Here is a 57,671-nt window from a genome sequence, read left to right as displayed (position 1 = left end):
TTAAGAAACATTTATACCGGCTGGCTAAAGACAAAGCACCCTTACTACGCACTCAAAGCACCATTGCTCATCCGGAATTACGCAGTGAATTAAAAACAGATCTGGCACGCTGCCAACTGCTGGGCACCACCAGTGACGGTAAACTGATTTATCTCTATCATCACCAGCAAAGTTCAGCACTGATGCGGGAAATTGGCCGGCTGCGTGAACAGGCCTTCAGGGCGGTAGGTGAAGGCACCGGCAATAAGCGCGATATCGATAAATATGACAGTTACTATCAGCATTTAATTTTGTGGGATCCGGCAGAACTGGAAATGGTCGGTGCGTACCGGCTGGCTCCCAGCAACGACGTCATAACCAATATCGGGATGGCGGGTTTATACACCGCCAGCCTGTTTCAATATAATCAGGCCATGCAACCTTATTTAGCGCAGGGGCTGGAACTGGGTCGCAGTTTTATTCAGCCGCGCTACTGGGGTAAACGCAGCCTTGATTATCTGTGGTATGGCATCGGCGCTTACTTACAACATAACCCACAAATTCGTTATTTATTTGGGGCGGTCAGTTTGTCAGCCAGTTACCCGCCAACAGCACGCGATTTGCTGGTGTATTTTTACTCGTTATATTTTGGCAGCAACCACGCGTTGGCGCTGGCTAATCAGTCTTATCTGCTTTCTGATGAGGCAAAGCAAAACCTGCAATTACAATTCAGTGGCAACGATTACAGCGCCGATTTTACCCAACTAAAACATTTGCTGGCAAATATGGGGCTGACGGTACCGACTTTATATAAGCAATACAGCGAACTGTGTCAGCCAGGTGGCGTCAGCTTTCTGGCTTTCAGCACCGATCCAGCCTTTGCTGATTGTGTAGACGGTCTGGTACTGGTCGACTTACAGCAGCTGAAACCGGCTAAACAAAGCCGCTATCTGAGTGAGGCGGCAAGCAAACGCAACGTAAAGGCTGTGTAAAGATCTACCGAAGTTCAGTTAGTATTAAGTCTTAGCGGCCTATAACACCTATACTTTGTGTAAAATGTCGTCAATGTTGCTGGCGACAATACCGCCCACTGTGGAGGAAACCACTATGTATAGCACCAATGTAAGCCTAAAAGCCTTGTTACTGAGTGTGCTGCTGATCTTTAGCGTTAACGCCAAAGCCAGTGATACCCTGTCGCAGGCAGAACTGGACCAGATCCTGGCACCGGTAGCCTTGTATCCGGATACCGTGCTGACTCATGTGCTGATCGCCTCAACCTATCCATTGGAAGTGGTACAGGCCGCCCGCTGGTCAGCAAGCAATCCCGACTTAAGCGGTGATGCTGCAGTACAGGCCGTTGCCAGCGAAGACTGGGAACCCAGTGTTAAAGCACTGGTTGCCTTCCCTGATTTGCTAAAACGGCTAAGCGATGACTTAAGCTGGACTCAGCAACTCGGTGAAATGTTTTTAACCGATGAAGCGGCAGTACTGGCCAGTATTCAGCAATTACGTGAACGTGCTTATCAGCAGGGTTCGCTGGACAAGATGAAGCACGTTACGGTGCAACGCGAGCGCGAAGTGATTGTTATTGAACCACGCCGGCCGGAAGTGATTTATGTGCCTTACTATGATACCCGGGTTGTGTATGGTAACTGGAGGTGGTCGGCCTATCCACCAGTTTACTGGCATGCACCCCGCGGTTTCTATGCCAGCAGTCATTTTTACTGGGGCCCGAGCTTTACGGTACGGCCATCGTTTTACTTCAGTATTTTCGACTGGCATCATCGCCATATCGTGGTTAATCACCATTATTATCATAAGCCGCCGCAGTATTACCCGCGCCGGAATAAACACTATACCGACGCCCGGCGCTGGCAGCACGACAGTTACCACAGACGCGGTGTGCAGTACCGGCATGAAGTATTAAATCGCAAGCATAACTTTGGCTATGCCCGTCAGGTGACTAAAGAATACCGGGCAGAAACCGGCAAACGGCGTGACCAGCAACGTGAACACTATAACGCCAACCGTCAAAATCGTGAGCATACCTCCATGCAACGTCGCACTGCTGAGCAAGTCAATTTACGTCAGACGCCTGCCATTACCGTCAGCCGTCAACTGAATAGCCAGCAGCGGGCTGAGCGAATTGAACAGGCTGAGCGCAACAGCAGGCCACAATTAAACAACCGTCAGCAGCAGGTAAGCCGCCAACACGCTGAACGTCAGCCAGTAAGAACCACAGTTAGCCAGCCAATGCAAAGCGCTACTCAGAAAAGTGGCGACCAGCAGCTAATACGCCAGCCACAAACCAGACCTGAGCCACAGGTTCAACGCAGCCAACCACAGCGTCAGGTGCAGCCGCAGCGTCAGGTGCAGCCGCAACGTCAGGTGCAACCACAACGTCAGGTGCAGCCGCAACGTCAGGTGCAACCACAACGCCAGGTGCAACCACAACGCCAGGTGCAGCCGCAACGTCAGATACAACGACCGACGCCTAGTGTGAGTCGCGAGGTTCGCGACAACCGTCAGGTCCAAAGCATTCAGTAGCCAAACATTGCCGCGACCGTTGTATAAAGCCAGGGCCACCCCACCCTGGCTTTTTTTGCGACTAAAGTGGGGGCTGGTACTTCAGCAAACCGTGCTTTACAGTGTTGTTATCTTTTAACGCTCAGGCAATGCAGATATGGCCACCGCACCGCTAAACTGGCAACAACTGCTTAAATCAGGTAACCGTATTTTTATCGGCTCGCATGCGGCCGTCCCCACTGCATTGATTGACGATCTGATAAATCATGCCAGCAGTCTGCACGATATTGAAATTGTCCAGTTGGTTACCCTGGCTGACAATAAATGGGCTGAGCCGCAATATCAGCATTTATTTAAAGTAAATACGTTTTTTATTGGCGGTGAAAAGATCCGCCAGGCTATTGCAGAAGGTCGGGCCGACTATACCCCCTGCTTTATGAATGACATCCCGGCTTTATTTACCGATGGTGTACTGCCATTAGACGCGGCCTTAATTATGGTAAGCCCGGCAGATGATCATGGCTATCATTCACTGGGTGTTTCTGTCGATGTGGTTGCGGCCGCCGCCAAAGCAGCTAAAAAAGTGATTGCCCAGGTCAACCCGCAAATGCCAATTACCTATGGCCAGTCGTTTATTCACCGCGATGATATAGACACCTTCTATTATGCCGACCAGCCGCTGCCTGAAGCACAGATGCCACAGCTTGATGCCCGGACTGAGCGGATTGGTCAGTATGTGGCGCTGCTGGTGGAAGATGGCGCAACCCTCCAACTGGGGGTTGGCCGTATTTGTGCGGCAGTTACCCGCTACTTAAGCAACCATAAAGATTTAGGCCTGCACAGTGAAATGATCACCGACGGTGTGCTGGAGCTGATTAAAAAGGGTGTGATTAATAACCGCCGTAAAACCTTTCACCCGGGCAAAAGCGTGGTCAGTTTTTGCATTGGCAGCAAAGCGTTATATCAGTTTGTTGATCAGAACCCACACATTGGTTTTTACCCCAGCGAGTACGTCAATTCGCCGGCTAATATTGCCCGTAACGATAAAATGGTAGCCATAAACAGTGCCATCGAAGTGGATTTAACCGGTCAGGTGGTATCCGACTCTATCGGGCATCAATTTTACAGCGGCATTGGCGGTCAGGTTGATTTCAGCCGCGGGGCGTCAATGAGTAACGGCGGTAAGCCGGTTATCGCCCTGCCCTCTACTGCTAAAAATGGCACTATTTCTAGGATAGTGCCGCATATCCGGCAAGGTGCGGGTGTGGTCACCAGCCGTGGTCATGTTCATTATGTGGTAACCGAGTTTGGCGTAGCCTCATTGCGCGGCAAAAGTGTGCGCGAGCGGGCGCTGGAACTTATCAGAGTGGCCCACCCAAAGTTTCGCAGCCAGTTGCTGGCCGAGGTACGAAAGTTTTACTGGGTACCACATTATCAGTTACAAACCCCGGTAGAGGTAGCCGAGCTCGGGGCTGTCGGCTTTAAAGAATTACAGTTAGACGGTGAAAGCTTTGATTTACGGCCGCTTAATCCGTCTGACGAGCGCCGCTTGCAGGAGTTTTTCTACTCTCACACCAAAGAAACCTTACAAATGCGTTATAACACGATACCGACTCAGATGAGCCGGGAGAAATCCTGTACTTTGGTCAGTGTCGATCAAACCACCGACTTAGCGTTGTGTATCGTTAAGCAAAAAGGTTCGGTAGTCGAAATTCAGGCTGTTGGCCGTTACTACCTGATTGCAGCAGATAACAGCTGCGAAGTCGCGTTTGTTACCCGGGAAAAGCACCAGGGTAAAGGCATGGCAAAAAAGCTGCTGCAGCAGATGATTGACATTGCCGGCAGCCGCAAACTGAGCAAAATGCTAGCCTATGTCAGGGCGGAGAATAAACCGATGCTTAGTGTTTTTACTAAAGCCGGCTTTAAGCGTAGAAGCTATGACGACCCGGCCGAAGTGTTTCTGGAACTTGATTTAGCTGCTATCGCAGCAAAAGGAGCCGGTTAATGGCCATTACCCTATTCAGCCATGCTGTTTGTCGCCAGCACAATGCCGGGGATGACCACCCGGAGTGTCCGGCCCGCTTAGATGCCATAAACGATCAGTTAATCCGTTCCGGCCTCGACTATATTCTGCAGCAAAAAGATGCCACGGCTGCCAGTAAAGCTGATTTATGCCGGGCCCACAGTACCCTTTATGTCAGTGAGTTATATGCCAAAGCGCCCACTGATGGCCATATCTGGCTGGATCCGGATACCCAAATGATGAATAAAACCCTGCAGGCAGCCTTGTATGCTGCCGGCAGTGGCATTAACGCCGTAGATGAGGTAATGCAGGCCAGCGATAAACAGGCATTTTGCGCCATTCGTCCGCCCGGACACCATGCCACCCACGACCAGGCAATGGGCTTTTGCTTTTTTAATAACATTGCCGTTGCCGCTGAATATGCGCTGGATAAGTATCAACTAGAGCGGATAGCGATTGTCGATTTTGATGTGCATCACGGCAACGGCACCGAGGATATTTTTAACAACGAACCGCGGGTTTTATTCTGTTCATCATTCGAATATCCGTTGTATCCGCATACCGGCGCCGATACCGTATCCGATCATATTATTAATCTGCCGCTGCCGGGCGGCTGCAAAGCCAGTCAATGGCGCTCAGCGGTCAGCAGCGAGTGGCTTCCGGCACTGGATGCTTTTGCGCCGGAACTTATTCTGGTATCCGCTGGCTTTGATGGCCATGCTGAAGATGAGATGGCCCATTTTATGCTGCGCGAAGACGATTATCACTGGCTGGCAACAGAGCTGAAAACGCTGGCCAGCAAACATTGCCAGGGCCGGATTGTGGCTATGTTAGAAGGCGGCTACGCCCTCAGTGCGCTGGGCCGCAGTGTGGTGGCTTTTTTAAAAGGCTTGATGTAAGCAAAACCGAGCATTTAGCTACCATTTTATTGATGCAGAGCAAAGTAAACCACTGCCGGGGCAACCTGCTGATTTTTTTATTGATCCAGGCCAATATGCTGTTTTAGCCAGGGCGCACAATAACCACAGAACTAAACTGTGGAGCATAATATGAAAACCGCTTTAATCGCTATTCCCCTGATCTCTGCACTAGGCGCTGCCCCGGCCTTTGCTGATTTTGCTGTCAATATTGGCGCCATTACTGTGGCGCCGGATGACAGCAGTTCAAGCCTAAATGTCATTGAACAAGTCGCCGGCCTGCCAAATGGCTCAACAGCGCTGGCAGTAGACAGCAACACCCAGCTTGGCCTGACATTTGATTACCGGATTAAACCGCACTGGGCCGTCCAGTTAATTGCCGCGACACCGTTCAGTCATGACATCAAGGTGAAAGGTTCCGCCATCGACGGCCTGAAAGTAGGTAAAACCAAACATCTGCCACCGACGTTACTGGCACAGTATCACTTTATGCCAGAGCATCAGACGTTCGACCCCTTTGTCGGCGTTGGCCTGAACTATACGATTTTCTTTGATGAGCAGATTGATACTCAGTTATCAGACACCCTGCAGGCGCTCGGCGTGACCAGTGCGACTGACAGCGTAGCATTAAAAACCAAAAACTCTTTTGGCTTAGCATTGCAAGCCGGGATGAATATTAAACTCAGCGACACCCTGGGTCTGCACCTGATGGTCAGCAAAATGGATATCGACACCATTGGCCGGGTGCAGGTAAATGACACTACAGTACAAAGCGTTAATATTAATATCGACCCTTATGTGGCAATGATTGGCCTGCGCTGGAGCTTATAATCTGCCTGGTTGGGTTGCCAACAGTCAAATTTAAGTGATTAAAAAACCCTGCAAATGCAGGGTTTTTGTTGATGTGAAAAGCGCTTTTACCCCAGCCAGACCCGGGCGTTACGGAACATCCGCATCCACGGGCTGTCTTCCTGCCAGTCATCCGGATGCCAGGAGTTGGCTACGGTGCGGAACACCCGCTCCGGGTGCGGCATCATAATACTGACCCGGCCATCGGTGGTGGTCAGCGCAGTAATACCTGCCGGCGAACCATTGGGGTTAGCCGGATACTGCTCAGTAACCTTAGCAAAGTTATCAACAAAGCGCATGGCCACGGTGCCACTGTGGTTAGCTTTCGCCAGGGCTTCACTGCTGGCAAATTCGGCATGGCCTTCACCATGTGATACCGCAATTGGCATCCGCGAGCCGGCCATGCCGCTGAAGAACAGCGACGGGCTTTGCTGAATTTCGACCAGGCTGAAACGCGCTTCGAAGCGCTCTGACTTATTGCGGACAAAATGCGGCCATAATTCAGCCCCCGGGATCAGGGTTTTTAAATTCGACATCATCTGACAACCATTACAGACCCCCAGCGAGAAGGTTGTTGGCCGCTCAAAAAACGCCGCAAACTGCGCCCGGGCAATGTCATTAAACAACACTGACTTTGCCCAGCCTTCACCGGCACCCAGCACGTCACCATAAGAGAAGCCGCCACAGGCCGCTAAACCGTTAAAGTCGCTGAGTTTTACCCGGCCGGCAAGAATGTCGCTCATATGCACATCAACTGCACTGAAACCGGCGCGGTTAAAGGCTGCAGCCATCTCCAGATGAGAGTTAACCCCTTGCTCGCGTAAAATCGCCACTTTGGGCGCGACACCTTTAACAATATAAGGCGCTGCAACATCATCATTCTGATCAAAGCTAAGTTTTACATTCAGGCCAGGATCGGTGTCATCGGCTTTACTGGTGAATTCCTGCAGCGCCCCGGCCGGGTTATCACGCAGTGCCTGCATCTGATAGGTGGTTTCGGCCCAGATACAACGCAAGCGGGTGCGGCTGTCACTGAATACCTCTTTATCAGCGCGGCTGAACGTCAGCTTATCACTGGCGCTTACCGGGCCCAGTATATGACTGCAGTCAGCCAGATTATGCTCAGCCAGTACCTGCCGGACATAGGCCAGCTCAGCGTCAGCTACCTGAATAACCGCGCCCGGCTCCTCGTTGAACAGCACCGCTAGATCGTCGTCACCCAGATTGGCGATATCGGCGCTGAAGCCGGCTTTACCGGCAAAGGCCATCTCGGCCAGGGTGACAACTAAGCCCCCATCAGACCGGTCATGGTAGGCCAGCAGTTTCTGCTCACGCAGCAGCTGCTGCACGCCAGCAAAGAAATTAAGTAATAAATCGGGGCTGTCTAAATCAGCCGGGGTATCACCCAACTGCTTGTATACCTGAGTTAAACAGGACGCCCCTAGCCGGTTAGCACCCTGACCTAAATCAATCAGCAGCAGGCTGCTGGCGCCTTTGTCAGTGCGAAGCTGCGGGGTGACCGTTTTGCGGATATCTTCTACCCGGCCAAAAGCAGTGATCACCAGCGACATTGGCGAGGTCACCGCCTGCTCGCTGCCATTTTGCTGCCATTTGGTTTTCATCGACATCGAGTCTTTACCGACCGGGATGGTAACTTCCAGTGCCGGGCATAACTCTTCGCCAATTGCTTTAACTGCAGCATATAAACCGGCATCTTCACCCGGGTGACCGGCAGCAGACATCCAGTTGGCTGATAATTTTATCCGTTTTAAATCGCCGATATCACTACAGGCAATATTGGTAATCGCTTCGGCTACTGCCAGCCTGGCTGATGCGGCAAAGTCCAGCAGCGCCACCGGCGTGCGCTCGCCCATCGCCATCGTTTCACCATGATAGGTGTCGTAGCTGGCGGCAGTAATACCACAGTTAGCTACCGGTACCTGCCAGGGCCCAACCATCTGATCCCGCGCTACCAGACCGGTAACGGTGCGATCGCCAATGGTGACCAGAAAGGTTTTCTCGGCAATTGCCGGCAGGCGCAACAAGCGCTCAGCGGCATCGGCAACGGTAATACCGTCCCGGTTCAGCGGCGTACCTACGGTGTTGGTACTTTGCACATCACGGTGCATTTTCGGCGCCTTACCCAGTAAGACGCTCAGGGGTAAATCAATCGGGGTATTACCAAAATGCTTGTCGGTTAAGGTCAGGTGTTGCTCACTGGTCGCTTCACCTACCACCGCATAAGGCGCGCGCTCGCGCTGACAAATCTGCTCAAATACCGCCATTTTTTCCGGCGGAATAGCCATTACATAGCGTTCCTGCGACTCGTTACACCAGATTTGCAGCGGTGACATGCCAGGCTCATCGTTTGGCACATTGCGCAGTTCAAACTTACCACCGACGCCGCCATCGTTTACCAGTTCAGGGAAGGCATTGGATAAACCACCGGCGCCGACATCATGAATAAAGCAAATCGGGTTATCACTACCCAGCTGCCAGCAGCGGTCAATCACTTCCTGACAACGCCGTTCAATTTCCGGGTTTTCCCGCTGTACTGAGGCAAAATCAAGATCTTCGGCAGACTGGCCAGATGCCATCGACGAGGCGGCACCACCACCCAGACCAATGTTCATGGCCGGGCCACCTAATACAACCAGTTTGGCACCAGGCGGTAACTCGCCTTTTTGGACATGATCGGCGCGGATATTGCCCAGGCCACCGGCAATCATAATGGGTTTGTGGTAGCCGCGGATTTCCTCGCCATTATGGCTGCTGACTTTTTCTTCATAGGTCCGGAAATAGCCGTTAATGGCTGGCCGGCCAAATTCATTGTTAAATGCTGCGCCACCCAACGGGCCTTCCAGCATAATATCCAGCGCGCTGACAATCCGCTCCGGTTTGCCAAAGTCGCTTTCCCATGGCTGTTCAAAGCCAGGAATTCGCAAATTAGATACCGAAAAACCAACCAGACCGGCCTTGGGTTTGGAACCGATACCGGTAGCGCCTTCATCGCGAATTTCACCACCAGAGCCGGTAGCCGCACCCGGATAGGGTGAAATCGCCGTCGGGTGGTTATGGGTTTCCACCTTCATCAAAATATGGATGTCTTCATGGTGGTAATTATATTCGCCAGTGCCCGGCACCGGGAAAAAGCGGCCGGCTGCCGAGCCGGTCATTACCGCAGCGTTATCTTTATAGGCGGATAACACATAATCCGGCGTCTGCTCGTAGGTGTTTTTAATCATTTTAAACAGCGATTTGGGCTGCACTACGCCATCGATAGTCCAGTCGGCGTTAAAGATCTTGTGCCGGCAATGCTCAGAGTTCGCCTGGGCAAACATATAGAGTTCAATATCGTTCGGGTTGCGGCCCAGCTGCTGAAAATTCTCGACCAGATAGTCAATTTCATCATCGGCCAGTGCCAGGCCCATCGACATATTAGCGTTGGAGAGCGCCTGACGGCCGCCATTGATAATATCGACTGAGCTCAATTGCGCTGGAGCAGCACGCTGGAATAATGCCTCGGCCTGATTTAGCTCAGTGAAAACCACTTCCATCATCCGGTCGTGCAATAAGCCACTGACCGCAGCCACTTCGCTGGCGCTTAAAGCCCGGCTGCTTTCAATATAATAAGCCATACCGCGTTCTAAACGCTTAATTTTGGTCAGGCCGCAGTTATGGGCAATATCGCTGGCTTTGGACGACCAGGGCGAAATAGTACCAGGGCGAGGAGTCACCAGTAACAGCTGGCCAACAGGCTCATGGCTGGCAATCGCCGGACCGTAGGTCAGCAATTTGTCCAGGGTGCTTTGCTCATCACTGCTCAGCGCAGCGCTATTATCAGCAAAATGGATAAACTCGGCGTAAATGGTGATTACCGGCAAGGTGCGCTCAGCACATTGGTCAAGTAACTTGGCAATTCGGAATTCGGACAGTGCAGGTGCACCACGCAGGATCAACATAGGCTAGGTTTCCGTTGGTTGAGCGTCGATGAAAGCTGATTTAAGCGCGCTATTATAAAGAAAATTGGCGCTAAGTGGTATGTGAAAAAACTGACTGCTTCGCTTAAGTTTGATATAACTGTGATCAGGGTAGTAAATTTCAGGTTTTGCATGCAACTCAGAGTGCTTTTATGGCTGGCCGTTTGCCTGCTTAGCGCTTGTGCGCCAGTAGCAGAGCATAATTCGCAGCTAGATACTATTTATCAGCGCAACAGCCTGCGGGTTGGCTTGCTGCATGGCCCAACCAGTTATTTTATCGGGGTCGATGGCCCTGCTGGCTTTGAATATGAGCTGGCACAAACACTGGCGCAGCGGTTAGATGTTGAGCTGGAATTATTTCCAAGCTACCACCTGGATGAGTTATTACAAAAACTCGATACCGGCCAGGTCGATTTTATTGCCGGTGGCTTAACACTGACGCCAGAGCGGCTAAGTCGTTACCGGGCGGCACCGGCGTATCGCTGGATCAGTGAATTACTGGTATTTCGCCAGGGTGATGACTGGCCGCGCTCACTCGATGATATTACCCAGCCGATAGTGGTGATCCAGGATAGCAGTCATGCTCAGACCCTCGACCGGTTAAGTCAGGATTACCCTAACCTTAGCTGGCAGGAGCAAAAAGATCTTGATGCCGACGACGTGCTGCAGCTGGTTGTCGACGGTAAAATCCCCTACACCCTGACCGACTCAAATCAGCTGGCGATTAACCGCCGGTTTTATCCCAATTTAAGTATTGGTTTTACCGTCAGCGATAATCAGCCTGTTGCCTGGTTGCTGGCGAATAATAATGACGATTCGCTGTTAAGCGTGTTAATCGAATTTTTTGGCAACATTTATCAGACCGGTGAGTTAATCACCCTGGAAGATCGCTATTTTGGCCATGTCAGTCAGTTTGATTATGTCGATACCCTGCAGTATATCGATGCCATCAGTCAGACTCTGCCCGCGTACCGGCAACTGTTTGTTCAATATGCCGGTGAGCTGGACTGGCGCTTACTGGCGGCATTATCGTATCAGGAATCACACTGGGACCCGAAAGCCCGCAGCCCCACCGGCGTGCGCGGTTTGATGATGCTCACGTTGCCCACAGCAAAACAAATGGGGGTGAGCAGCCGGTTGCATCCTGAACAAAGCATCCGGGGCGGTAGCCGCTATTTGCATCGGCTGGTGAGCCGGATCCCAGAGCGTATCGCTATGCCCGACCGCTTATGGTTTGCACTGGCGTCTTATAATATTGGTTGGGGTCATGTGGAGGATGCCCGCATTCTTACCCAGCAGCAAGGTGCCGATCCGGACAAATGGCTGGAAGTAAAACAACGGTTACCCCTACTGCGACAAAAAGTGGTATACCAGCATACCCGTTTTGGTTATGCCCGAGGCGACGAAGCCGTAACCTACGTTGAAAACATCCGCCGTTATTACGATACCCTGGTATGGACCGATGAAAAACAACAAGCCGAGCAGCGGCTGGAACAGCAACGGTTACGCTTGACTGAACAATTACTACCGGAAACTACCGCCCCTGCCTCAGAGTTACAGTCGCCAGAGAATATTGAACACTAATTTCAGCGGTTTCGCTAACCGTCCCCTTGTTGTCCGGTCGACCTGGCTCTATAGTAAGCGCATAGCAGCGTTGCATCGGCAATGTCAGAAAAAATTCAGGTTAGTTATGCTCAAACGAAAAAAGCCGGCTTTAAAACGCCGCAAGCTCAGTGCCTTTGCTATTAGTTCCAGCCGGCGCCGGGTAAAACGTAATACTGATTTATTAAAGTTACACCGCAGACGGCGTAATTATCAGACTATTATGCAGGATCATCCGGGACTTCAGGATCACCCGACCCCCCAGTAGCGTTACCAGCAGCAGGCTTAGCAGCAGGCTGTTTTGCGGCCTTTTTTTCCCGCCGCCGCCGTTGAAAAAAAGCCGACAAGCTGGCGGCACATTGTTCTGCCATTACCCCACCGGTTACTTCAAGCTGATGGTTTAACTGCGGGTGCTGCACTAAGTTCATGATGGAGCCGGCAGCACCCGTTTTGTAATCACTGGCACCAAATACCAATCGGGCCAGCCTGCTATGTACCAGCATGCCCGCGCACATACTGCAGGGCTCCAGCGTTACATACAGGGTGCAATCCGATAACCGGTAATTCTGTAAATACTGACCGGCCTGTCTTACCGCCTGCATTTCAGCATGAGCAGAAGGATCGTTTAAGCTGATCATTTGGTTATAACCCTCAGCAATCAGCCGGCCATCTTTGACAATCACCGCGCCAACGGGCACTTCACCGGCTTGCTCTGCTCTGCTAGCGAGCTGTAACGCTTTGTCCATCCAGAATTGATCGGTCATAAACCTTTACAATTAATTTCACCACCTTGGTCAAGTTTACCACTACTATCTGGTGATATTGACTAAACTTTTTGTTTTAATACTATACCCAGATTCGCAGCACTAGCATAAGGTGTTGATTTTCAATACAATTAAAACAATGGCATTAGCTTTGCTTTTCGTCACATACTTACATAAAAAGGGAGAACATCATGGGACCATTTGAAGTTGGCGCCATCGCGATTATCGGCGGTTTGGCTTACGCGGCATACGAAGTTTATATGAAAAACAACGCTAAAGCTGGCAAAGGTGAATTAGAAGCAGTGCGTGCTGAATTGCAACGCCTCAGAGATCGTGTCAGTACATTGGAAAGCATTGTTACCGACAAATCATATCAGTTAAAAGACCAAATAAATAAATTATAACCGAGCAGGTTTTTTACCAACCATTGCTGCCGCTTCGCTGGCAGCTTTTTGCTTTTCAGGCATCGGGAAATTCACCATTAATTAGTCAAAATCGCTAGTTTACCGGTGCTGCACTACTCAATAAACGATAGCGAAATTTATAAGTCACTGATAATAGTCTTTTTTAATTTATGGCATAGCTTTTGAAGTACGGTAGTTATACCAACATAAGGAACTATGCTCATGAACAAAACAATCATTATTATTATTGCTGTAGCACTGGGTATTTACTGCTTGCCAACTATTCTGGCTATTATCGGTTCAGTATTTGGTCTTCTGCTTGGACTGGTCGCCGCAGTATTTGCCATTGGTATTACTGCAGTTATAACGCTGGCACCGTTATTGTTATTTGTCTGGCTGGTCTGGTGGCTGGTGCGGGATAATCGCAAAACGCAACAGTATTAACAACCACTAAGCCAACTGTCAAAAAGCCCTGCCTGTACTTCCAACACAGGGCTTTTTTACTGACTTGCGCAGTTACTTATTCAGTTTGCGCAGGCGGAGTATATCGCGAATCACCTCATAACCAGGAATAAGGCTGGTGATCAGTAAGCCGCGTTTTACTGCTTGCTGCAAGGCTTCCGGACTGAAGTATCCGCTCCAGTTAGCAGTATCAAGCTGCAATACCGGCCCCAATGTTGCCAATAGCACCAGGATAATCACAAAAGCCAGATTTACAATCAGGTTAAGCGATAACATTTGGCGACTCCAGAACCGGCGCTGCAACTGCCATAAGCTGCTCAGCACGCCCAGCACAATAACCGGGCTGAACCACATCAGTAATTGTAACGACTGCTGAGTGAATACTGAACTGACCGGCTCGCCCCCGGCAAACCATTGCTGCCACAGCGGAAACCAGATTATCAGCAACAAAAAGGTATAAGTGGCTAAATCGGTAAACACATCACTTAAGCTGATATGCTGCCAGCCCGCGCCGACAGGCGGCAGGTCTGCTGGTTGCCACTGGTCAGCACTTTTACACTGGCCTGATCGGGTGTTCGCCGGCATCAGGGCGAACCCCAGGGTAATAGCGGTAAAGCCAAATATCGCATCTTCAATAAAGCCTGAAGCGACTCCCAGCACAAACGAGATGGGTCCGAAATCGATGCCGGTTAACCAGTGGCTGGTCATAAATACTATCTGCAGCACAAACAATACCCCCAGCACCATATACATCGTATATTTATACAGCGGCATCAGGTGTGCCGGGATAAGTGGCTGGATCGGACAGAACTGCCGGGCTACCTGTTGCGGCGGGCCCATATTTTTCAATACATCAGCCACCTGCTGCTCAGAAAGTGCGGCGCCCTGTTGCTCAGCCAGCGCATCAAGCTGATCCATAATATTTGCCTGCAGCTCGCGGCCAATTTCCTGCCGTTTCTGCTCCGGTAATTCACGTTGTACTGCGGCAATATAGCGTTTAACTAATTCCATTAGCCTTGCTCCTCTGTTTGCTTCGCTGACGCGGTTTTCTGTGGCTGCAACAGCGGCCCCAGCGCGTTGTTTAAGGTGGTCCATTCGCCGGTAAGTTGTGCCAGCAGTTCAGCGCCCAGCTCAGATATCTGGTAATAGCGCCGTTCCCGTCCTTCGCCCTGCTGCCATTCACTGTCAAGCAGCCCCTGCTCTGCCAGCCGTCGTACCAGCGGGTACAAGGTGCCCTCGTCAATATCAATGCCGGCATCTTGCAAGTGCCGGCGCAGCGAGTAGCCATAATGACGCTCGCGCAGGGCTGCCAGCACCGCCAGTACCAGCACGCCGCGGCGCAATTCCAGCCGCATTTTGTCTAATTGAGCCGTGGTCATAAGCCATCCTTTTATAAGGTGTGATGTATACTGTGCAACACATACTGTGCACCGTACAGCAACAATACTAGGCGCCGCACAGTATAAAAGCAAGTGCCAGTTGGTGAGTTTCGCTAAAAAATAGCGACCTTATACTTCCCAACCCTCAACCAAAAAACGTAACAACCTGTTTATATTGGAAAATAATATTGGCGCGATTTCTGCCTGCTAAAAGTATATTTATATAAAAGGATTAGAAAATGAGTGTGTTCAGAATACTATTTAATATTTTGTGGTTTGTGCTGGGTGGCTTTGTCATGGGTTTGCTGTGGTGGCTGGTTGGTTTGCTGTGTTTTATCAGTATTGTTGGTATTCCGTTTGGCCGCAGCTGTTTTGTGATTGGCGAAATGGCCTTCTGGCCCTTTGGCCAGGATGCGGTAAACCGGCGCTATATTAACCGTTACGATGATATTGGTACCGGCACTTTAGGCACCCTTGGCAATATTATCTGGTTTTTACTGTTCGGCTTCTGGCTGGCGCTGGGGCATTTAGGCCATGCTATCGTCTGTTTTATCAGCATTATCGGTATTCCGTTTGGCATTCAGCATTTAAAACTGGCAATGTTAAGCCTGGCACCCATTGGTAAAACGGTGGTGGCACGCAGCGCGATTTAACACTTGGATTTATTAAACAGCCATAGGGGGGAGCAGATTTTGACGGCAGAAAACTACCAGAAAATTTGGCAGACCGTGTTATTGATTCCTGCGGGTAAAGTAGCCAGCTACGGCCAGGTTGCTGATTTAGCCGGCCTGCCGGGCCGAGCCAGATTAGTGGGTAAAGCACTAGGTTATGCCCCCAATGAACTTGCCGTGCCATGGTATAGAGTGCTGCGAAGCGATCGCAGCCTGGCGTTTGCTCCGGGTTCAGCCACGGCATTGGAGCAGCGACAACTATTACTAGCAGAGGGGGTAACACTGCAACATAACCGGGTGAATAAAGCAGCGCTCTGGCAGCCCGACTTAGCCGAGCTGCTGTTTAAGTTGCAGTATTAGCTGATTTAAACCTGCGCTTGATGCTGCGCCACAGTGGCCATGCCACCAATAGCAAAAGACTAATCGGCATACTACCACCAGATGATTCTGCCGTAGCTGGCGGTGGCGTGCTGGCAACCACCGTCAAGGTAATGCTAGCACTGGCGGCTGCTCCTCTGGCATCAGTCGCAGTAACTCTTAGCACCAGTTGACTGCTACTGGCCGGTGCCACAAAACTAACCGTACTGCTATTGGTGTTTTGCAAACTCACACCCGGCCCGCTGTCCTGCTGCCATTGATAGCTTATACTATCGCCCTCGGCATCCGTTGCCACCGCAGTTAAGGTAACGCTCTGGCTGGCATTGAGCTGGCGGTTTTCGCCAATGGTGACCGAAGGCGGCATATTGGCATCGTCATCTAAAATCGTCAATGTTAGCTCAGCTCTCTCGCCAATCTCTGTGCCGCTATTAGCTGATAACTGCAATATCGCTGTTTCATCATCTTCGATAAGCGTATCAGCGATAATTTGCAGCTCGAATTGTCGCTCACTGTTGTCACCATCCGGCCAACTCAGCTCGCCACTTGCAGCAATTATATCTTCACCAATCGTCGCCGTGCCGCTTTGTAATTGGTAAGAGACACTTAGCGCACCATCGCTACCGCCAAGCCTGCGAACTACAATAGCAACGCTGGTATCAGCTTCTACCACCGCCTGTGCCGATTCTGCCAGACTGATTACCCCAGCCCTGGGAGGATCATCGCCAAAGCGCAGCCGCAAATAAGACGGGCTGTGTAAGCTGGCACCATTGTTCGGGTCAAATAACCGGATAAATAGTTCGCGGCCTGCGTCCAGCCCCCGATCCAGGGTAGTAATAATTATCGTTTTATTACTAGTATCATTTGCCGCCCAGCTTAGGCGACCGCCACTATTTTGATAATCTAAGCCCGGTTCAGCCCGCCCTGCCAGGATTTCATAGCCAACACTTACTGCTACCGTGCCACCCAGGCGCATCACCTGCAATTGCGCCACGTCGCCTGGATTAACCCACAGCTCATTCTGACTAAACGCCAGTGCGCCGGCTTGCGCAGTAGTAGTGTTATCACGAAATACATAGAGGCCACTATTAATATCACTACCAATGATAATGCCGGACGGCAGATAGGGATAAACACCCCACATACCGTTAAACGCTGCACTGTCAGAAGCTGGAAACGTATCAAAGAACCCGGCTTGTACCGGCATTGTCGGGTCCGTAATATCAAGGATAGTTAAACCGCGTTGATAATTTGACATGTAGTAGCGGTTGCCCCGGACAAAGCCATTATGGTCAATAGCTCTGGTAGGCCCGCTAAAGGTGGCAGCTAAGCTTGGTGCCGTTAAATCGCTAAGCTCAAAAACCCGTAATGTAGTATTTAAACCGTGATTTACCTCATCCAGTTCGTCATGCACAAACAAGTATTGCTGATCTTCGCTCCACCAGCCGGAATGCACGTAGCTGGCCAGGCTGTAACTAAAATCAGCCAGCGCCAGGTTGCTGGTACCGCTTATGTCCCATAGTTTGATATTCTGCTCGTTAAAATCAAATAGCACCTGGCACTCTGGCCGATCACAGTGACTACTGGCGCGCTGATCAGTAACCAGCATGGAGGCAACATCATGGCTGTAATCGCTGCGGCTGGCGCCGGTTTGCAACCAGTTGGTGCTTAGTTGCAATGGGTTAACCAGGCTATAACTGGAAACCGCCCCACCTTGCTGTGGCTGACCGGCGATATGTAGCGCCGGAATCTGACCACTTAACGCCGTATTAGTGGTGTAGTCAACATTGCTAATATACAAATTATGGGCTGAGCGCGCCGCGGTATCAGCTGCAGCAAGGCTCACACTGGCCGGTAAGTTATTTAAATCAATAATCTGAATGTTATTGTTAGCCTCAGAGGAAACATAAGCATAAGCCTGCCAGCGACCCAGTTCATCATTAAAAAATTGCAATACTTTTATGTCGCGCCAGGTGGTATTAGTGCCACTGATAGTACCCACCTCGACCGGCGCCGTTACCTCAGCCAGACTGATAACTGCAATGCCGTTATTTAAACCGATTAGCGCATATTCAATCCCACTGTTCAAATCGATATGGCCCCAGATATCATTGGCGGAGCTGGGTGCAGAACTCAAATCGGTCAGCGACAGATGGCCTAGCAAATCAATTTTTTCGCAGTTAAAAACACCAGCTTTACCATTCACACACGTTGCGCTCTGCTGTGACTGTTCAAGGGTGGTATGGGCCGCGAGCTGCTGGCTAAGCTGAGCGCCAAAACGTCCGGGCCCATCGCTGATAACCCGAAAACCACGCTCGCTCAACGGGTTGACAAATGCAACCGGCACCCCAGTTAACACGGTTTGATTCAATTGCGGTGCCTGCTGTAAAAAGTGGTCAAAACGATTAAAACCACCAAACACCGGCACTATTTCGCTTAGCAGCAACACGGCATCATCGATACTGTTCAGCCGGTAATGACCTGCAGCCACCAATACTTTGTCACCTTTACCTGCCTGGCTCAACGCATAGCCGATGCTGCGACAAGGCCGCAACACATTATCGCATCGTCCGGAGTCTTGTCCGGTTTCGGCGACAAAACGGGCTTTGTCGTGCTCAGCGTGCGCCAGTACCACCGGGCTAAAGCCACTTAGCAAAACCAATGTTAAAAACTGCCAACAGGAAATCAATTTCATTATCAGTGCCTGTGTTTATTTTTACCTGCGCCCTTACAGGTATCTGCCTGTATTGGCAGTCGATTTTCAAATAAAATTAGCGTATTGTTAACCGTATATTTTTTAAACACAACCTAATTATGAATATTGCGCAAACCATCTATCTGAGTATGGCGCTTGTTGTGTGTAGTAGCCTGATGATTGCTTGCAACCCGACAGCAAACTCTAACAATATGAATATAATTGATATTAATCCAGCATGGCAGCAACATCCAATTGAATGCGATCACGCTATTACTATCAATAACCAACAGTGGCAACTACAGTACCTACGCTTTTATCTCAGCGATGTTAAACTCGATCAGCAACCTCAATCGTTAACAACAACGCTTTGGCAGCAGCCCGACCTGGCGTTACTGGGTACTGATTGTCAGGGCAATACAAACTGGCAGCTCATCTTTGCTGAACCTCTGGCGGCAGGTCAGCTGAGTTTTACCCTTGGCCTGCCCTTTGCGGTTAATCATCAGAATCCGCTTACGGCCAAGCCACCGCTGAATTTTAGCGAGATGTTCTGGAGCTGGCAGCTGGGTTACAAGTTTTTACGGCTGGATATGCAAGGTCCCAACCATGGCTGGGCATTTCATCTGGGCTCTACCGGCTGTCAGTCTGCCAGCGTGCTTCGTCCGCCAGCGCTGCCGTGCCGTGCTGCCAACACTTTTGAAGTAACACTGGATTACCAGCCAAACCAGAAACTGCAGCTCAACCTGGCGGCATTGCTGTCTGACATTGAACTTAGTCCACAGAGCAGCTGCATGTCTGACAGCCTGCAGACTAACTGTCAGCAATTATTTGATAATTTATCACTGGCCGCCCCCTGGCAATTGAGCCCGGCGAGCCCTGCTCCATGAAACCTTATGCACTTTGCAAAGCAGTGCGCCTGCATTTTATTTGCGCGGTTGTCGTGATAATACTTGGCAGTTGTAGTAAGCCAACTGCGCCAGACTCAAGCTGGCAATGGCCGCTGCCTGACGGCATGCCTTACCCGGTGGTACCAGCAGAAAACCCGATGAGTCAGGCAAAAGTGGAATTGGGTCGCTACTTGTTCTATGACACGCAGCTATCCGCCAATGGCAAGCAAAGCTGTGCAAGTTGTCACCAACAACGATATGCCTTTGCAGAACCGAATCGTCGTTCTATTGGCAGCACCGGCCAGCAACATCGACGTAATGCTTTAGCCCTGGTAAACGTGGCTTATAACAACACGCTTACCTGGGCTCACGATGGTCTGACAGAAATTGAACAACAGCTGCTGATACCGCTGTTTAGTGAAACCCCTGTTGAGCTAGGACTAACCGGGGTTGAACAGCAGCTGATGCAGCGGCTTTCACGGCCACCTTATCCGCAGTTATTTCAGCAGGCGTTTAACCGTGATCAGCCCGATATGCAGCAGGTGGTATTTGCCCTGGCCAGTTTTGTTCGAAGCTTGTTGTCGTTTCAGTCTGACTTTGATAGGTATGCTTATCGAAATGACGATGCGGCATTAACCTCAGAGCAAATTAACGGTATGAACCTGTTTTTCTCTGAACGGCTGGAATGTCACCATTGCCATGGTGGTTTTAATTTCACTCAGGCAACCAGTCATAGCAAACAGCTTTTGGACTTACGCCCATTTCATAACACGGGCTTGTATTTTGCAGCGCGGCCCGGGCTGGCCGAAGCAGGCTACCCGCAACATGACCGGGGCCTGGCAGAAATTAGTATGGATCAGGCTGACGATGGTCGTTTCCGTGCCCCCACCCTGCGCAACATCGCACTGACAGCGCCCTATATGCATGACGGTAGCATGACGACACTTGAACAGGTTCTGGACTTCTATCAGGCTGGCGGCAGAGAAATAATAAAAGGGGATTATGCGGGTGATGGCCGACAACATCCGGCTAAAAGTCAGTTTGTCCGCGGGTTTAAACTTACTAATAGCGAACGTGAGGCAGTCCTGACTTTTTTAAACAGCCTTACCGATCCGCAATTTATCGCAAACCCCGAGCATAGTAACCCTTGGTTAGCACACCCATGATCGCACAATTTCACAACGGAGACGTGCATCCTATATCTAACCGGGTCCGACAATAACTGTCCGGTAAACCAGCAAAAAAATACCGGCCTATGTTGGCCGGTATTATTATTCACGGGTTATCAGTATTTGCTCAGAAAGCGATCACATTAGTAGTCTTTCTTTGCTACTCTCAATTGATTATCAACACCCTTAACATCTTTAGTCTTTTTGGCAATAGCTTCAGCCAAATCTTTTTCTGCATCAGAATCGACCTCACCTTTCAGCATTACCATGCCGTTTTTAACATCAACGTCAATTGCTGTGCCACTCGTTTCCGACTCAAACAGCAAGCGGGTTTTTACTACGGTCGCCACTTTCGCATCAGTTAAGCCACCCACGTCTTCGTCGTGGTCTTTTTTATTTCGCATTTTGCTGTCTTTAACAACAACTAATTTATTGTCCACCGATGTTACGCCATCCAGATTTTCAATTAGTTCGGCAGCAAGCGCTTTATCTACTTCCCTATCGACTTTCCCTGTTAATATGACTTTACCATTTTTTACATCGGTATTGATGTTAAATGAGTTCAGGTTACCGTTCAGCAATAAGGTAGTTTCAGCTTTGCCATCTATCCAGGCATCCTTTGAACTGTCTTTCCAGTCGTTGGCGGTTGCTGATAGAGAAGTACCGGCCAGGGCCACGGTCATCATTACGGCTAAAGTTGTACGTTTCATATAGTCACTCCTTCGTTGTGAGACGCTAATACCTTTGCCAGTTTGATGCCAACATCTTAAATAAATACAAGTTATTGATCTACAAATAAATGTTAAATACCGTTCATTTAGTGTTAATTTTTTGATTGTATTTTTAACCGGTCACCCGGTAAATAATTCACTATTTTATTCTCAATAATAGCGGACAAAGCTGGTCAGTGACGATTTGCAAGCCAGCCGTTAAATTAGCCACTGCCTTTGCATTGTCTGGCTGCGTTAATCCCCGGTTCAGCCGTTTGAATGCTCCTAATTGCCAGCGAAGTTGCTGTGGTAGTTCTGCCAGCCACGTTTGTTCTTCTTGTTCAGGCTCTGTACTATAGTCCCTGTACCACTGACAAATCGCATTGACATCCTGATCAGTGGCAACCTTTGTATTTTCAGCGGCAGCAAAAGATTCTGCCTGCTGATGCAACAATTCCAACTCGATAAAATAGCGCCGAATATTATTGTCATCTATGAATGGTGCGGTTCTCTGATAGAATTTCCTCGCCTGTTCGCTAACTGCCAACACCAGGCTTAAAATTGCCTGATCACCTGCACAATGATTTGCTGCTTTTAAATCGTATGCCAACACAATGCCGCCTCCTCAAACTACTTACTTCTTATAATTCATATTCAATTCATATACCAATATTAAGGTTATGATATTTAACAGAATAAATATTTCGCAAATAACTTTACGCCAGAATTCAGTAAATTTTACTGATGACCATTGTTAAATTTACATTGCTGGATTAGAGTAGAGAGATAAATTTAGGGAGTGACGCCATGAGCAAACCACGGTTATTTATTCATTTGCGTGACCCGGAACTAACTGAAAAATTACTGCAATCGCCTGTGGTCAGGCAATTTATTATCATTAAGAGCAGCGACAGTTCAGCCTGGTCTGAACAGCTGCAGCAACAACAGTGCGATCTCGCCTTTATCGAGTCGGACGAAAATGATAACAGTGATTATAAGCGCCTGCTGGCGAGCAAAACGCTCACCGAAATCGATTTCATTTTTATTAGCAGTGGCACACCAAATGAGTTGCTGGACAAATTAATGCGACGGGGGGCAGGATATCATTTTCGGGCCCCCTTAGATTTCGGCTCGCTCATCGATACTTTACAGGATTTCTATCAGCAACTTAGCACAGAGCGCAAGCAGGTTAAAGCAACCTCAAGTGAACTTGATCAATTTGGAATGTTGGTAGGATCGTCCAAGCCAATGCTAAAACTGTACAGGACTATCCGAAAGGTCGCCATTACGGAAGCAAACGTGCTGATTGTAGGTGAAAGTGGCGCCGGCAAAGAGTTGGTCGCTAATACGTTGCATCTTGCCAGTTTACGTGCCGACAAACCCTTTGTAGCAATAAATTGTGGTGCCCTAAGCCCAGAGCTGATAGACAGCGAGTTGTTCGGCCATATCAAGGGGGCATTTACCGGTGCACATCGGGATCACCAGGGCGTTTTTTGTCAGGCTGACGGTGGGACGCTGTTTCTGGACGAAATTACCGAAATGCCGCTTGAGCAGCAGGTTAAATTATTAAGAGTGTTAGAAAATGGCGAATATCGGCCGGTGGGGAGCGATAAAACCGCTACAGCTAATGTTCGGATAGCAGCAGCGACCAATCGCGATCCATTGCAGGCTATTGCAGAGAATATGCTGCGGGAAGATTTGTATTTCCGGTTGTCACAGTTTCCGATAGCGGTACCACCGCTGCGCGACAGAGCCGACGATGTCGTTGGCCTGGCGCAACACTTTCTGGCCTATCGCAATGTGCAGGAGCAACAAAGTAAGCAATTTTCTGCTGAAGCCCATAGCTTGATTGCCCACCATAGCTGGCCAGGTAATGTCCGGGAATTAAAGCATGCAGTGGAGCGCGCCTATATTCTGGCTGGAACCATTATCGAGCCAGAGCACCTGTTACTTGATGAGCCCAAAAGCGATGCCAACGCTGATATCGTGATCGATGCGATACCCACCGGGGTGCGTTTGGATGAATTGGAAAAAGCAGCAATATTGCGTACTTTGGCTAAAAATGGGGGCAATAAAACCGATACTGCTCAACAGCTCGGCGTTAGTGTTAAAACCTTATACAATAAGCTGGAAAAATATCAGCTGGAACGCTGACACACTGCAGGCTTTTTTTGCTCAAACATGCTAACAATTTAGTCAGATAAGTAAATGCCACTGCAATCCTGCAGTGGCATTGTCACATTTCGTGTAGCGGCATCACTAAACCTTTGGCGCTTTGCCCCGCACAGCACCTGATATCAGTGCGATAACCAACAACACAATAAAGATAAAGAAAATGATCTTAGCTATCCCTGCAGCAGCTCCGGCAATACCGCCAAAACCTAATACACCTGCAATCAACGCGATAACTAAAAAGGTTAATGCCCATCCTAACATTTTTGCTCCTTAGTGCATGGTTCGCACTTATTGTGAAAAATTCGCTATTAACTATGCGAATGGCGTGCCAAAAAAAACAAAAACCTAGACTGTTGATTTATAACATGTAAATACCAGCTTTTTCAGGCGGATGTATTACAGCAACTAAAAATCAGCAATTATTACTTACCCCAGAGTAACTTTTTCCTGACAATTATTCTTTGTTAAATGCGTCGCTATCAGCACTGAGTAAGATTCGCCAATACGGTAATAATTCAAAATGGGACGCAATAATCTTCAGACACACTAACAAAGGAATAGCGATTAGCACCCCCACGGCACCCCACATCCAACCCCAGATAAACATCCAGATCACAACCAGCAAAGGGTTCATATTGAATCGTTTTCCCAGAGCCATTGGGGTAACCAGCTGCGACTCAATAATATTTAGCACTACGAATGCGGCAGGTACCAGCAGACTCTGTCCCACACTGTCGAACTCAACAAATCCGACCGCTGTTAATAGTAAAATCAACACAAAGGGGCCGAGATACGGTGCAAAATTTAAAACGGCTGCCATTACCCCCCACAACAACGGATCAGCTACGCCTAACATGCTCATGACCAAAAATGTTGTTACGCCCAGCAGAATATTAATAACGGTGATAACCAACACATAACGGCTGATATCCTGTTCGATGGTCTGATACATTTTCACCAGGTTTTTCTTTTCATGTAGCGTCGACGCGCCCCGAATGATATTGCGAAGTAAAGTGCCCCCAAATACCAGAAACAAATAGGTCAGAATGATAACGGTCGCCAGTTGAACAAGCATCATCGCTGTGGTTTGAGCCAGCATGGATAGCAAAGGTACAAAACCAGCCCCTATAGCTGTGTCAATCGGGTTTTCTTCATCTTGATTATTCTTTTCAGGTAATACGGAGTCTTTTATAGAATCAAGTGACACGGCCATATCATCAAACTGAACGGCAAGCTTAGTACCCAGTATGGGCAATCGTTCTATCCAATCAGCAGCCGGACCGTACAACAGGCTGACCCCGTATCCAACGAAACATATTATGACGACCAGCACGAAGAATGAAGCGAAAGACTTAGGCAATTTTAACCGAGTCAGCAGCCTGACTGCAGGGCTGGCAAACAGCGCGATAAAAGCGGCTAAGATAATCGGCAACAATAGGCTTCTGGTAAAATAAAAAGTGTAAACCACTGCCAGCACAGTCAAAATTTTAAGGGCTAACTCTGCACTTAAGCGGCTACGCCTGGCGTGGGAAGGGGGAGTGTTCAAAATAACTCCGCTGTGAACCGCATTTTTACGTCAATCTGCGAAGCCACTGGATAGCTCCGACGCCCCGCAACGTTTTGACCATCATACTGCGGCGATGTCGCATCAGCATACCAGCGCTGAAACTTAACGTTAAACCTGGTGCCGATCCAAGAAATTGCTTAGCACGCTGCCCTGCCAACCAAAGATAGGCATGGCGAAGCTGCTGATGTTGTGCAAAAGCTTCGTTGCATTGTTGTATTTTCAGCTTGTCTTTCTTAGTCAGCAGGTCGATCAACATTATTACCTCCGGCAGGTTGAGTCGAAAATCGGAGAATACCTTTTACCTGAGCTACGGTGTTACTAAAACCAATTTGTTTCAGTGAATAGCGCATATTCCGCAAACACCAATATAAAAAAGCAAGCTGGAATAAAAATAACACGCCAGCTGTTAACGGAACGGATGAGGTGGCTTGCAGTAACAAATAACCTGCAAACACCAATACCGACCCCCACAGCATAATGACACCCGCGCCCAGCGCCACTAATAGTCCTGCCGCAAGCATTAAGCCACGACGGGATAATGCCATTTCAGCACTGGCCGTCTGCCTGGTAAGTTGAGTCTGTTGCTTATATTGGTCGGCACTCAGGCTGAGTAATGCGGCTAATTCAGTGAGCTGAGCCATTACCTTCTCCGGCAATGGCTCAGTAGCCGCGTGCTGCGGCTCTGTATCCCGGGGTTCAACCATAATCAGTTGCCGCGACGAAGGAGGGTGCTTACTAACATGCCTGCAGCAAATGCTATCCCTGCCGCCGCTAAAGGATTCTCCTGCGCAAATTGCTTGCTCCGCTCGTAAGAACCCTGCATCTGCATCTTCAGCTCTTCCTGCTTCTGATCAATGGTTGCCTTGGAACTTGCCGCAGTTCTGCGTAAAGAGTCTTCTGCTGTGGCTGCTTTGCCGGCCATGGTATCCACAGCATGATGTGCGGCTTCTGAGGCTTTTTCAGTAACAGGTGAGTTAGTTAACGGTGTCGCTGTAGAATTGTCAGCTGCTTTACTACCAGTTTGAGTTGTTGCCATTGTAAACCTCCTGCTTGTTTCACGAAAATACAGCGCGTGTATTTACACAACCTGTATCAGTATTTATCACCATGAGGTGGCTGCAATGCCTGTGCCAAAAAATCAATTAAATAAAATCATTTAGAATCAACAATTTGAGAAAAAAATCTGGGGCAGGTAGCAGACACATTCAATCAGTATAGTGTAGAAGTTACCTGATAACAGTAAACATTACAGGCTTTATCAATAAAAAAGCCAGACTAGCGTCTGGCTTTTATCTTGAAAAAATAATTACTTATCGTGATGCAGGCGCATGTGCGGGAATAGAATAACATCGCGGATAGACGCCGCATCAGCTAATAACATCACCAGACGGTCGATACCGATACCCTGTCCGGCCGTTGGCGGTAGGCCGTGCTCCAACGCCGTTACAAAATCTTCGTCATAAAACATGGCCTCATCGTCACCGGCATCTTTTTGCGCCACTTGCTCGCGGAAACGCTCAGCCTGATCTTCAGCGTCGTTTAACTCACTAAAACCGTTGCCCAGTTCACGGCCACCAATAAAAAACTCAAACCGATCGGTAATTTCCGGGTTATGATCGTTACGCCGGGCAAGCGGTGACACTTCCGCCGGGTATTCAGTAATAAAGGTCGGGTGACGCAGCTTGGTTTCTACCAGCTCGTCAAATACTTCCATTAAAATACGACCATGACCATAATTGGTTTTAACCACAATACCCAGACTGTTTGCCAGTTCAGCCACCGCTTCACGCGTGGCCAGCTGTTCTTTAGTCACTGTTGGGTTATAGTGCAAAATGGAGTCGGTTACCGACATTCTGGCAAATGGCTTACCAAAGTCGAATACCTCCCCCTGATAAGGCACTTCGGTGCTGCCCAATACATCCAGGGCTAAGCCACGAAACAGTTTTTCAGTTAAATCCATTAAATCGTTGTAATCGGCATAGGCCCAGTAAAACTCCAGCATGGTAAATTCTGGATTATGCCGGGTAGACACACCTTCGTTACGGAAATTTCGGTTTAGCTCAAACACTTTTTCAAAGCCACCGACCACCAAACGTTTTAAATACAACTCGGGGGCGATACGCAAAAACATTTGCATATCCAACGCATTATGATGGGTTTCGAACGGCCTTGCCGACGCACCGCCGGGAATAGCCTGTAGCATGGGCGTCTCTACTTCTAAAAAGCCTTCGTCGTTAAAAAACCGGCGGATATAAGCCACCGTCTTGCTACGGACTAAAAAGGTTTTGCGCGACTGCTCGTTAGAAATTAAATCAAGATAGCGCTGGCGGTAGCGTGCTTCGTTGTCGGTTAAGCCATGAAACTTGTCAGGCAATGGCCGTAATGCTTTGGTTAATAAGCGAATATCGCTAAGCCATACGGTTAACTCGCCAGTCTGAGTTTTAAATAAGTGGCCTGTGGCGCCAATAATATCGCCTAAATCCCACTTTTTAAATTGCTCGTTGTACACCCCTTCAGCCAGGCTGTCACGGGCCACATACAACTGAATCTTACCCCCCATATCAGCGATCGTGGTAAAGCTGGCTTTACCCATAATACGCCGGGTCATTATACGACCGCCCAGGCTAACGGTAATTTTCTGAGCTTCTAACTCTTCTTTGCTCAGCTGGTCGTATTTGGCAATCAGCTCTGAGGAGATGCTGTCACGCCGAAAATCGTTCGGAAACATAAAGCCATCTGCTCGAAGGCCGGCAAGCTTCTGTTTTCGCTCAGCAATCAGCTTGTTTACGTCCTGAATTTCTTCGTGTGGTTGCTGTTGGTCAGACATGATGCATTTCCTGATTGAGAGAGAGTTATAATCAATATTACAAGCCCGCTTTTAAGCTGGCTTCAATAAATTTGTCGAGGTTGCCATCGAGAACCGCCTGGGTATTGCGGGTTTCGATACCGGTACGTAAGTCTTTAATGCGAGAGTCATCCAATACATAAGAGCGGATCTGACTGCCCCAGCCAATGTCAGACTTGGTATCTTCCAGCGCCTGCTTCTCGGCATTTTGCTTCTGCAATTCAAACTCATATAATTTGGCACGCAGTTGCTTATAAGCGTTATCGCGGTTTTTATGCTGTGAGCGATCGTTCTGACATTGCACCACAATATTGGTCGGTAAGTGCGTTATCCGAACAGCTGAGTCAGTCCGGTTAACGTGCTGACCACCGGCGCCTGACGCCCGGTAGGTATCGATTCGTAAATCAGCCGGATTAATGTCAATTTCAATATCGTCATCAATTTCCGGCGCCACAAAAACAGAGGCAAAAGAAGTATGACGGCGGTTACCAGAGTCAAACGGGCTTTTGCGTACTAAACGATGCACACCAGTTTCAGTGCGCAGCCAACCATAGGCGTAGTCGCCGGAAAATTTAATGGTGCAGCCTTTAATACCGGCGACATCACCGTCGGTTACTTCATAGATTTCTGGTTTAAAACCTTTATCATCGCCCCAGCGCAAATACATCCGCATTAACATGCTAGCCCAGTCCTGCGCTTCGGTTCCACCTGATCCGGCCTGAATGTCCAGATAACAGTCATTCTGATCATTTTTTCCCGAGAACATCCGACGAAATTCCAGCAATGCCAGTTGCTTTTCCAGATCGGTTAGTTCAACTTTTGCTTCTTCGAACGTGTCTTCATCTTCGGCTTCTACCGCCAGTTCGACCAAGCCAGCTACATCTTCCAGCCCCTGATCCAGGCGATCTATGGTACCGACCACTTGCTCGAGTGCTGAGCGCTCTTTACCTAATGCCTGAGCTTTCTCCGGGTTGTTCCAGACAGCAGAGTCTTCCAGTTCGCGTGAAACTTCTTCTAAACGCTCTTTTTTGCCATCATAGTCAAAGATACCCCCGAAGCACATTCGTGCGTTCAGTCAGATCTTTAATGCTGTTGTTCACTGGATTCACTTCAAACATGCTTTGCCCTGGGCCTTAAAACGGTCAAAAAATTGTTGCGGATTATAGCAAAGATATGGCTGGCAGTGCAGCCATCTATCGACGTTTTTTGCTAAATTGCGACTCCGGGCCATTACCTCAGCTTAATGCAGTCATATAACGCACGATAAGTTGCAGATTCTGCTGCTCGCGGTATTCGTTAATATCCAATTGATAAGCAAGATGTACCTTTTTGACATTAATATCTGGCCAGGTTTTATTGTCCGCATTAAACCAGATAGCATCGATTAGGAGTCCGTTTGCGCTTTGCAGCATCAGTTTTAAGTGGCGCTCAGCCAGCATTTTCTGACTGAGTAAGGTAAATTCACCATCAAACACCGGCTCAGGAAAAGCCTGGCCCCAGGGCCCGGCATTTTGCAATAATCGGGCAAAATTAAGATCAAAACACTCAGCATCCAGCTCCCCATCGCTGTATATGACGGCCGTGAGTTGCTCAGCCGTTAAATGCTTTTTGGCGGTCAAGCTTAGTGCCAGCTGGAAGGTTTCCAGCCGCTCGGCGGCAATGGTTAAACCGGCGGCCATGGCATGGCCGCCAAATTTTTTAATCAGCCCCGGATACTGACTGGCGATTTCTTCCAGTAAATCTCGGATATGCAAACCAGGTATCGAGCGGGCCGAACCTTTCAGTTCGCCGTTATCGCCCTCGGCAAAAACAATAGTAGGCCGATGAAATTGCTCTTTAATACGTCCGGCTAAAATGCCAATTACCCCCTGGTGCCAGTCGCTGCGATATAAACATAAACACTCAGGCAAGCTGGTGCCATCAAACGATAATTTGCTTAAAAATGCCTGGGCTTCCAGTTGCATACTTTGTTCTATTGCCCGGCGCTCAACATTCAGCGCATCAAGCTCGGCGGCGTACTGACGGGCCAGGCCCAAATCAGGCGCCAGCAGGCAACTTATCCCCAGTGCCATATCGTCCAGCCGACCGGCCGCATTTAACCTTGGGGCCAGAGAAAAACCAAAATCACTGGCCGTTAGTTTTTCAGCCCGCCGGTTAGCAACGTCTATCAACGCCTGAATGCCCGGCCGGCATTTGCCACTGCGAATTCGCATCAGCCCCTGATGCACCAAAATCCGGTTATTGCTATCCAGTGGCACCACATCGGCCACCGTACCCAGCGCAACCAAATCTAACAGTTCGGCAATATTGGGTTCTGTCTGACCGTTATCAGCAAAGTATTTGTTGTCCCGCAACCCAGCCCGCAGCGCCATAAGCAAGTAAAATGCGACACCTACACCAGCTAATGCCTTGCTGGGGAAGTCGCAACCTGGCTGGTTTGGATTAACAATAGCATCGGCATTAGGCAAGATACTGCCGGCTAAGTGGTGATCAGTTACCAGCACCTTTACCCCGGCTTTCTTTGCCAGCGCCACCCCTTCTACTGCAGAAATACCGTTGTCGACGGTAATTATCAGTTCGGCCCCCTGCGCCACCACTAATTCGGCCAGCTCCGGGGTCAGGCCATATCCGTATTCAAACCGGTTGGGCACCATATATTCAAGATATTTAAAACCAAACGCTTTTAAACCTGCCATTAATACCGCAGTACTGGTTGCTCCGTCCGCATCAAAATCACCGACAATGACAATATGTTGTTGCTGCTGCAATGCATCGGTTAGTAGCTGCACCGCTTGTCGGATGCCCTTCAGCGCACTAAAGGGCAATAAACCGACAGCCCCCCGCTCCAACTCATTGCTATTGTTGATCCCACGATTCTGGTACAACCGGCGCAGCACCGGATGCAGATGCTCCGCGATAACCTGCTCGGTCTTTGGCTCACGCCGGATGATTTGTTTTAACTGCACAGCTGCTACCTGTTTTAAGTCACTTTTAATATCATTTATATGTCATGTCGCTGGCTGTTCATCCGGCCTCTGATACACAACGAGTAAAATTAATTTGTTTCCAGCTGTTTTAACAGACCTGCGGCCGGCTGATAACCAGGAATTATCCTGCCACTTGCCAGTACCAAGGCCGGGGTACCATTTATCCCAAACGACTGCCCCAACTCATAATGCCGTTTCACCGGGTTTTCGCACATGGCTGGTGGATTACGCTTACCGTCTTTAGCCAGGTCCATCGCTTTTTGTTGATTACGCGAACACCACAAATGTTGCATTTCCAATGCCGTTTTACTGTTTAAGCCTCCTCTGGGGAAGGCCAGGTAACGAACCGTAATTCCAGCCTTGTTGTAATCTTTCATTTCGCTGTGCAACTTCTGACAATAACCACAGGTTGGATCGGTAAAGGCATACACAACATATTGCTCATTCTCAGCTTTATATTCAATGTAGCTATCGGTTAAAGTCGGCATTTGCTGGTTAACATAACTGCGCATCTGTACATCGTTTACCAGCTCAGATTGCTGCAAGTCAAAGATATTACCTTCAATAAAGAAACGGCCGTCAGCACTGGTAAAAAACAAGCCACGTTGAGTAAACACCTGCAATAAGCCGGGTACCGGACTATTGGCAGCAGCATTTACCTGCAAGCCAAGCGGCGCCAGGCTTTTAGAAATATCACTGAGCTCTGGTGCTTCACTTTTTTGTTGTGCCAGTACGCCGGCACTTAAACTAATACTTAAACCAAACACACCCAGAGTAAGGGCACCTGATAACCAGTTTTTCATAAACTTTCCTAATTAATGTAGCTGCTAAACCTTTAGCCACGCGGATGATGCAGTTGATGCATCTGTTGCAAACGTGCCTGAGCGACATGGGTATATATTTGGGTTGTGGATAAATCACTATGCCCCAGTAGCATCTGTACGACTCGCAAATCGGCACCGTGGTTCAATAAATGGGTAGCAAAAGCATGACGCAGGGTATGCGGTGACAGCTCTGCCTGAATGCGCGCCACTTTGGCATAAAACTTAATCCGGTGCCAGAACGTTTGCCGGGTCATCTGAGTGCCACGACTGCTGGTAAATACTAAATTACTGTCGCCTTTCACTAAATCTCTGCGGCCATGTTTGAGATAACGGCTAAGCCAATCCTGGGCTTCTTCGCCCATCGGCACTAACCGCTCTTTACTGCCTTTACCCAGCACCCGTAACACCCCTTGATTAATACTCACCTGCTGCAGGGTTAGACTTGTTAATTCAGTAACCCGCAAGCCGCACGCATACAACAACTCCAGCATAGCCTTATCACGAAACTGAATAAGCTCATTACAATCAGGCGCTTGTAACAGAGCATCAACATCATGTTCCGACAAGGTCTTGGGTAAACTACGTCCAACTTTAGGATTGACCAGTTCTGTTACAGGATTCACGGCGCAGCGCCCAGTCTTATGATAATGCCGGTAAAACCGTCGCAAACTACTAAGCATTCTGGAGCCGCTGCGCGGACTGAGTTGTTGCTGATAACGAACAGCCAGAAATTGATTAATCAGTTGACTGTCGACACTAAAGAAACGTTGCTGCTGCCCGGCAAGGTAACGGCCAAACAGGGTTAAATCACTGCCATAGGCACTTAACGTATGAGGGCTGACGTCTTTTTCTAACCACAGCTGATCCAGAAACTGCTGAATAAGTGCCTGCTCGGCAGGGTCAAGGGCTGGTGGTTGTTCAAGGTTCATGATTCGTAATCTGAGTGGCGGTAATGCAGCATCATGATGCTATCTTAGCCGATTGCTCTCTCTGGGCATAGTCCCGGTATATAACGGTTCGGCAGTAACCTAAGCTTACTCTGCGCCCGAGAGTATCTGTTGTACGTCTGATTTGGGCTCTGCCACAAGGTTCTGTTACAATGCGCCGCAGAACTCGCTGGCGGAACTTCGATGAAAATAGGCTTATTTTACGGCTCAACCACCTGCTATACCGAAATGGTGGCAGAAAAAATTCAGGCACTGATAGGTGCTGACGTGGTTGATTTGCATAATATTAAAACGGTGCCACTGACTAGAATGGCTGATTACCAGTTACTGATACTTGGGTTATCTACCTGGGATTTTGGTGAAATCCAGGAAGACTGGGAAGCACGTTGGGACGATATCAGTAACGTTGACTTAACCGGCAAAACTGTTGCCATCTATGGTATGGGTGATCAGCTTGGTTACGCAGAATGGTTTATTGATGCCGTTGGTATGTTGCATGAGGCTATTGCTCCTAAACAGCCAGATCGAATCGGCTTCTGGCCCGCTGCCGGCTACGATTTTATTGCGTCAAAAGCATTAACTGCCGATGGCGGTTTTTTTTATGGTCTGGCGCTGGATGATGAAAACCAATACGAACAAACTGACGAGCGGCTAAATCTTTGGGTAAGTCAAATCCTGACTGAAATAGCCGAGCGGCTTTAGTGGCGGCGCTTGGCCATTGCCGCTTTTTTAACGGTTAATTGTCGCTTTATTAACGGTTAAAAGTTTAGATAAAATTCACGCAATAAGGTCCGGTACTGCTCAGTGTACCCACCCTTGCGATCATGAATAACCAACTGTTGCTGCTGCGGACAGCATGGCTCTCGCTGCCACTGCATTAGACGTCTTAGCGGCGCTTTACTGGTCCGGCTGTATACCACGCAATTAACCCTGAGATACCAGCCTTGCTCATATGCCATGCGACAGAATGCCTCAGCACTACTGTCGGGTAACACCAGTGCAAAACTACCTCCAGCTGCCAGCAGTGCTGCGGCTTTAGCCAGCAATAATGGCATGGGCAAGCTGGCGGTATGGCGCGCTTGGTTACGTTGACCATCTTTACTTAGCAGGGCATTATCAAAAAAAGGCGGATTAGACACAATTAAAGCGTAACGCTCAGCTGGCTGATAGGTTAGAATATCGCCTTTTAACAATTTCAGACGCTTGCTGAAAGGGCTTTGAAGAAAGTTGCAGCTGGCCTGAGCCGCTGCTGCAGGATCAAGTTCAATAGCGTGAATGGTAGCATCTGGCGCACGCTGAGCAAGCATCAGGCTGATTAAACCACTGCCTGTGCCAATATCCAGCATAGTATTGGCAACAGTTATTGCAGTATGGTTTGCTGAGCTGACGCAAGTTGGCAAGCTGGCCCAGGCACCCAGCAATAAACCGTCAGTACCGACCTTCATCGCGCACTGAGCATGGCCTACAAAAAATTGTTTACACTTAAAACCAGACGACATCTTCACCTCTGCCATCAGTTTACTGGCTGCCAGACCGGTTTGTCATCTGAATACTGCCATTCTGAGGAACACCTTTTATGAGCTTTGCCGATTTTCAATTCGACGACTCTATTAACCAGGCGCTGGAACAGGCCGGCTTTACCGAGCCAACCTTAATTCAGCAACTGGCCATTCCGCCGGCGCTTGATGGCCGTGATGTACTGGCCAGCGCACCGACCGGTACCGGTAAAACCCTGGCGTTTGTATTACCGGCAATTCAGTATTTACTGGATTTTCCGCGGCGCGATCCGGGTTTCTGCCGGGTGCTGGTAATGACCCCTACCCGCGAGCTGGCATTTCAGGTGTATGAAGAGTTTAAACAACTGGCGCAATACACCAAGCTTAACGTTGGCGTGATTACCGGCGGTATTAATTATGGCAGCCATAAAGACACCCTGGAAAAAAACAACGATATTCTGGTGGCCACCCCGGGCCGCCTAACCGAGTATCTGGATGAAGAAAGCTTTCAGGCCGACGAAGTGGAAGTGCTTATTCTGGATGAAGCCGACCGGATGCTCGATATGGGCTTTATTGGCGAAATGAACCGGATAGTGCTGGAAGCACGGCGGCGGCGCCAGACCTTTTTATTCTCTGCCACCCTGGAAGGTTTGAATTTAGAGCGCTTTGCCGAGCGGGCGTTAAAAGAGCCGGAACAAATTGAAGCGGTACCGTCACGCAAAGAAAAAGCCAAGATTCTGCAGTGGCTGCACCTGGCTGATGACAACGTTCATAAACTGGCGTTGTTAACCCATATTCTGAAACAAGAAGACGCAACAAAAGCCATTGTTTTTGTAAAAACCCGCGAGCGGCTGGCCAGTTTAACCGGTCAGCTGGAAAGTGCCGGCATCAAGTGCTGCTGGTTGCAGGGCGAAATGCCCCAGGATAAAAGGTTACAGGCCGTACAGCGTTTCAGCAAAGGCCAGGTGCCGGTGCTGATTGCCACGGATATTGCCGCCCGCGGCCTGGATATTGACGATATCAGCCACGTGATTAATTACGATATGCCGCGCAGTGCCGACACCTATGTTCACCGCATCGGCCGCACCGGTCGTGCCGGCAAAAAAGGCACTGCGATTTCGCTGATAGAAGCCCACGATATGGCGATGGTAGCTAAAGTGGAGCGCTATACCGAACAAAAGCTGAAACGACGGGTCATAGACAGCCTGCGGCCAAAGCATAAAGCAGCAAAAATCGGCAGCAAGAAGAAAAAGCCCGGTAAACTGGCCGCTAAAAAACTGGCCAAAAAAGCGCCTAAGAAATAACCTGATCGGCGCCATTTATTACCTCTGTTATCGCAGCAAACCGGTGCTTTTTTCTGTCCGCTTTGCTGCAATTCTAATAAAATCATGCTATCAATAGCGATAAATTAGGAATAATTTATTACTAAGAGGCATTAAATCATGAATAAACGCCAATTCCTGCAATCGAGCGCGCTCGCACTCACTGCACTACCGCTTGGATTACTACCTCTTAGTAGCTGCGCCGCTGTTGGTAGCAAGGCCAGAAACGGCGCTATGCCAGGCGATATTATTTTACCGCAGCCACTTAACCCGGGCGACACCGTGGCGCTGGTCAGCCCGTCTAAAGCCACAGACGAGCGGCTGGATATTCAGATAGCCACGGAAGTGATGCAGGCGCTGGGGTTTAAGGTAAAACAGGGTGAACATCTGCAGGGGCGCCGCGGCCATCTGGCCGGCACTGATCTTGAACGGGCGGGCGATCTTAATGCCATGTTTGCTGATCCAGAGGTAAAAGCGATTATTTGCCTGCGTGGTGGTTCGGGCGCAGCGCGGTTGCTGCCGTTGCTGGATTATTCGCTGATTAAACGCAACCCGAAAGTCCTGCTCGGTTACTCTGATATTACCGCACTGCACAACGCCATTAATGCCCAGACCGGGCTGGTTACCTTTCACGGCCCTAATGGCACCGGCAGCTGGAACAGCTTTAATGCCGATCAGTTTCAGCGGGTGTTTTTTCAGCGCGAACGGATGCAATACCAGAATGAGCTCAATGCCAAAGATGAATTGGTACCGCGGCAAAACCGGATTGAAACCATTACCGGCGGCAAAGTGCAGGGCCAGCTGGTTGGCGGCAACTTAACGGTGTTAACGGCATTAGCTGGCTCGCCGTATTTACCGGACTTCAGCGGTAAAATTTTATTTTTAGAAGATGTCGAAGAAGCGCCTTACCGGGTAGACAGAATGCTCAGCACCTTAAAGCTGATGGGCGCGCTGGATAAAATTGCCGGCTTTATTTTTGGTGAATGCACGGCCTGCCGGCCCGGTGGTGGTTATGGCTGGTTAACGATGGATCAGATTTTTGATGACCATATTAAACCGCTGAATATTCCGGCTTATCGCGGCGCGATGATTGGCCATCTCAGTAAACAGTTTATTGTGCCGCACGGCGCCCCGGTAGAAATGGATGCCGACGCCGGCACTTTCCGGATGTTAAACAGCGTGTTTCAGGGTTAAAAAACCGGCCCCGCAAAGCGGGGCCGTTTCTTACCGTTCCCAGTAAGCCTCTTCCAGGCTATCTTCCCGCTCCGGTAAGCCTTTTGATAAGCGGGGTGCATTCTGGGCCAGAATTTCATAACTTACCCGGTTGGCATATTTACAGATCTGGGCGAAGCTCGAATACGCCAGGTACGGCATTTCATGTTTACCGGATAGCGGCTGCACCTGTTTGTGAAAATGATTAGCCGCCATATCGTGCAAAATGGCCGACAAGGCACCGTCACCAGCGCCATTGGTATTCTGAATACGCTCCGGCCCGCCCAGGTACGGGTCGATATGCGAATACACCTTCAACGGCAGCTCACAGTATTTGCGTAACATCGGCCGGCTAAATTCATACTGGTTAAAATCGGCCAGGCTGGCTGATTTTATCGGGTTGCTGCTTTCGCGCTTGACGCTGTCATCAGTATGACCACACAAATACAGGCCCTCCGGCCCGGCAGTGATCAGCACCATATCGGTATGATCCAGAATAGCTTCCGCCGCTTTTAGCGGATCACTGAAACCGGTCAGCGCTTCGGCTTCCAGTTCATTCATCGCCAGCACATTTACATAGTTTTTAATGGTACTGATAATCTGCTCGCGGTTTTCCTCCACCAGATGACGGGTACCCAGGCTCATCACTACCGGCACATCATGCGCTTTGGCATCTTCCAGTGCCTTGTGCATGGCGCGCTGAATCGGCTGGCCGATGGCCCGCAGTGGATAAGCACTGACCACAAAGGCCGAGGCGGCAGCAATAATATCGGTGGGAATATAATCAGGCTCCAGCTGATCCATATCACTGGGGTCAATGACAAAGGTCCGTTCGCCATCCGGGGTTATCATAGTAATACCGCGGCCGATATCACCGGCCACGCCCTGCAAATGGTTCATGTCTACCTTCGAGCTGGTATGACAGACATAGTGATAGGCTGGCGAGCCCAGCGCAATATTGGCTGACATCACGCCAAGCAGAACTGATTTATCGTCGGCAAGAACCGAATAATTGTGGATGGTGTTACCGATAGTGCCGCCGGCAAAATGATCTGATATCGCCTGCTTACTGACCAGTTCCTGATAAATAGCATTGGCTTTGGCATGTTCAACCAGATTGGATAAACCTTTCTGAATATCATACCGCACCAGAAAATCATCAGTAACACTGGCCACAACATCAACGATGGTTTGGTCCAGGCCGACGATATAGGTATCCAGCTCAGGCCGCACTTCAAAGCTTGGCAGTTGCGGCTTTGGCTGAGACACAGGAAAGTAATGCTTTATTTTACGCAGGCCGGGAAATTTCATGTTAAAGACTCAACAACAGACAAGCAGCTATTTTAGCAAAAATGTTGGCAAAGCCTAAGCGCCTTATTGATGCTTTGCTGAATTATTCAGATTGCTGGCGCAAAAACACTGGTTTATCGGCGCTTGAGTCCTGTTGACTGTACTGATAACCGGCCAGATTAAAATCAGTTATTGATTTTGGATCAGTAAGTTGCTGCTCAATGACATAGCGCGCCATCAGGCCACGGGCTTTTTTGGCAAAAAAGCTGATAATTTTATACTGTCCGTTTTTAAAATCTTTAAATACCGGGGTTATCACTCTGGCCTGCAGCATTTTGGGTTTAACCGCTTTAAAATATTCCTGCGATGCCAGATTCAGCAATACCCCGGCGTTTAACTCAGTAAGTTGTCTGTTCAGATTATCGGTGATCTGCTGCTGCCAGAAGGCATATAAATCTTTGCCGGCTGCGTTGGCTAATTTAGTACCCATTTCCAGCCGGTATGGCAGCATTAAATCCAGCGGCCGCAACACGCCATATAAGCCGCTCAAAATTCGCAGATGTTGCTGGGCAAACTGCAACTGTTTGGTGCTGAGGCTTGCTGCATCCAGCCCCTGGTATACATCACCGTTAAACATAAACAATGCTGCTTTGGCTTCATCAGCAGCATAATTCTGGTGCCACTGACTGAAACGGGCGGCATTTAAACCGGCCAGCTTGTCACTGATATGCATCAGCGAACCGAGCTCAGCCGGGCTGAGTTTTTTACAAATAGCCGCCAGTTCTGCAGCCTCGGGCAACAGCGCGGGCATCGTGGTAGCCAGCTTCAGTGAAACCGGGTTTGCATCAAGATCTTTTGCCGGGGAAACAACCATCAACATAAACAGTACCTGTATTGCGAATTCATCTGAGTAAAACGACTTGTACGTGGCCAGACGCTAACTGACCCAGAGCGAGGATGAGCGCTTAGTGCGGCAACAATTTTTCTGTTTTAACAAGCTGGCATTGCACGAACATTTGCATCCTGTGCTAAGGTGATCAATAAACACTAACCCTGAGCATCAATGGTGCTGAAACAGCGCCATGGCAATATAGTAACTTAGCGAGAACGGTGCAACGCTTTTTCTGGAAACGGGCTGACACCCGACCATTTTGTAGTAATATTCCTACATTTATTGCCTGGAATCGTTAATAACTCTAGAATACTTCAAAAAAATGGTAATTAAACAATATGAGTGATTTATTAAGCCAACTTAAAGACGTCACTACCGTCGTGGTAGACAGTGGTGATTTAGGTGCCATTGAACAGTTCCGGCCGGTAGATGCCACCACTAACCCGTCACTATTACTGAATGCCAGTCAGCTTGATTTTGCCAGGCCAATGCTGGCCAGTGCTATCAGCTACGCCAAAGCGCATGCCAGCGATAAAGCCGCAGTGCTGGAACTCGCTTGTGATAAGTTTGCGGTGGATGTCGGTACCGCAATCAGTAAGCTGGTGCCTGGCCGGGTATCGACCGAAGTGGATGCCCGCTTATCCTTTGATACCGCCGCCACGGTCGCCAAAGCCCTGCAACTGATAGAGTTGTATCAGCAAAACGGGATAAGTACCGAACGGATCCTGATTAAAATAGCCTCTACCTGGGAAGGTATCCAGGCTGCCAGGCAGTTAGAGCAGCAAGGGATCCAGTGCAACCTTACCCTGCTGTTTCATATGGCCCAGGCCCGCGCATGTGCTGAGGCAGGTGCTTACCTTATTTCGCCTTTTGTCGGTCGTATTCTCGATTGGTACAAAGCCAATACCAAGCAGGACTATACCGCCGAGACCGATCCGGGCGTGTTGTCGGTGCGGGATATTTATCACTTTTATAAAGAACATGGTTACCCCACTGTGGTCATGGGCGCCAGTTTTCGTAACACCGGCGAAGTACTGGCACTGGCCGGCTGTGACCGGCTGACCATCAGTCCTGCTTTACTGGACGAATTAAGTCAGCAAAGTGGCACCCTTGAGGTAAAACTGGTTGATGGTGGCGCTAAGACAGCCAAGCTACCTGCGTTGACTGAGAGTGAGTTCCGCTGGATGCTGAATGAAGATGCCATGGCAACAGAAAAACTGGCAGAAGGGATCCGTAAGTTTGCAATTGATCAGCGCAAGCTGGAGCAGTTAATTGGCGGACAACTATAAGCAGCAGCCGTATTGATCATTTTACCAGCAGCACAGGAGTACTTTATGTCGGGCAGTGTTACCGATCGTCTGAACCAGCTACGCTCACTTGCTGCACCAAGTGCTAGTTTGCGTGCTGCCTTTAACAACGATCCAAAACGGGCAGCGCGCTACAGCACCAAAGCGTGTGGTATTACCCTGGATTATGCCAAAAACCTGATTGACGACACCAGCTGGCAGGCGTTGCAGCAGCTGGCAGTTGACAGTGATATCAGTAAGTTGCGACAGCAAATGCTTGATGGTACCGCGATAAACAATACTGAGCAGCGGCCAGTGTGGCATACCCGATTACGGCAGCAGGATGTCAGTGGTCTGATGTTAAATGGCGAAGACATTGGCCAGCAAATCAACGATTGCCGGGCCAGAATGGCGGCGCTGATAGATACCCTGCATCAGCAGCAATATCTGGGTTACCAGGGCCGCGCCATTACTGATCTGATATGGGTAGGTATTGGCGGCTCGTTACTGGGGCCACAGATGGCAGTTGAAGCACTGACCCCTTATCACTGTAGTCCGGTTAAACTGCATTTTGCCGGTAATATTGATGGTGCTGTAGTTAGTGATATCCTCGCCGGGTTAGACCCTGCCACCACCCTGGTTGTGGTGGCATCAAAATCTTTTGGCACCGAAGAAACCAAACAAAATGCCTTGGCCATCCGCCAGTGGTTTACAGACCACGGTGCCGATAAAAAGGCCATTGGCCATCACTTTTGGGCGACCTCGTCCAACATTGCTGCAGCGGCCGAATTTGGCATTGAACAGAAAAACATTCTGCCGATGTGGGACTGGGTTGGTGGGCGCTATTCCTTATGGTCCGCCATTGGTTTACCAGTGGCCCTGATGATTGGCAACCAGCAATTTAGTCAGCTGTTAGCCGGTGCGGCAGCGATGGACCAGCATTTTTTTAATGCCCCTTTTGCCCAGAATATGCCGGTGATTATGGCATTGCTTGGTGTCTGGTATATTAACGGCCACAACTGTCAGGCGCAGGCGCTGTTACCGTACAGCCATTATTTACGCTTACTGCCCTCATACGTCCAGCAACTCGATATGGAAAGTAACGGCAAAGGTGTCGGACGCGACGGTAACGCCTTACCCTATGCAACTGCACCGGTAATTTGGGGCGATGCCGGCACCAATGGTCAACATGCCTATCACCAGCTATTGCATCAGAGTGCGCTGACGGTACCGGCTGATTTTATTCTGCCACTAAAGGCCAGGCACCCGCTGCAGGACCAGCACAGCCGTCTGGCAGCGCACTGCTTTGCCCAGACCCAGGCGTTAATGCAGGGCAAAACGCTGCAGGAAGCAACGGCAGAATGTCTGGCCCAGGGCATGAACGAGCAACAGGCAAAAGCCCTGGCACCACATAAAGTCTCGCCGGGCAATAAGCCCAGTAATACCCTACTGCTGCCCGAGTTATCGCCCTACTATTTAGGGGCGCTGATAGCGCTGTACGAACATAAAGTATTCTGTCAGGGGGCAATCTGGCAACTAAACAGTTTTGATCAATGGGGAGTGGAGCTTGGCAAGCAATTATCCGGTCCGATTTATCAAACTCTGACCGGTAACAGCCATCACAGCTTTGATGGCTCTACCACAGCGTTAATTAAGACGTTTCTGGCCGCTAAGCACTAACCAGAGCACTGTTGCAAAACAATAAAACACCGCTTTTGTTCCGGCAAAGCGGTGTTTTTTATTATGCGCGCTGTTTGGTTAACCCGACAAACATCGACTACGCTTCTAGTTAAACATATTTCTCTCTGCCCGTATCGTGACGTAACCGGCAACTGCTGTTAGCGACCCCAGTCAGACAGGAGGATATACTATTAACGCTAAACATTCTGATAGCAACAACCGGCAAGACACCGACAACAATAAAGCCGTATCGGCGAAGCAGACAGAGCATAAGCCCGTGGTACTGATCACCGGTTCAGGCGGAAGTATTGGCACCGCCCTGGCAGACAGTCTGCGCCCGGATTATCAAGTGGTCGGCATGGACAGAGATGAGGCTGAAAACACTCTGGTCGCTGATCTGACGTCTGCAGACTCTCTGGCGCTGGCATTTCATCATTTCCGCGAACAGTACGGCGAACATATAGCTGCCGTCATTCATCTGGCTGCCTATTTTGATTTCACCGGTGAGCAATCGCCGCTGTATGACGAAGTTAATGTTAAAGGGTCAGAAAAATTGCTGGCTGCGCTGGCTGACTTTACGGTGGAACGATTTATTTATTCCGGCACCATGCTGGTCCATCAGCCGGTGACTCCGGGTGATAAAGTCAGCGAGTCAACACCGATAGCGCCAAAATGGGCCTACCCGCAATCAAAAGCGGAGACGGAAGCTACTATTCGCCGGCATTGTAACGGCATTCCGTGCACATTTTTGCATCTGGCCGGCCTGTATAGCGAGCATAACGCCGTGCCAACCCTGAGCCATCAGATGGCCCGCATTTACGAACGGGATCTGAAATCTCATTTATATGCCGGCGATCTGGATGCCGGCCAGTCGTATATTCACCAGAACGATATGATAGCGCTGTTCAGACGCTGCGTAGAGCGGCGCAATCAATTACCAGAGGACTGCACCATATTGGCAGGCGAAGCTGAAACGCTGAGCTACAGTGTACTACAAGACCAGCTTGGCAAGTTAATTCACGGGGAGCAAAGCTGGCACACCATCAGTTTGCCGCAGCCGGTCGCCAAAGTCGGTGCCTGGCTGCAGCTGAAAGCCGAGCCTGTGGTACCTGATGCCATCGATCATGGCGAACAGCCGTTTATCAGGCCGTTTTTAATTGAACTGGCATCCGATCATTATGCGCTGGATATCAGCCTCGCTAATCAGTTACTGGAGTGGCAGCCTCGGCATAAACTCAGCGATATGCTACCGCAAATGGTTAGGCAACTGAAAAAAGACCCCATTGCCTGGTATCAGGATAATGGCATCCGCCCGCCCGACTGGCTGAAAGAAGCAGAAGAGCTTACCGACAATCCGGAAACCCTGCGTAAACGCCACGAAAGCTGGTACCGCCGGGAATACAGCCGTAACCTGTGGGGCCCGATGTTTAATATTGGCCTGGGTGCCTGGTTAATCGGCTCTGTTCCGAGGCTTAATTATCAGTCTGACGCCCAGATTTACAGTGATTTAATCTCAGGCGTGTTGCTGATGATAGTGGCAACACTGTCATTATCATGGCGCCTGCCTGCTACCCGCTGGGCCAGTGCGGCTATCGGCTGCTGGGTGCTCACTGCACCGCTGTGGTTCTGGACACCAGAGCCTGCAGTGTATTTAAACAGTACCATGATCGGCGCCATGGTGATTGCCTTCTCGGTGTTATTGCGTCCGGCTCCCGGGGTATCGCCGGTGGCCGTGATGACAGGCCCGGACATTCCCCCGGGCTGGTCTTATTCGCCTTCAACCTGGTATCAGCGCCTACCCATTATTATCCTGGCATTTATCGGTTTTTTTATCTCAGCCTATATGGCGGCTTATCAGCTGGGCCATATCGATGCCATCTGGGATCCGTTTTTTGCCGGCGCCATTGCCGGTGATGGTAAAAATGGTACCGCTGAAATTATCACCTCTTCAGTGTCGGAGGCCTGGCCAGTACCCGATGCCGGCGCTGGCGCACTGGTGTATTTGTTTGAAATACTGGTGGGGCTGGCAGGCTCGCGCAGCCGCTGGCGTACCATGCCCTGGCTGGTAATTTTGTTTGGTTTTCTGATTGTGCCAATGGGTGTGATATCCATTACCTTTATTATTATTCAGCCTATTATTCTCAATACCTGGTGCACCCTGTGCCTGATTGCCGCTACGGTTATGCTGCTGCAAATTCCATTTTCACTCGATGAGCTGATTGCCACTTGTCAATTTCTGAAGCGCCGACAGCAACAGGGACAGTCTGTCCTACGGGTATTTTTTGTCGGCGACACCGATGACGATGATGGCAGACGGGATCAGGATGATTTTGCCGATTCGCCTAAGCACGTCATTCAGGCAGTTTTTGGCGGTGGCGTGCGCTGGTGGTGCCCAGGATTACTTATCTGCACAGTGCTCGGTGTACTGTTGATGTTCAGCCGGCTCTTGCTGGGCGTCGAAGGCGCTATGGCAGATGCCCACCACCTGCTGGGCGCGCTGATCATTACCATTTCGGTGATTGCCCTGGCGGAAAGTGGCCGCGCCCTGAGGTTTATTAACCTGTTTCTGGCGCTGGCGTTAATGATTTGTGCCTTTGTTATCCCGGCCAGTACCAGCATTACCATTGCAACTTTACTGGCCAGCGCACTGATTATGGCAGCCAGCATCCCGAAAGGACCGGTACAAAGCCAATATGGCCGCTGGTCACGGCTGGTTGTCTGAATTTTTCCGAAGCAACGGAGGATACTGTTATGAGTGAACAATTAAGCAACAATACCATTAACGAACTGATGAACATCCAGGACACGGTGTGTCTGTCATTATATATGCCAACCCACCGCAGCTTTCCCCAGCGCAATGAAAACCCGATTTTGTTTAAAAATCTGCTGTCGGAATTATCAGAGAAACTGCAACAGCAGTATCCTGATGCTAACCATGCCAAACTAATGCAGGGCTTTGAAAAACTGCAGGATGATCAGGAGTTCTGGCAGCATCCGCAAAATGGTCTGGCGGTATTTGCAACCGATGCTTTTTTTAAAGTGCTGCAGCTGGAACAGCCAGTGGCAGGCCGCACCTTTGTCTGTGACCATCCTTATATCTCGCCGCTAATCCGGCTGACTCAGAGCACGGAAAACTATCAGGTGTTGTGTTTAAGCCGGGACAGCATCCGTTTGTTTGCAGGTAACCGCGATACGATAAATGAAGTGTCGCTTCATTCTGATGTGCCGACAACCAAAGAGCAGGCTTTGGGACATGAACTGACCCCATCTGATCAAACCGGCTATCACCAGGGTTTTGGTGCAACCAGCGATCGCGGCGATCTTTATGCCCACGAATCCGGAGGCAACGATAAGCAGCAAGAAATCGATATTGACCGCAAGCGTTACTTCCGGGCAGTCGATAAAGCCATTACTGAGCATCACTCCCAGCCTTCGGCATTGCCCCTGATTTTAGCGGCGTTGCCAGAAAACCAAGGGTTTTTCCGCGAAGTCAGTCACAACTCTAATCTGCTGGCTGACGGTGTCACTGTCGATTTAAGCGATCTGGATACCAGCAAATTACGCCAGCAGTGCTGGCAGCTTATGGAAAAGCCGTACCAGCAGAAAGTTGACGCCATGTTGCAACAATACAACCAGTCAGCAAATCAGGGGCTGGCTTCCAATAAACTGGCTGACATTGAGCAGGCCGCCCAAATGGGCCGGATTGCTACTTTACTGGTCGGTAAAGGCCGGCTTGACGTGGCGAAGGTAGATAAATACCACGCCAGCAACGAGCATCCGGATCTACTGGAAGAACTGGTGCTGCAGGTAATCCGGCACGGTGGTGAGGTGATGGTTATTCCGGCTGAACGTCTGCCCGACCAGAGTGAAGCGGCGGCAGTTTACCGCTTTGAGTTAGCTGGCAAAGAATAATAACGACATGCCGCCCGGGCAGCACTGCTGTCCGGGTAGTGCTGCTGCCACTACTTTATTTAAGCTCTGCCATTGATCCCCCCTGCCAACTCCCTTAGACTTCTGAACATCTATTTGCAGCCTGAAGGGCTTGCCGGAGGTAACGCGTTGCAATCTTTACCCAAACTCAATTTACAGTCCAAAGTCAGTGCTGAAGAATGGCAGCTGCGGTTGGATTTAGCGGCCTGTTACCGGCTGGCAGAGCATCACCGCTGGGGTGATCTCATCTATACTCACTTATCAGCAAGACTACCCGGCACCGAACATTATTTAGTGAATGCCTTTGGCCTGACTTTTGATGAAGTTACCGCCTCTAATCTGGTAAAAGTCGATTTAGACGGCAATATTCTGGACGACACGCCGTTTCAGATTAACCCGGCCGGCTTTACTATTCACAGTGCTATTCATCAAGTGAGACCCGACGCCCACTGCGTTATTCACCTGCATACCAAAGAAACCATCGCCGTTGCCAGCCAGCAGCACGGCTTGCAGCCCCTCAGCCAATATGCAATGTTTTCCTTAGGCTCTCTGGCCTATCACCAGTATGAAGGCTTAGCAGTTAATCAGGATGAGAAAGCCCGCCTCCAAACTGATTTAGGCCAGCACAATCATATGCTGCTGGTAAACCATGGCGGCTTAACCGTCGGCCCAACCGTCGGTGATGCGTTTATGCGCTTTTATGATTTACAGCGCGCTTGTGAAATTCAACTGGCGCTGCAAGCCAGCGGCCAGCCGGCAATACCGGTAGCGCAGACGATAATCGATAATATCAGCAAGCAAGCTAAAGTGGTGCACAGTGGCAGCACCGGCGGCCAGTTAGCCTGGCCAGCGATGTTGCGCAAAGCCTATCGGCTTGATCCCGGTTTTGCTCAGTAGCCGTTTGCGGCTAAACAGGAGTCTCAATGAAAGTTACCCGCGTTGAAGTATTTGATATTTATTGTCCGGATCGCCCGGCCTGGACCCCGGTTTTTGTCAGAATTCATACTGATGAGGGCATCAGCGGCATCGGTGAAGCCGGCCTGGCCTATGATTTAGGCCACAGTGCGGCCGCAGCGATGATCAAAGAAATGGCTGAAGCGTTTTTAATTGGTCATGATCCGTTTCAAACTGAAAAGCTCTGGTCGCGGATGCTGCGCGAAAGCTTCTGGGGCCTGGGCGGCGGTCCGGTTATTTATTCAGCGATGAGCGCGATTGATACCGCGTTGTGGGATATTAAAGGTAAAGCACTTAATTTACCGGTATATCAGCTGCTGGGCGGCAAAGTTAACGACAAGCTGCGTACTTACGCCTCACAGCTGCAGTTTGACTGGGGCCCGGAATTTAAAGCGCTGGTCCATCCTGAGCAGTATGCTGAAGCCGCGTTAAAAGCCATGGCTGAAGGCTATGACGCGGTAAAAGTTGACCCTATTCAGTATGACAAAGACGGCAACACTTACTATGACCGTACCAATATTATCTCTCGCACTGAAATGAAACTGTATCGGGCCAGAATGCAGGCTATCCGTGATGCGGTCGGTGATGAAGTCGATATTATTTTCGAATGCCACAGCCTGCCAGGTGCAACCTCGGCTATTCAAATTGGCGAAATTGCCAAAGAATTTGACTGTATGTTCTTTGAAGAGCCGGTAAATTACCTGAACCACTCTTTACATGCCAAGGTTGCCGACAAAGTGGCAGTACCGATTGCCGGCGGCGAGCGGCTGTATAACCGCTGGGGTGTGCGGCCTTATCTGGAAGATCAGAGCATTGACGTACTGCAGCCGGATATCGGCCTGTGTGGTGGCTTTACCGAAACTAAAAAAGTGTGTGATTACGCCGATATTTTTGACGTGCGTATTCAGGCCCATGTCTGCGGCGGCCCGGTAGCCACTGCTGCCGCGCTGCATCTTGAAACCGCGATACCCAACTTTTTAATCCATGAGCACCATACTTATGCCATTAAAAAGTGGAACCGCGAACTCTGTATTCAGGATCCGCAACCGGTAAACGGCTTTTTTCAGGTATCAGAAGCGCCGGGTATCGGTATAGAGCTGAACGATGAAATCGTAATGCGCTCGCAACGGGTAGAGATTAAATAACTTGCCAACGGCTGATTAAATTGTACTAAGCCGATACCAGGCACTGGCTGTGCCGGCACTTAATTGCTGCCAGCCAGTGCGGCTAAGCCCTAGATTGGTCAGTAACTGGTAATAACGCTGCCACAGCTGCAGATAACTGCCCTGCCATAAACACAGTGGGAAGTTACTGGCGAGCATCAGCCGTTCAGCTGGCCATTCACTTAGCACGGCAGCGAATACCTGCTGCTGCCATATGGGCTCTGCCGTACTGTAGCGACCGGCATTTAACAGCTCCCAACCAGACAGTTTCATCGCGACATTGGGCAGCAGTGCCAATTGGCGCATGCCTGCTTGCCACTGAGAAAAATTATCAGGCTTTACTAAACCGGCATGGTTTAACACCAGTTTTAAAGCAGGAAACGCCTCTGCTACCTGCTGAATTCTGGCGACGTTTTTAGCGCTGGCCAGGGTGCATTGAATTTCCAGCACAAGGTTGTGCCTGGCTAACTCGCTGGCAAGTTGCAGCAACTGCGGCGCATGTAACCAGCGCTCATCATCGCCTTCAAAAATATGCCGCACCCCGGCCGGCTGATAAGGCAGCAGTGCCTGTAAATTTGCCAGTACCTGCGGTAGCCCCAGACTGCAGTCTAAAAAGGCTACGGCCTTATGGGGTAAGGCCAGGTGTTGCTCCGCCAGCCAGACCAGTTCGCGCTGGGGTGCGCTGTTATCAAAACCTGCCTCAATATGTACCAGACCAACCAGGCGAAAAGACGGCGCCAGCTCAAGCTGAGAAACTAAGTAATCATGCTGCAACAGGGCTTTATCCTGCCAGTCTGGCGCATTACCAGATCGTAGCCAGTGATACTGACCGGCGCTTAGCTGCCACAGATGCAGATGCGGGTCGACAATATCCTGTATGTCTGTTTTGCTCATTACTGTTTGTTCACTGGACTGTTTACTCACAGGACGGTTTGTTCACTGGACTAGTCGCTCACTGGCAGGTATAGCCGCCGTCAATAACCTGCAGGCTACCGGTAATAAAGCGGGCATTGTCGCTCGCCAGAAAGGCAACCAGCGCCGCCACTTCTTCTGGCTGACCTAAGCGACCCAGTGGCTGTTCTGCAGCTTCATCGGCTACTACCGCCGCTTTGTCAGCGCCACTATTGGCACAGTAGCGGTCAATCGCCTGATGAAATAACGGCGTCTCAATGGTACCCGGGCAAACGGCATTCACCCGGATACTAAAACGGGCGTAATCCAGTGCGGTGGTTTTGGCCATAGAGGCCAGTGCGTGCTTGGTCAGGTTGTAGGCAAAAGAATTTTTCTTGGCTATCAGGGCTTGATCTGAGGCGATTAGCACAATAGCACCACTGTGCTGGCTGCGCATTTGCGGCAGTACTGCCTGCACAGCGGCGTATGCTCCTTTGACATTAAGCGCAAACAAGGTATCCAGCGTGGCTTCATCAGTCGCTTCGATATCGGCACTGATATGGCGGCCGGCATTAGATACCAGTAAATCAATGCGGCCGGTCGTGCTCAGTATAGTCTGAATAACATGTTTTACCGTTGCTACCTGACTGACGTCACATTCGCGGTATTCGCCAAGTTCACCTGGTACAATATCCAGATTAAATACCTGATATTGTTCATTTAATAACGTTTCAACGATGGCATAACCAATACCGTGGCTACCGCCGGTCACAATAGCGACTTTTTTCATGCCTGCTCCTACTGAACTCACCTGCATGCATCATAAGCTAAGTGAGCTTTTATTTAAATTTTTACCATGGCTGTAACGCTGTTGTCACTTAACTATTTTATTTTACAACAAAGTGTGGTAGAACTTTCGTTGAAAATTACAACAACATCAGCAGAGGCCGTATTATGGAAAGCTTCGAAGAATTACTGAACATGTTGGAACGCCCGGCAGCTAAACCGAAAGCTGTTAAGCGTAAATGGCGCGAAATCGAAGAATTAAAAGAACGCCATCGCCTTAAAAAAGAGCTATGCGATATGGATTGGACCATAGAGCCAGAGCTGGCTGATATCGAGTTATAACGTCAACGCCCAATCATCGATTGGGCGTTGCTGTTTTAGCTTATACCATAGCTTTTGTGGCAGTACACTGATGCTAACGGCAAACCGAAAGCCAGTTAATGGCCCCACGGTTACTGTTTTGCAGCAGGCTGTTGGTTTGCAGAAAATGGCCGCAACCCAGAAAACCACGATGCGCTGATAATGGCGAAGGATGTGGTGCTGTCAAAATATGATGGCGCTCACCGTCGATAAAGCGGGCTTTTTTCTGAGCATGGCTGCCCCACAATAAAAAGACAACGCCTTGGCAATGCTGGCTGATGGCGCTGATTACCTGATCGGTAAACTGCTCCCAACCCAATTTGCGATGCGAGTTTGGCTGATTGGCAATCACGGTTAATACGGTATTAAGCAGCAACACCCCCTGTTCAGCCCAGCTTTGCAAATTACCGTGGCCTGGTGGGGTAAAGTCAGGATACTCCATTGCCAGTTCTTTATAAATATTGGCCAGGGAGGGTGGCACTTTTACCCCGTCGCGTACCGAGAACGCCAAACCATGCGCCTGATTCGGCCCGTGGTAAGGGTCTTGGCCCAGTATCACTACTTTTAACCGGGCGAACTCAGTAAGCTTAAAGGCATTAAATACATCAGCCTGTGGCGGGTATACTATGGTCCCCGCGCTGCGTATTGCTGTCACCTCATTTAGCAGCGCCTGAAAATACGGCTGCTGCTTTTGCTCACCCAATATTTGCTGCCAATCTGTCATGTGCGTTTTAAGGTCCTGATCACCTGCTCTAAGGCTGAGAAGTCTGCCGCAATATCGACGCTAAGTCCAGACTCAGCTGCACAGGCCGCGAGTGCTGGCGGCAGCGGGATGGGACTACCCAGGATATTCTCTACCTGCTCTTTAAACTTTGCCGGGTGCGCGGTACCAAAGAAAATACCAAACTCATCCGGCGCCAGACTGCGCTTCAACGCTTTGTAAGCTACCGCCGCATGCGGTTCACTTACGTAGCCCAGCTGCCATAACTGCCGCATACTCAACTGGGTATCATCTTCGTCCACCGCGAGTGCCTCAATATCATCACGGCAAATCACACCTTGCGCCAGCAATGCCTCGACCCGTGGCCAGTTATTGGGCGCACTGACATCCATCGCGTTGGACAAAGTAGCGATAGTCGCTTTCGGCTGCCATAGCTGACTTTGCCAATAGCGGGGCACGGTATCATTATTATTGGTGGCCGCAATTATTCGTTTGACAGATAAACCCATTGCTTTAGCAATAAGGCCTGCGCTGAGGTTACCAAAGTTACCGCTGGGTACTGATATTACAACGTGCCGACGTTGCGCCGCTGGCACCTGCGCCACGGCTTCAAAATAGTAGCAGATTTGCGCAAACAGCCGACTGATATTGATTGAGTTAGCAGAGGTGATATTAAACTCGTCCACCAGACTTTTATTGTCAAACACCTGCTTTACCAATGCCTGACACTGATCAAAATCGCCGTCAACCGCCAACGTGGTAATGTTGTCACCCAGAGTGGTAAACAGCTTTTCCTGCAAACTGCTGATTTTTCCTTTTGGAAACAATATAACGACCTGCACGCCTTTCTGGCCATAAAATGCATGCGCTACCGCCGCGCCGGTATCCCCTGAAGTGGCGGTAACAATAGTGGTTGGTTCTGGCTGTGCTTTGGCCAATGCCTGAGCCATAAAGCGGCCACCAAAGTCTTTAAACGCTAAAGTGGGCCCGTGAAACAGTTCCAATGTACTGATATTTTCTGTTATTTGCACTAAAGGTGCCGGGAAAGTAAAAGCACGGTCGACCATCGCCAATAGTTCAGTTTCTGGCAGCTCATCGCCGATTAATGCCGCCAAAATTGTGCAGCTGCGCTGTACTAATGGCATCTCCAGTAACGCATCAATATCCAGCGTCGGCCAGCGGGTCGGAAAAAAAAGGCCTTGTTGTTGCCCTAACCCCTGGCGTACCGCCTGTAAAAAGCTCACTTGTTCGGTGGCTACTTTTAAATTTGTTAATTGCATTGTCAAATCCTCTGGCCGTCAGCGGCAGGTTACAAGGTCAGTGCTCTGGCGCCGGCAGTTGATAATTGGCAAATCAAAGTACAGGCATCAGCATTTTTTTCATAATGCTGTTGCAGATAAGCCGCAGCATGGGCCGCGGTGGCATCGTCCGGGCATAGTGCAAATAAGGTAGGGCCAGCACCAGAAATACCCAGATGCAGCACACCATTAGCCGTCAATGCCGTGCGAAGCTGCGGCAATTCAGGAATAAGTGCAGTGCGGGCAGGTTCGGCCACCAGATCTTGCAGTGCAGCAATAGCCTCATTTTCGTCCTGGCAATACAATGCGCTGATAAAACGACTGAGCATACCGGCAAATTCAATACTGTGCGGCAGGCTTAACTCCCGGGGTAACACAGCCCGGGCAGCTTTAGTAGACAATACGGTGCCTGGGTAGCTTAACACTACCCGCCAATGGCTGAACCATGGCAACGTCCGGCATAGTTTATTGCTACCGGGCAACATTAACTGCAGGCCGCCCAGGAGACTGGGTGCGACATTATCAAAATGCACACTGCCACTGACTCCCCCCTCAGCCTCTGCCATTAACTGTAACAATTGCGGTTGGCTTAAGGGCTGACCAAAATAGTCATTGAAGGCATAACACGCCACTACAATAGAGCAGGCACTTGAACCCAGCCCGCTACCTACCGGCAGATTTTTCTGCAATTTTAAGGCTAACCGGGGTAAAGGTTTGCCAACTGCCTGCTCAAATGCATAAAAACAGGTTAATACTAAATTAGTGCTGTTGTCTGCTGGTAACTGATGGCGGTAACGGCCACTGATTTGCAAGCTGAGTTCGTTCTGTTCAGCATATATTTCAAGCACATCACCAAATAAATTATCTCTTGCTGCTGCCCCTGCTACTGGTTCAAAAGCTGCGCCTAGCAAATCAAAACCGACCGAGAAATTACCGGTTGACGCCGGCGCAAAATATCGGGCTATTCTAGAGTTTGTCATCGTCGTTACACCTGCTGCTGCCAGCTTAAGGTTCGCATAATATCACTGAACACGCCGGCTGAAGTGACGGCAGCACCAGCGCCATAACCACGCAGCACAAACGGGATCGGCTGATAATAGCGGCTGTGAATGGCCAGAGCATTTTCTCCGTCTTTTACCGTAGCCAGCGGATGATCCTGAGCCAATGCTTTAATGGCAACCTGGCATTTGCCATCACGGATCTCACCAATATATCGCAGTACTTTACCCTGCTCAGCCGCCGCTTTTATCCGCTGGCTAAAGGTGGCATCTAATGCAGGTAGGCGCGCCATAAAGTCATCTGTGCTGCCGCTGCTGTCAAAGTCGGCGGGCAATACCGGCTCAATATAAACGTCACTGAGTTCCAGTGGCATGCCGGCTTCACGCGCCATAATCAGCAATTTACGGGCGACATCGGTTCCCGATAAATCATCACGTGGATCCGGCTCCGTAAACCCCTTCGCTTTGGCCTTACTTGTTATTGCCGACAAACTGCCACCCGCCTCTATCTCACCAAAAATATAAGATAACGAGCCGGATAAGATCCCTTCAAACGCCAGTAATTCATCGCCGGCATTCAGTAACCCCTGCAGGGTATCAATAACCGGCAAACCTGCGCCTACTGTGGTTTCATATAAAAACCGCCGCCGTTGCTGCTGCGCCACCTGGCGCAACTGCCGGTAGTAAGCGAGGCTTGCTGTGTTGGCTTTTTTATTCGGGGTCACTACATGAAAGCCAGCCGCCAGAAAATCAGCATACTGACTGGCAACAGCTTCGGCACTGGTGCAATCGACCAGTACCGGATTGGTAAGATGTTGCTGCCGGACAAAGTCTGACAGCTCTTGCAGTGAAAAACTTTTCTGACTTTCACTCAGTTCAGTTTGCCAGTTGCCAAGGGCCACACCATCTTTAGCCAGCAATAACTGACGGGAATTGGCGACCCCATATACCGTTAATTTAACCTGCCGCTGCTGTAAAAAGCCTTGCTGGCGTTCAATTTGGGCCAGCAACTCAGCGCCCACCACACCGCAACCGACCAGAAAAACATCGATGCTGGGAATATGGCTGAAGAAATTTTCGTGGCAAACTCTTACTGCATCTTTGCATACCGTTTGCTCAACCACCGCTGAGATAGAGCGCTCGCTACTATCCTGAGCAATAGCCACCACATTAACCCGGGCCTGAGCCAACGAGGCAAAAAACTTGGCTGCCACGCCACGATGCTGGCGCATACCATCACCCACCAGGCTGACAATTGCCATATCGGCCAGAATACTTACCGGTCGCAGTAAGCCGGTTTGTAATTCCAGCTCAAACTCTTGTTCCAGCGCTTTCTGCGCCCGATTGAGATGCAGTTGCGATACACAAAAACTGATACTGAATTCGGATGAAGACTGGGTAATTAAACTAACGGAGATTTGCGCCCTGGCCATTGAGGCAAACACCCGGCTGGCCATCCCTACCACGCCTTTCAGCCCCGGGCCTGATACTGTAAACAGTGCCAGATGCTCCAGACTGGATATCCCTTTCACCAGTGCCTCACCATCGCCGCTTATATCAATACAGGTGCCTGGTGCAGCCGGGTTTAAGGTATTTTTGATATAACAGGGGATCTGATAACGTGCCAACGGGCCGATAGTTTTCGGGTGCAGTACCTTAGCACCAAAATACGATAACTCCATCGCCTCATCATATGATAAACGGTCAATCAGGCGTGTTTGCTTCACCTGTCGTGGATCAGCGCTGTACACGCCATCGACATCCGTCCAGATCTCACAGGCCTTGGCCCGCAGACTGGCGGCAACAATGGCCGCTGAATAATCGGAGCCATTCCGCCCCAGCAAGGCTGGCTCACCCTGACTGTTACTGGAAACGAAACCGGCGATCACGTATACCGATGCGCTGTGCGCAGCAATCGCCTGTTGCAGCGTCTGTTCTGAGCCCGCAATATCGGCCGTGGCATTCAGATAATCTCCCTGGCTTTTAATCAATGAAACTGCATCCAGGGCAACCGCTTTAACATTGCCCGCGCCCAGCAACGCCGTCATTAACGCCACACTAAATTGCTCACCTAAACCCAGAATTTGCGCCTTAATATGATCCGGGCAATGCCGGAGCAGGCTTATCCCCTGCAGATGCAGCGCCAGTTGCTTTAATTGCTGCTGCCACAAGGCCTGCACCTGGCTAACCTGCAGTGCAGATAACGAAGTGGCGTCATTCAGCAGCTGTTGATAACGTTCAGTCAGAGCGGTTAATACCGCCTGATAATCTGAACCCAGATAAGCGAGGTCGGTCAACTCTACCAACATATTGGTCACGCCCTGTGGCGCTGATAACACCAGACACACCGGGCAGGCCGCGGCCTGACGCTGCACAATTTGCGCAACTTCGGCAAAGCGTGGCAGTGATGCCAGTGACGAGCCGCCAAATTTTAGCACTCTCATGTTTTTTCTCCTTGCGCATCGAATGAGTTGTTTTGTTGTTATTGCCGACCATGGCCAGGTAAACACCTGTAAATATGTAAAAAAAACCCGTGACATTTGAGGTCACGGGCCTTTTTACAGACAACACACCGCCGACCTCCTACCCCGAGGGGCTGGTGGTAATAATAATGCTGGTGAGGTCTGCTGTTCTTATTTTCATGTTAAGCACTATGCACAGACTTATAGACGTCTGTCAAACAAAAAATAGCCGCTAATTCGTCTTTACCTTTTTAAGGGAATCAATCAAGCCGGGATAATAAGTGACCACCTGATTGCGGCCATTGCGTTTCGCCTGATACAAGGCTAAATCTGCTTGCTGGATAAGATCGTCGGCACTATCGGCGCTACTGAACTGGCTGACACCAACACTCACACTGGTCATAAGGTTTTGCTGTTTGTATGCAATCGGGGTGGCGGCGACCCGCCGGCAGATACGTTTAGCGACCTCAATGGCGCCATCCAGTGGTGTGTCGGGCAGTATAATGGCAAACTCTTCGCCGCCGTAACGGCCAAATAAATCGGTTTCCCGCAATAAACTGCCGATTAATTTCGCGACTTCAATTAAGACCAAGTCGCCAGCCTGGTGGCCGTAATCATCATTTAACCGTTTAAACTTATCCAGATCAAAAAACAGTAATGACAACGGGTGCTGATACCGGGCCGCACGCTGTACCTCAACTTCAAGTTGCTGCTGCCAGTAATTACGGTTTAATACACCCGTTAAGCCATCCAACCGGTTTACCTGCTGCAACTGTAAATTGCTTTGCTGCAACTGGTTTTGATAGACATAGGCATCGGTAGCGTCTTCAATCAGTAAGCACACATAATGCTCACCCGTAACAGGTTCGGTCAATGGCAACATATTACAGTTTTGCGCCATATACTCATTGGCACTGCTAACTGGCCGCAAGTGGGGTAACTTAAACAAATACTGCCGCTGTTCCCAGGAACTGAAGGCCGGACTTTGCAAACTCAGCACACTGTTTAGTTTGCGACTAAGCCAGGCTTTGGGGGCATCCGTAAATACGCTGAATATGTCTTTGCCCTGCACCGATTCCAGCTGAATGTCAGCCCGGCGACAGATATAGGGATTGATATAAACTATTTGCAGCTGGGTGTTCAGCAGTATCACCCCACTATTCAGCTGCTGCAGTAAAGGACCGGACAGCCAGTCAATACTCATCAGAATTCCGCCAGCACATGATCCAGAATCGTTTTCAGTTTCAACACCGCTTCACCCGGGATCAACAAAATCATATTGCAGTCGAAGCTGTAGTCGGTAAGCTCGTAACGAATATCCACCTTTAAAGCCAGTTGCCAGTGAAATGCTGTTTGTTCCAGTTTACTGATAAAGTCGCTATCACGTGAGGATATAATCCGCGGTGCCGCGTAAGAAAAGCTGTTTTCCAGCTGATCTGCCAGACCATTTAAAAAGGTAGTGGTTAAAATCGAGCTGATATCAGTCAGCATTTCAGCTTCACTGGTCGCGTCGTCATCATAACCGAGTAACGCAGCAATTTTGCCGGCGTTGTCCAGCTGATACAGCAAAATGGTTTCACCGCGCAAACCACCATCACCAAAAAAACCAAGGCTGATCATTGAGCTGTTCAGGCCCTGATACTGGCCGCGAAACTGTTCAGGAATTTCAGCGGCACTCACTAAACCAATTGCCGGTACCTGTAAATGAACAAAGGTATTAAGAAACCGCGCCAGTTTGTCGCTGGCCAGCCCCATCGCCACATTGATTAGTTCCTGCAGGCAATCGCGTTGCTCTTCAGTAAAACTCAAATCCGTCATATCAAACCATACTGTCGCATCACTGCGCTGAGTTTATCGGTATTTACCGGCTTATGAATAAAGGCCAGTGCACCGAGATCCATTACCCGTTTTTGCATTTCCGGCTGAATATCAGCGGAGACCACAATAACAAAAACATCCATTTTTTCCGCTTTAATCGCTTCAAGTACGCCAACACCATCCAATTCAGGCATTGTCAGATCCAGGAAAACCACGCCTATTTCCTGGCTACGTAATACGTTCAGTGCCTCCAGGCCATTGGTGGCCGTAACAATCTCGGCATCAAATGCGCCGGGCAAAGATTTTTTCATTTGGTTGCGAGCTAAAAGAGAGTCGTCACAAATTAACGCGGTTAAAGCCATCAGTACTGCCTGT

At 49.7% G+C, this 57,671-nt stretch carries 52 protein-coding genes (1 of these 52 cut by a window edge); 23 read left to right on the top strand and 29 right to left on the bottom strand.

Annotated elements, in window-relative coordinates; genetic code table 11:
* From B2Q61_RS07865 to B2Q61_RS07845, 5 genes are all read left to right on the top strand, one after another.
* On the top strand, positions 1 to 971 hold the 3' portion of the coding sequence (locus B2Q61_RS07865) for a lysophospholipid acyltransferase family protein (RefSeq protein WP_290618971.1). The gene continues 769 nt to the left of window position 1, outside the view; only the last 971 of its 1,740 coding nucleotides appear in the window; its start codon lies beyond the left edge, outside the window; it ends in the stop codon at positions 969 to 971.
* Between the two features lie 115 nt (positions 972 to 1,086).
* A complete protein-coding gene (locus B2Q61_RS07860; RefSeq protein WP_290618973.1) occupies positions 1,087 to 2,526 on the top strand; it encodes a DUF3300 domain-containing protein in 1,440 nt (479 codons plus the stop codon).
* Between the two features lie 136 nt (positions 2,527 to 2,662).
* Positions 2,663 to 4,510 carry a GNAT family N-acetyltransferase gene (locus B2Q61_RS07855; RefSeq protein WP_290618975.1) on the top strand — a complete coding sequence of 616 codons (1,848 nt, stop codon included), beginning with the start codon at positions 2,663 to 2,665 and terminating at the stop codon, positions 4,508 to 4,510.
* Positions 4,510 to 5,427: a histone deacetylase family protein gene (locus B2Q61_RS07850; RefSeq protein ID WP_290618977.1), complete on the top strand. Its 918-nt coding sequence runs from the start codon at positions 4,510 to 4,512 to the stop codon at positions 5,425 to 5,427. Before B2Q61_RS07855 ends, B2Q61_RS07850 begins: the two co-directional genes overlap by 1 nt.
* Before the next feature lie 150 nt (positions 5,428 to 5,577).
* On the top strand, positions 5,578 to 6,276 hold the full coding sequence (locus tag B2Q61_RS07845; RefSeq protein WP_290618979.1) for an OmpW/AlkL family protein: 699 nt from the start codon (positions 5,578 to 5,580) through the stop codon (positions 6,274 to 6,276).
* Between the two features lie 86 nt (positions 6,277 to 6,362).
* Here the strand turns inward: B2Q61_RS07845 and purL are convergent, their stop codons facing one another.
* Positions 6,363 to 10,256 carry a phosphoribosylformylglycinamidine synthase gene (gene purL / locus B2Q61_RS07840; protein WP_290618981.1) on the bottom strand — a complete coding sequence of 1,298 codons (3,894 nt, stop codon included), beginning with the start codon at positions 10,254 to 10,256 and terminating at the stop codon, positions 6,363 to 6,365.
* Positions 10,257 to 10,406: 150 nt separating this feature from the next.
* Here purL and mltF point away from each other — a divergent pair, with 150 nt between their 5' ends.
* Complete coding sequence (gene mltF / locus B2Q61_RS07835; protein ID WP_290618983.1) at positions 10,407 to 11,858, top strand: membrane-bound lytic murein transglycosylase MltF; 1,452 nt, start codon at positions 10,407 to 10,409, stop codon at positions 11,856 to 11,858.
* A 239-nt stretch (positions 11,859 to 12,097) separates the two neighbouring features.
* Here mltF and tadA read toward each other — a convergent pair whose 3' ends face one another.
* The gene (gene tadA / locus B2Q61_RS07830; RefSeq protein WP_290618985.1) at positions 12,098 to 12,640 is read right to left on the bottom strand and encodes a tRNA adenosine(34) deaminase TadA; all 543 of its coding nucleotides are present in this window, start codon (positions 12,638 to 12,640) and stop codon (positions 12,098 to 12,100) included.
* Between the two features lie 191 nt (positions 12,641 to 12,831).
* On the opposite strand from tadA, the gene B2Q61_RS07825 reads away from it, so the two are divergent.
* The gene (locus B2Q61_RS07825) at positions 12,832 to 13,044 is read left to right on the top strand and encodes a hypothetical protein (protein WP_290618987.1); all 213 of its coding nucleotides are present in this window, start codon (positions 12,832 to 12,834) and stop codon (positions 13,042 to 13,044) included.
* Positions 13,045 to 13,266: 222 nt separating this feature from the next.
* A complete protein-coding gene (locus B2Q61_RS07820) occupies positions 13,267 to 13,488 on the top strand; it encodes a hypothetical protein (RefSeq protein ID WP_290618989.1) in 222 nt (73 codons plus the stop codon).
* Positions 13,489 to 13,560: 72 nt separating this feature from the next.
* Here B2Q61_RS07820 and B2Q61_RS07815 read toward each other — a convergent pair whose 3' ends face one another.
* Positions 13,561 to 14,517 (bottom strand): HAAS signaling domain-containing protein, encoded by a 957-nt coding sequence (locus B2Q61_RS07815; protein WP_290618991.1) that lies wholly within the window; start codon positions 14,515 to 14,517, stop codon positions 13,561 to 13,563.
* Complete coding sequence (locus B2Q61_RS07810; protein WP_290618993.1) at positions 14,517 to 14,885, bottom strand: PadR family transcriptional regulator; 369 nt, start codon at positions 14,883 to 14,885, stop codon at positions 14,517 to 14,519. Before B2Q61_RS07810 ends, B2Q61_RS07815 begins: the two co-directional genes overlap by 1 nt.
* 239 nt (positions 14,886 to 15,124) lie before the next feature.
* On the opposite strand from B2Q61_RS07810, the gene B2Q61_RS07805 reads away from it, so the two are divergent.
* Positions 15,125 to 15,538, top strand: coding sequence for a YccF domain-containing protein (locus tag B2Q61_RS07805; RefSeq protein ID WP_290618995.1), 414 nt, complete (start codon positions 15,125 to 15,127; stop codon positions 15,536 to 15,538).
* Between the two features lie 39 nt (positions 15,539 to 15,577).
* Positions 15,578 to 15,916, top strand: a complete 339-nt coding sequence (locus B2Q61_RS07800) for an MGMT family protein (RefSeq protein ID WP_290618997.1) — start codon at positions 15,578 to 15,580, stop codon at positions 15,914 to 15,916.
* On the opposite strand, the gene B2Q61_RS07795 is transcribed toward B2Q61_RS07800, so the two are convergent.
* Positions 15,900 to 18,626, bottom strand: a complete 2,727-nt coding sequence (locus B2Q61_RS07795) for a choice-of-anchor B family protein (protein ID WP_290618999.1) — start codon at positions 18,624 to 18,626, stop codon at positions 15,900 to 15,902. The two genes, B2Q61_RS07800 and B2Q61_RS07795, sit on opposite strands and share 17 nt — an antisense overlap.
* A 119-nt stretch (positions 18,627 to 18,745) precedes the next feature.
* On the opposite strand from B2Q61_RS07795, the gene B2Q61_RS07790 reads away from it, so the two are divergent.
* Both B2Q61_RS07790 and B2Q61_RS07785 read left to right on the top strand, forming a co-directional pair.
* Positions 18,746 to 19,513, top strand: coding sequence for an MbnP family copper-binding protein (locus tag B2Q61_RS07790; protein WP_290619001.1), 768 nt, complete (start codon positions 18,746 to 18,748; stop codon positions 19,511 to 19,513).
* Complete coding sequence (locus B2Q61_RS07785) at positions 19,510 to 20,679, top strand: MbnH family di-heme enzyme (RefSeq protein WP_290619003.1); 1,170 nt, start codon at positions 19,510 to 19,512, stop codon at positions 20,677 to 20,679. The genes B2Q61_RS07790 and B2Q61_RS07785 overlap by 4 nt, the downstream gene beginning before the upstream one ends.
* Before the next feature lie 146 nt (positions 20,680 to 20,825).
* On the opposite strand, the gene B2Q61_RS07780 is transcribed toward B2Q61_RS07785, so the two are convergent.
* The gene (locus B2Q61_RS07780) at positions 20,826 to 21,392 is read right to left on the bottom strand and encodes a BON domain-containing protein (protein ID WP_290619004.1); all 567 of its coding nucleotides are present in this window, start codon (positions 21,390 to 21,392) and stop codon (positions 20,826 to 20,828) included.
* Between the two features lie 160 nt (positions 21,393 to 21,552).
* Complete coding sequence (locus tag B2Q61_RS07775; protein WP_290619006.1) at positions 21,553 to 22,005, bottom strand: hypothetical protein; 453 nt, start codon at positions 22,003 to 22,005, stop codon at positions 21,553 to 21,555.
* 194 nt (positions 22,006 to 22,199) lie between these two features.
* On the opposite strand from B2Q61_RS07775, the gene B2Q61_RS07770 reads away from it, so the two are divergent.
* Positions 22,200 to 23,546 carry a sigma-54 interaction domain-containing protein gene (locus tag B2Q61_RS07770; RefSeq protein ID WP_290619008.1) on the top strand — a complete coding sequence of 449 codons (1,347 nt, stop codon included), beginning with the start codon at positions 22,200 to 22,202 and terminating at the stop codon, positions 23,544 to 23,546.
* Positions 23,547 to 23,651: 105 nt separating this feature from the next.
* Here the strand turns inward: B2Q61_RS07770 and B2Q61_RS07765 are convergent, their stop codons facing one another.
* The 10 genes from B2Q61_RS07765 to xerD all read right to left on the bottom strand — a co-directional run bounded on the left by B2Q61_RS07765 (position 23,652) and on the right by xerD (position 32,719).
* A complete protein-coding gene (locus tag B2Q61_RS07765) occupies positions 23,652 to 23,828 on the bottom strand; it encodes a DUF1328 family protein (RefSeq protein ID WP_290619010.1) in 177 nt (58 codons plus the stop codon).
* A gap of 193 nt (positions 23,829 to 24,021) precedes the next feature.
* Positions 24,022 to 25,113 carry an AI-2E family transporter gene (locus tag B2Q61_RS07760; RefSeq protein WP_290619012.1) on the bottom strand — a complete coding sequence of 364 codons (1,092 nt, stop codon included), beginning with the start codon at positions 25,111 to 25,113 and terminating at the stop codon, positions 24,022 to 24,024.
* A gap of 25 nt (positions 25,114 to 25,138) precedes the next feature.
* The gene (locus tag B2Q61_RS07755; protein WP_290619014.1) at positions 25,139 to 25,390 is read right to left on the bottom strand and encodes a hypothetical protein; all 252 of its coding nucleotides are present in this window, start codon (positions 25,388 to 25,390) and stop codon (positions 25,139 to 25,141) included.
* Entirely contained in the window at positions 25,368 to 25,838 is a 471-nt protein-coding gene (locus B2Q61_RS07750) for a hypothetical protein (protein WP_290619016.1), read from the bottom strand. The genes B2Q61_RS07755 and B2Q61_RS07750 overlap by 23 nt, the downstream gene beginning before the upstream one ends.
* Positions 25,839 to 25,840: 2 nt before the next feature.
* A complete protein-coding gene (locus B2Q61_RS07745) occupies positions 25,841 to 26,170 on the bottom strand; it encodes a DUF883 domain-containing protein (RefSeq protein WP_290619018.1) in 330 nt (109 codons plus the stop codon).
* Between the two features lie 270 nt (positions 26,171 to 26,440).
* Positions 26,441 to 27,961, bottom strand: a complete 1,521-nt coding sequence (lysS, locus tag B2Q61_RS07740; RefSeq protein WP_290619020.1) for a lysine--tRNA ligase — start codon at positions 27,959 to 27,961, stop codon at positions 26,441 to 26,443.
* A gap of 37 nt (positions 27,962 to 27,998) precedes the next feature.
* Positions 27,999 to 29,097, bottom strand: a protein-coding gene (gene prfB / locus B2Q61_RS07735; RefSeq protein ID WP_290619022.1) for a peptide chain release factor 2 whose coding sequence is annotated in 2 segments (ribosomal slippage) — positions 27,999 to 29,021 and positions 29,023 to 29,097 — 1,098 coding nt in all. Because the reading frame shifts where the segments join, the coding sequence is not laid out codon by codon here.
* Between the two features lie 117 nt (positions 29,098 to 29,214).
* On the bottom strand, positions 29,215 to 30,945 hold the full coding sequence (recJ, locus tag B2Q61_RS07730) for a single-stranded-DNA-specific exonuclease RecJ (RefSeq protein ID WP_290619024.1): 1,731 nt from the start codon (positions 30,943 to 30,945) through the stop codon (positions 29,215 to 29,217).
* 89 nt (positions 30,946 to 31,034) lie between these two features.
* Positions 31,035 to 31,769, bottom strand: coding sequence for a bifunctional protein-disulfide isomerase/oxidoreductase DsbC (gene dsbC, locus B2Q61_RS07725; protein ID WP_290619026.1), 735 nt, complete (start codon positions 31,767 to 31,769; stop codon positions 31,035 to 31,037).
* 32 nt (positions 31,770 to 31,801) lie between these two features.
* Positions 31,802 to 32,719 (bottom strand): site-specific tyrosine recombinase XerD, encoded by a 918-nt coding sequence (gene xerD / locus B2Q61_RS07720; protein ID WP_290619028.1) that lies wholly within the window; start codon positions 32,717 to 32,719, stop codon positions 31,802 to 31,804.
* Between the two features lie 201 nt (positions 32,720 to 32,920).
* Between xerD and fldB the strand changes: the two genes are divergently transcribed.
* Complete coding sequence (fldB, locus tag B2Q61_RS07715; protein ID WP_290619030.1) at positions 32,921 to 33,439, top strand: flavodoxin FldB; 519 nt, start codon at positions 32,921 to 32,923, stop codon at positions 33,437 to 33,439.
* A gap of 56 nt (positions 33,440 to 33,495) precedes the next feature.
* On the opposite strand, the gene B2Q61_RS07710 is transcribed toward fldB, so the two are convergent.
* The gene (locus B2Q61_RS07710) at positions 33,496 to 34,236 is read right to left on the bottom strand and encodes a tRNA1(Val) (adenine(37)-N6)-methyltransferase (protein ID WP_290622790.1); all 741 of its coding nucleotides are present in this window, start codon (positions 34,234 to 34,236) and stop codon (positions 33,496 to 33,498) included.
* A 77-nt stretch (positions 34,237 to 34,313) separates the two neighbouring features.
* On the opposite strand from B2Q61_RS07710, the gene srmB reads away from it, so the two are divergent.
* Together srmB and B2Q61_RS07700 are read left to right on the top strand one after the other, a co-directional pair.
* A complete protein-coding gene (gene srmB / locus B2Q61_RS07705; RefSeq protein WP_290619034.1) occupies positions 34,314 to 35,537 on the top strand; it encodes an ATP-dependent RNA helicase SrmB in 1,224 nt (407 codons plus the stop codon).
* A 138-nt stretch (positions 35,538 to 35,675) separates the two neighbouring features.
* Entirely contained in the window at positions 35,676 to 36,749 is a 1,074-nt protein-coding gene (locus tag B2Q61_RS07700; protein ID WP_290619036.1) for a S66 peptidase family protein, read from the top strand.
* 30 nt (positions 36,750 to 36,779) lie between these two features.
* Here B2Q61_RS07700 and B2Q61_RS07695 read toward each other — a convergent pair whose 3' ends face one another.
* Positions 36,780 to 38,078 (bottom strand): inosine/guanosine kinase, encoded by a 1,299-nt coding sequence (locus B2Q61_RS07695; RefSeq protein ID WP_290619038.1) that lies wholly within the window; start codon positions 38,076 to 38,078, stop codon positions 36,780 to 36,782.
* An 82-nt stretch (positions 38,079 to 38,160) separates the two neighbouring features.
* The gene (gene yaaA / locus B2Q61_RS07690; protein ID WP_290619040.1) at positions 38,161 to 38,937 is read right to left on the bottom strand and encodes a peroxide stress protein YaaA; all 777 of its coding nucleotides are present in this window, start codon (positions 38,935 to 38,937) and stop codon (positions 38,161 to 38,163) included.
* A 350-nt stretch (positions 38,938 to 39,287) separates the two neighbouring features.
* Here yaaA and tal point away from each other — a divergent pair, with 350 nt between their 5' ends.
* The 6 genes from tal (at position 39,288) to B2Q61_RS07660 (ending at position 47,944) form a co-directional block, all read left to right on the top strand.
* Positions 39,288 to 40,238 (top strand): transaldolase, encoded by a 951-nt coding sequence (gene tal / locus B2Q61_RS07685; RefSeq protein ID WP_290619041.1) that lies wholly within the window; start codon positions 39,288 to 39,290, stop codon positions 40,236 to 40,238.
* A gap of 45 nt (positions 40,239 to 40,283) precedes the next feature.
* Positions 40,284 to 41,915 (top strand): glucose-6-phosphate isomerase, encoded by a 1,632-nt coding sequence (pgi, locus tag B2Q61_RS07680; protein ID WP_290619043.1) that lies wholly within the window; start codon positions 40,284 to 40,286, stop codon positions 41,913 to 41,915.
* Between the two features lie 277 nt (positions 41,916 to 42,192).
* On the top strand, positions 42,193 to 44,637 hold the full coding sequence (locus tag B2Q61_RS07675) for a vitamin K epoxide reductase family protein (RefSeq protein WP_290619045.1): 2,445 nt from the start codon (positions 42,193 to 42,195) through the stop codon (positions 44,635 to 44,637).
* A gap of 29 nt (positions 44,638 to 44,666) precedes the next feature.
* Positions 44,667 to 45,827, top strand: a complete 1,161-nt coding sequence (locus B2Q61_RS07670) for a hypothetical protein (protein WP_290619047.1) — start codon at positions 44,667 to 44,669, stop codon at positions 45,825 to 45,827.
* A 147-nt stretch (positions 45,828 to 45,974) separates the two neighbouring features.
* Complete coding sequence (locus B2Q61_RS07665; RefSeq protein WP_290619049.1) at positions 45,975 to 46,742, top strand: class II aldolase/adducin family protein; 768 nt, start codon at positions 45,975 to 45,977, stop codon at positions 46,740 to 46,742.
* Between the two features lie 26 nt (positions 46,743 to 46,768).
* Positions 46,769 to 47,944 (top strand): mandelate racemase/muconate lactonizing enzyme family protein, encoded by a 1,176-nt coding sequence (locus B2Q61_RS07660; protein ID WP_290619051.1) that lies wholly within the window; start codon positions 46,769 to 46,771, stop codon positions 47,942 to 47,944.
* 15 nt (positions 47,945 to 47,959) lie between these two features.
* Here B2Q61_RS07660 and B2Q61_RS07655 read toward each other — a convergent pair whose 3' ends face one another.
* Together B2Q61_RS07655 and B2Q61_RS07650 are read right to left on the bottom strand one after the other, a co-directional pair.
* Complete coding sequence (locus B2Q61_RS07655) at positions 47,960 to 48,856, bottom strand: amidohydrolase family protein (protein ID WP_290619053.1); 897 nt, start codon at positions 48,854 to 48,856, stop codon at positions 47,960 to 47,962.
* A 58-nt stretch (positions 48,857 to 48,914) separates the two neighbouring features.
* Positions 48,915 to 49,643, bottom strand: coding sequence for an SDR family NAD(P)-dependent oxidoreductase (locus B2Q61_RS07650; protein WP_290619055.1), 729 nt, complete (start codon positions 49,641 to 49,643; stop codon positions 48,915 to 48,917).
* 164 nt (positions 49,644 to 49,807) lie between these two features.
* On the opposite strand from B2Q61_RS07650, the gene B2Q61_RS07645 reads away from it, so the two are divergent.
* Positions 49,808 to 49,981, top strand: a complete 174-nt coding sequence (locus B2Q61_RS07645) for a DUF3545 family protein (protein ID WP_290619057.1) — start codon at positions 49,808 to 49,810, stop codon at positions 49,979 to 49,981.
* 73 nt (positions 49,982 to 50,054) lie between these two features.
* Here the strand turns inward: B2Q61_RS07645 and ung are convergent, their stop codons facing one another.
* The 7 genes from ung to B2Q61_RS07610 form a co-directional block, all read right to left on the bottom strand.
* Positions 50,055 to 50,723 (bottom strand): uracil-DNA glycosylase, encoded by a 669-nt coding sequence (gene ung, locus B2Q61_RS07640; RefSeq protein WP_290619059.1) that lies wholly within the window; start codon positions 50,721 to 50,723, stop codon positions 50,055 to 50,057.
* Positions 50,720 to 52,000 carry a threonine synthase gene (gene thrC, locus B2Q61_RS07635; RefSeq protein WP_290619060.1) on the bottom strand — a complete coding sequence of 427 codons (1,281 nt, stop codon included), beginning with the start codon at positions 51,998 to 52,000 and terminating at the stop codon, positions 50,720 to 50,722. Before thrC ends, ung begins: the two co-directional genes overlap by 4 nt.
* Positions 52,001 to 52,029: 29 nt before the next feature.
* Positions 52,030 to 52,998: a homoserine kinase gene (gene thrB, locus B2Q61_RS07630; protein ID WP_290619061.1), complete on the bottom strand. Its 969-nt coding sequence runs from the start codon at positions 52,996 to 52,998 to the stop codon at positions 52,030 to 52,032.
* Between the two features lie 5 nt (positions 52,999 to 53,003).
* On the bottom strand, positions 53,004 to 55,556 hold the full coding sequence (gene thrA / locus B2Q61_RS07625) for a bifunctional aspartate kinase/homoserine dehydrogenase I (RefSeq protein ID WP_290619062.1): 2,553 nt from the start codon (positions 55,554 to 55,556) through the stop codon (positions 53,004 to 53,006).
* A gap of 154 nt (positions 55,557 to 55,710) precedes the next feature.
* The gene (locus B2Q61_RS07620; RefSeq protein WP_290619063.1) at positions 55,711 to 56,682 is read right to left on the bottom strand and encodes a sensor domain-containing diguanylate cyclase; all 972 of its coding nucleotides are present in this window, start codon (positions 56,680 to 56,682) and stop codon (positions 55,711 to 55,713) included.
* On the bottom strand, positions 56,682 to 57,296 hold the full coding sequence (locus B2Q61_RS07615) for a chemotaxis protein (RefSeq protein WP_290619064.1): 615 nt from the start codon (positions 57,294 to 57,296) through the stop codon (positions 56,682 to 56,684). Before B2Q61_RS07615 ends, B2Q61_RS07620 begins: the two co-directional genes overlap by 1 nt.
* A complete protein-coding gene (locus tag B2Q61_RS07610) occupies positions 57,293 to 57,658 on the bottom strand; it encodes a response regulator (protein WP_290619065.1) in 366 nt (121 codons plus the stop codon). The genes B2Q61_RS07615 and B2Q61_RS07610 overlap by 4 nt, the downstream gene beginning before the upstream one ends.
* Between the last annotated feature and the right edge of the window lie 13 nt (positions 57,659 to 57,671).

Source organism: Arsukibacterium sp. UBA5043, assembly GCA_002415085.1.
Taxonomy (GTDB): Bacteria; Pseudomonadota; Gammaproteobacteria; order Enterobacterales; family Alteromonadaceae; genus Alishewanella.
The sequence above is the reverse complement of the archived record's forward strand: the minus strand, read 5'-3'. Positions and strand labels throughout refer to the sequence as shown.

What these genes read in the sequence shown, in the direction of transcription:
- B2Q61_RS07860 (WP_290618973.1), top strand. Translation starts at nt 1,087, where the DNA reads ATGTATAGCACCAATGTAAGCCTAAAAGCCTTGTTACTGAGTGTGCTG.
- B2Q61_RS07855 (WP_290618975.1), top strand. Translation starts at nt 2,663, where the DNA reads ATGGCCACCGCACCGCTAAACTGGCAACAACTGCTTAAATCAGGTAAC.
- B2Q61_RS07850 (WP_290618977.1), top strand. Translation starts at nt 4,510, where the DNA reads ATGGCCATTACCCTATTCAGCCATGCTGTTTGTCGCCAGCACAATGCC.
- B2Q61_RS07845 (WP_290618979.1), top strand. Translation starts at nt 5,578, where the DNA reads ATGAAAACCGCTTTAATCGCTATTCCCCTGATCTCTGCACTAGGCGCT.
- purL (WP_290618981.1), bottom strand. Translation starts at nt 10,256, where the DNA reads ATGTTGATCCTGCGTGGTGCACCTGCACTGTCCGAATTCCGAATTGCC.
- mltF (WP_290618983.1), top strand. Translation starts at nt 10,407, where the DNA reads ATGCAACTCAGAGTGCTTTTATGGCTGGCCGTTTGCCTGCTTAGCGCT.
- tadA (WP_290618985.1), bottom strand. Translation starts at nt 12,640, where the DNA reads ATGACCGATCAATTCTGGATGGACAAAGCGTTACAGCTCGCTAGCAGA.
- B2Q61_RS07825 (WP_290618987.1), top strand. Translation starts at nt 12,832, where the DNA reads ATGGGACCATTTGAAGTTGGCGCCATCGCGATTATCGGCGGTTTGGCT.
- B2Q61_RS07820 (WP_290618989.1), top strand. Translation starts at nt 13,267, where the DNA reads ATGAACAAAACAATCATTATTATTATTGCTGTAGCACTGGGTATTTAC.
- B2Q61_RS07815 (WP_290618991.1), bottom strand. Translation starts at nt 14,517, where the DNA reads ATGGAATTAGTTAAACGCTATATTGCCGCAGTACAACGTGAATTACCG.
- B2Q61_RS07810 (WP_290618993.1), bottom strand. Translation starts at nt 14,885, where the DNA reads ATGACCACGGCTCAATTAGACAAAATGCGGCTGGAATTGCGCCGCGGC.
- B2Q61_RS07805 (WP_290618995.1), top strand. Translation starts at nt 15,125, where the DNA reads ATGAGTGTGTTCAGAATACTATTTAATATTTTGTGGTTTGTGCTGGGT.
- B2Q61_RS07795 (WP_290618999.1), bottom strand. Translation starts at nt 18,626, where the DNA reads ATGAAATTGATTTCCTGTTGGCAGTTTTTAACATTGGTTTTGCTAAGT.
- B2Q61_RS07790 (WP_290619001.1), top strand. Translation starts at nt 18,746, where the DNA reads ATGAATATTGCGCAAACCATCTATCTGAGTATGGCGCTTGTTGTGTGT.
- B2Q61_RS07785 (WP_290619003.1), top strand. Translation starts at nt 19,510, where the DNA reads ATGAAACCTTATGCACTTTGCAAAGCAGTGCGCCTGCATTTTATTTGC.
- B2Q61_RS07780 (WP_290619004.1), bottom strand. Translation starts at nt 21,392, where the DNA reads ATGAAACGTACAACTTTAGCCGTAATGATGACCGTGGCCCTGGCCGGT.
- B2Q61_RS07770 (WP_290619008.1), top strand. Translation starts at nt 22,200, where the DNA reads ATGAGCAAACCACGGTTATTTATTCATTTGCGTGACCCGGAACTAACT.
- B2Q61_RS07765 (WP_290619010.1), bottom strand. Translation starts at nt 23,828, where the DNA reads ATGTTAGGATGGGCATTAACCTTTTTAGTTATCGCGTTGATTGCAGGT.
- B2Q61_RS07755 (WP_290619014.1), bottom strand. Translation starts at nt 25,390, where the DNA reads ATGTTGATCGACCTGCTGACTAAGAAAGACAAGCTGAAAATACAACAA.
- B2Q61_RS07750 (WP_290619016.1), bottom strand. Translation starts at nt 25,838, where the DNA reads ATGGTTGAACCCCGGGATACAGAGCCGCAGCACGCGGCTACTGAGCCA.
- B2Q61_RS07745 (WP_290619018.1), bottom strand. Translation starts at nt 26,170, where the DNA reads ATGGCAACAACTCAAACTGGTAGTAAAGCAGCTGACAATTCTACAGCG.
- lysS (WP_290619020.1), bottom strand. Translation starts at nt 27,961, where the DNA reads ATGTCTGACCAACAGCAACCACACGAAGAAATTCAGGACGTAAACAAG.
- dsbC (WP_290619026.1), bottom strand. Translation starts at nt 31,769, where the DNA reads ATGAAAAACTGGTTATCAGGTGCCCTTACTCTGGGTGTGTTTGGTTTA.
- xerD (WP_290619028.1), bottom strand. Translation starts at nt 32,719, where the DNA reads ATGAACCTTGAACAACCACCAGCCCTTGACCCTGCCGAGCAGGCACTT.
- fldB (WP_290619030.1), top strand. Translation starts at nt 32,921, where the DNA reads ATGAAAATAGGCTTATTTTACGGCTCAACCACCTGCTATACCGAAATG.
- B2Q61_RS07710 (WP_290622790.1), bottom strand. Translation starts at nt 34,236, where the DNA reads ATGTCGTCTGGTTTTAAGTGTAAACAATTTTTTGTAGGCCATGCTCAG.
- srmB (WP_290619034.1), top strand. Translation starts at nt 34,314, where the DNA reads ATGAGCTTTGCCGATTTTCAATTCGACGACTCTATTAACCAGGCGCTG.
- B2Q61_RS07700 (WP_290619036.1), top strand. Translation starts at nt 35,676, where the DNA reads ATGAATAAACGCCAATTCCTGCAATCGAGCGCGCTCGCACTCACTGCA.
- B2Q61_RS07695 (WP_290619038.1), bottom strand. Translation starts at nt 38,078, where the DNA reads ATGAAATTTCCCGGCCTGCGTAAAATAAAGCATTACTTTCCTGTGTCT.
- yaaA (WP_290619040.1), bottom strand. Translation starts at nt 38,937, where the DNA reads ATGTTGATGGTTGTTTCCCCGGCAAAAGATCTTGATGCAAACCCGGTT.
- tal (WP_290619041.1), top strand. Translation starts at nt 39,288, where the DNA reads ATGAGTGATTTATTAAGCCAACTTAAAGACGTCACTACCGTCGTGGTA.
- pgi (WP_290619043.1), top strand. Translation starts at nt 40,284, where the DNA reads ATGTCGGGCAGTGTTACCGATCGTCTGAACCAGCTACGCTCACTTGCT.
- B2Q61_RS07670 (WP_290619047.1), top strand. Translation starts at nt 44,667, where the DNA reads ATGAGTGAACAATTAAGCAACAATACCATTAACGAACTGATGAACATC.
- B2Q61_RS07660 (WP_290619051.1), top strand. Translation starts at nt 46,769, where the DNA reads ATGAAAGTTACCCGCGTTGAAGTATTTGATATTTATTGTCCGGATCGC.
- B2Q61_RS07655 (WP_290619053.1), bottom strand. Translation starts at nt 48,856, where the DNA reads ATGAGCAAAACAGACATACAGGATATTGTCGACCCGCATCTGCATCTG.
- B2Q61_RS07650 (WP_290619055.1), bottom strand. Translation starts at nt 49,643, where the DNA reads ATGAAAAAAGTCGCTATTGTGACCGGCGGTAGCCACGGTATTGGTTAT.
- B2Q61_RS07645 (WP_290619057.1), top strand. Translation starts at nt 49,808, where the DNA reads ATGGAAAGCTTCGAAGAATTACTGAACATGTTGGAACGCCCGGCAGCT.
- ung (WP_290619059.1), bottom strand. Translation starts at nt 50,723, where the DNA reads ATGACAGATTGGCAGCAAATATTGGGTGAGCAAAAGCAGCAGCCGTAT.
- thrC (WP_290619060.1), bottom strand. Translation starts at nt 52,000, where the DNA reads ATGCAATTAACAAATTTAAAAGTAGCCACCGAACAAGTGAGCTTTTTA.
- thrB (WP_290619061.1), bottom strand. Translation starts at nt 52,998, where the DNA reads ATGACAAACTCTAGAATAGCCCGATATTTTGCGCCGGCGTCAACCGGT.
- thrA (WP_290619062.1), bottom strand. Translation starts at nt 55,556, where the DNA reads ATGTCACGGGTTTTTTTTACATATTTACAGGTGTTTACCTGGCCATGG.
- B2Q61_RS07620 (WP_290619063.1), bottom strand. Translation starts at nt 56,682, where the DNA reads ATGAGTATTGACTGGCTGTCCGGTCCTTTACTGCAGCAGCTGAATAGT.
- B2Q61_RS07615 (WP_290619064.1), bottom strand. Translation starts at nt 57,296, where the DNA reads ATGACGGATTTGAGTTTTACTGAAGAGCAACGCGATTGCCTGCAGGAA.
- B2Q61_RS07610 (WP_290619065.1), bottom strand. Translation starts at nt 57,658, where the DNA reads ATGGCTTTAACCGCGTTAATTTGTGACGACTCTCTTTTAGCTCGCAAC.